Below are 56,842 nucleotides of genomic sequence, written 5' to 3'. Positions count from 1 at the left end.
GGGGCTCGCCCCCCAGGCGCAGCCAGCGCACCTGCTGGTCACCCTCTTCCACCCAGGCCACGCCGTCGCCCGTGGCGCAGCAGGAGCCGCCGCCATACTCGTAGACACGGCTGCGCACCGAAGCGCCGGGCGGAGTCAGCTCGCGGGTCTGCCCTTCACGGCGCAGGAACAGCCGGCAGCGTGCGCTGGCGGGGTCGAAGGCGGCCCAAAGCAGGCCGCCGTGGGCAACGTGCAGCTCGGCGAAGTCCCCGGCGGCGGCTACCGCGCGTTCGGCGCTCCAGTCGTCGCGTTCCACGCTCAGGCCTTGCAGATCAGCTGCGAGGCGCGCTCGTTGCGCCAGGTCAGTTGGTCCAGGGCCAACGGCGCCTCCTCGGCCTCGCGGCGGGCGTCGAGGATCATCCCGTGATGGGCGGACTTCGCGCACACCGGATCGGTTGCCTCGGCATCGCCGGTGAGCATGAAGGCCTGGCAGCGGCAGCCGCCGAAGTCGCGTTCCTTCTCGTCGCAGGAGCGGCACGGCTCGGGCATCCACGAATCGCCCCGGAATCGGTTGAAGCCGAACGACTCGTACCAGATGTGCTGCAGGCTGTGCTCGCGCACATTGGGGAATTTCACCGGCAGTTGCCGCGCGCTGTGGCATGGCAGCGCGGTGCCGTCCGGCGTGACGTCGAGGAACACGCTGCCCCAGCCGCCCATGCAGGCCTTGGGGCGCTCCTCGTAGTAATCGGGCACCACGAAGATCAGCTTGCACGGGTTGCCTTCGGCGGCCAGGCGCTCGCGATACTCGGCGGTGATGCGTTCGGCGCGTTGCAGTTGCTCGCGGGTCGGCAGGAGCCCGGCGCGGTTCAGCTCGGCCCAGCCGTAGAACTGGCAGGTGGCGAGCTCGACGAAGTCGGCCTCCAGTTCAATGCACAGCTCGATGATGCGGTCGATCTTGTCGATGTTGTGCCGGTGGGTGACGAAGTTGAGCACCATCGGATAACCGTGGGCTTTCACCGCGCGGGCCATGGCGAGCTTCTGGGCGAAGGCCTTGCGCGAGCCGGCGAGCAGATTGTTCACCTCCTCGTCGGCGGCCTGGAAGCTGATCTGGATATGGTCCAGCCCCGCATCGGCGAACTCCTTCAGGCGCTGCTCGTTGAGCCCGATGCCGGAGGTGATCAGGTTGGTGTAGAAGCCCAGCCCGCGCGCGGCGGCGATCAGCTCGGCGAGGTCCTGGCGCACCAGCGGCTCGCCGCCGGAAAAGCCCAGCTGCGCCGCGCCCAGCTCGCGGGCCTGGCGGAACACCTCGATCCACTGGGCGGTGCTCAGTTCCTCGCCGCTCTTGGCGAAGTCCAGCGGGTTGGAGCAGTACGGACACTGCAGCGGGCAGCGGTAGGTCAGCTCGGCCAGTAGCCAGAGCGGCGGGCCCACCGGCGCCTCAGCGCAGCTCGATCCAGAATTGAGCATGGGCCACCTCGAGGAATGCCAGGATGTCTTCGTCGATGCCCGGCACGCCGGGGAAATCGGCGCGCAGGCCGTCGATGATGCCGGCGACGTCGGCTTGCCCGTCGACACGGCCAAGGATCGCCCCGGCGCTGTCGTTGAGCTTCACCATCCCTTCAGGATAGAGCAGCACGTGGCAGCCCTGGGCCGGCTCGAATTGCAGGCGGAAGCCCCGGCGCAATGCCGGCACGCTGTCCAGCGAAGGCAGACTCATCACAGCAACCCCCTGTGCCATACGCGCTCGGTCGTCACCGTGTGGTACGGCGGGCGCTCCAGTTCATAGGCCATGCTCATCGCGTCGAGCATGCTCCAGAGCACGTCGAGCTTGAATTGCAGGATTTCCAGCATGCGCTCCTGGGCCTCGCGGGTGCGGTAGTGTTCCAGGGTGATGCGCAGGCCGTGCTCGACGTCGCGGCGCGCCTGGGACAGGCGCTTGCGGAAGTAGTCGTAGCCGGTGGCGTCGATCCACGGGTAGTGCTGCGGCCAGCTGTCCAGGCGCGACTGGTGGATCTGCGGGGCGAACAGCTCGGTGAGCGAGCTGCTGGCCGCTTCCTGCCAGCTGGCGCGGCGGGCGAAGTTGACGTAGGCGTCCACCGCGAAGCGCACGCCGGGCAGCACCAGTTCCTGGGACAGCACCTGTTCGCGGTCCAGCCCCACGGCTTCGGCCAGGCGCAGCCAGGCCTCGATGCCGCCCTCCTCGCCGGGCGCACCGTCGTGGTCGAGAATGCGCTGCAGCCACTCGCGGCGCACGTCGCGGTCCGGGCAATTGGCGAGGATCGCCGCATCCTTGAGCGGGATGTTCACCTGGTAGTAGAAACGGTTGGCCACCCAGCCCTGGATCTGCTCGCGGGTGGCGCGGCCTTCGTACATGGCCACGTGGTACGGGTGGAAGATGTGGTAGCAGGCGCCCTTGGCGCGCAGCGCCTGCTCGAAATCGGCGGGGCTCATGGCTTCGCGGGTCATCGCGGCTCCCCTTTTAAAGGAAGATGTTCATGGCATCGAACGCGACCTCGATGCCGTGCGCGTCCAGTTCGGCGCGTTCGGGCGAGGCGATGTCGAGGATGGGATTGGTGTTGTTGATGTGGATGAGCACCTTGCGTGGCCCAGCGATGTCGTCGAGTACTTCGATCATGCCGCCGGGGCCGCTCTGGGCCAGGTGGCCCATCTCGCTGCCGAGCTTGTCGCCCACCTCACAGACGCGCATCTCGTCGTCGCGCCAGAGCGTGCCGTCCACCAGCAGGCAATCGGCGCGGCGCATCCAGTGCAGCAGATCGTCGTCCACCTGGCCCAGGCCGGGTGCGTAGAACAGCTTCCCGCCGGTGGAGAGGTCCTCGACGAACAGGCCGATGTTGTCGCCCGGATGCGGGTTGCCCCGGTGCGGCGAATACGGCGGCGCGCTGCTGCGCAGGGCGATGGCGGTGATGCGCAGGCCCGGGCAGGCGGGGATGCTGAAAGGCTCGGCATCCAGCGCAATGAGGTTGTGCTTCAGCCCTCCATTCCAGTGCGACAGCATGGGGAACAGCGGAAAGCCGGTGGACAGGTCCTGGTGGACCATCTCGGTGCACCACACCTCGTGCGGGCAGCCTTCGCGCAGACTGAGCAGGCCGGTGGTGTGGTCGATCTGGCTGTCCAGCAGGACGATGGCGGCAATCGCCGAATCGCGCAGCCGCCGCGCCGGCTGCAGCGCCGGGAAGGACGCCAGCTGGGCGCGGATGTCGGGCGAGGCATTGCAGAGAATCCAGTTCTCGCCATCGTCGGACAGCGCGATGGACGACTGGGTGCGCGGCTGCGCGATCACGCTGCCGTCGCGTACGCCGTGGCAGTTGCGGCAGTTGCAGTTCCACTGGGGAAAGCCGCCACCGGCGGCCGACCCGAGAATTCGGATGTGCATGACAGTGCCCCGTGGGCAGGGGCCCCGGCGGACCGGGGCCGAGTGGATCAGCGGTTGGCGAAGTACAGGGTCACTTCGAAGCCAAGGCGCAGGTCGGTGAAGCTAGGCTTGGTCCACATGGGTCTGTCCTCTTGTTTTAGGGATGTCTTTCGGGCATCGCACCGGTTGTTCCGGTAGGTCGAGTTAATCACCAGGGGCAGAGAGGCCGAATGATACTTTCGAAGGAGATTCCCCCCTGATTTGGTAGTGAGTGCGGGCCCCGCCGCGTAGGGCATACAACCGTTCGCGGTGGTACGCCGTTAAACCATAGTCCGCCGCAGCCGCCTTGATCGACTTCGGGGGCCCTGAAACCCGGCGGTTCGCGAGCAAGCTCGCTCCTACAGAGGGCGACACGGTGCTTTTCGTAGGAGCGAGCTTGCTCGCGAACAAAGCGTCATCGAGAAAAAAGAAAACGCGACCGGGGTCGCGTTCGACGAAGACCGTCGCCCGAGGAAGTGGGCACGGAAGCGGACGGCCGCCCGAACGGGCGCGTCGAGACAAGGGATGCCCGGCCGGCGGGCACACCGGAGGTGGGAACCGGCGAGCCCGATGGGGGGAAGGCTCGCCGGCGTGCTGCTCGGATCAGCCGGGGATCAGAAGAAGCCCAGCGGGTTGATGTCGTAGCTCACCAGCAGGTTCTTGGTCTGCTGGTAGTGGTCGAGCATCATCTTGTGGGTTTCGCGACCGACGCCGGACTTCTTGTAGCCACCGAAGGCAGCGTGCGCCGGGTACAGGTGGTAGCAGTTGGTCCACACGCGGCCGGACTGGATGCCACGACCCATGCGCCAGGCGCGGTTGATGTCGCGGGTCCAGACGCCGGCGCCGAGGCCGAACTCGGTGTCGTTGGCGATGGCCAGGGCTTCGGCTTCGTCCTTGAAGGTGGTCACGCCCACCACCGGGCCGAAGATTTCCTCCTGGAACACGCGCATGCCGTTGTGGCCTTTGAGCAGGGTCGGCTGGATGTAGTAACCGCTGGCCAGGTCACCGGCCAGGCGCTCGCTGGAACCACCGGCGAGCAACTCGGCGCCTTCGTTCTGGGCGATGTCGAGGTAGGACAGGATCTTCTCGTACTGCTGCTGCGAAGCCTGGGCGCCGACCATGGTTTCGGTGTCCAGCGGGTTGCCGCGCTTGATCGCCTTGATCTTCTTCATCACCTCGGCCATGAACGGCTCGAAGATCGACTCCTGCACCAGCGCCCGCGACGGGCAGGTGCACACCTCGCCCTGGTTGAAGAAGGCCAGCACCAGGCCCTCGGCGGCTTTCTCGATGAAGGCCGGCTCGGCCTGCATGATGTCCTCGAAGAAGATGTTCGGGCTCTTGCCGCCCAGCTCGACGGTGGACGGGATGATGTTCTCCGCCGCGCAATGGAGGATGTGCGAACCGACCGGGGTCGAGCCTGTAAAGGCGATCTTGGCGATGCGCTTGCTGGTGGCCAGCGCCTGTCCCGCTTCCTTGCCGAAGCCCTGGACGATGTTCAGCACGCCCGGCGGCAGCAGGTCGCCGACGATCTCGGCCAGCAGCATGATCGACAGCGGAGTCTGCTCGGCCGGCTTGATCACCACGCAGTTGCCAGCGGCCAGCGCCGGGGCGAGTTTCCACGCGGCCATCAGCAGCGGGAAGTTCCACGGGATGATCTGCCCGACCACGCCCAGCGGTTCGTGGATGTGGTAGGCGACGGTGTTCTCGTTGATCTCGGCGGCGCCGCCTTCCTGGGCGCGGATGCAGCCGGCGTAGTAACGGAAGTGGTCGGCGGCCAGCGGCACGTCGGCGTTCAGGGTTTCGCGCACGGCCTTGCCGTTGTCCCAGGTCTCGGCGACGGCGAGCTGCTCCAGGTTCTGTTCGATGCGGTCGGCGATCTTCAGCAGGATCAGCGCGCGGTCCTGCACCGAGGTGCGGCCCCAGGCATCGGCGGCGGCGTGGGCGGCGTCCAGTGCGCGCTCGATGTCTTCGGCGGTGGAACGCGGGAATTCGGCGATGACTTCGCCGTTCACCGGCGAGGTGTTGCTGAAGTACTGGCCCAGCACCGGGGCGACGAACTCGCCGCCGATGTAGTTGCCGTAGCGCGGCTTGAGGGTGACGACGGCACCGGGGGTTCCGGGTGGGGCGTAGATCATGGGGATGCTCTCCTGTCAGGTCCCGGCCTCCATCGGCCAGGTGATGGAGCGATCTTAGGCAGCGCCCTTCCCTGCCCGGAATGCACCCATGGGAGCGGTGGGTTACTCATTTGGTAGTAGATGCAGAACGACGCCGAAGGTGGCCCTACAACCTGCGACTTATCCAAGTGCATTCCTGGCAGTACGGATTCCGCCGCGGGGGACTTCGCGGCGAAATCCGTTCCAACCGGAACACTCCGGCGCATTGCGCCAGCTGCGCCAACAGACGCTTCAAAAACAAAGGGCCGACTCAACGGCCGGCCCCCTGCTCACCTCACAGCAACATCACTTCTTCGCCACCAGATCCTTCGGCAGCTTGAAGGTCCAGATCATCCCGCCCTGGTCCAGGTCCTTGATCCGCTTGGCCACCTCGCCACCCCACAGCGGCACCGCGCCCCCCCAGCCGGACAGCACGGTCACGTACTGCTCGCCGTCCATTTCCCAGGTGATGGGCGAAGCGATCACACCCGAGCCGGTGTTGAACTCGTAGAGCTTCTTGCCCGACTTGGCGTCGAACGCCATCAGGTAGCCCTCGGGGTTGCCGGTGAACACCAGGTTGCCGTGGGTCGCCAGTACGCCGCCCCACAGCGGCGCGTAGTTCTCGTAGCGCCAGACCTGCTTGCCGGTCTTCGGGTCGATGGCACGCAGCACGCCGATGTACTTCTCGTTCAGCGGCTTGATGGTGAAGCCCGCGCCGAGGTACGCCGCGCCTTTCTTGTAGGCGATGTTCTCGTTCCACATGTCCATGCCCCACTCGTTGGACGGCACGTAGAACAACCCGGTGTCCTGGCTGTAGGCCATGGGCATCCAGTTCTTGCCGCCAAGGAAGGACGGCGAGACGAACACGGACGAACCCTTCTCGGTGCCCTGCCCCGGCGCGCCCGGGCGGTGGGCGTCGTCGTAGACCGGACGGCCGTCTTTATCCAGCCCCTTGGCCCAGGTCACCTTGTCGACGAAGGGGAAGCCACGGATGAACTTGCCGTTGGTGCGGTCCAGCACGTAGAAGAAGCCGTTGCGGTCGGCGGTGGCGGCGGCCTGCACGGTCTTGCCGCCGTCCTTGTAGTCGAAGGACACCAGCTCGTTCACGCCGTCGAAGTCCCAGCCGTCGTGCGGGGTGGTCTGGAAGTGCCACTTGATCGAGCCGTCCTCCGGGTTCAGCGCCAGGCGCGACGAGGAGAACAGGTTGTCGCCCGGGCGCAGGTGCGAGTTCCACGGCGACGGGTTGCCGGTGCCGATGAACAGCGAGTCGGTGCTCGGGTCGTAGTAGCCGCCCAGCCAGGGCGCGGCGCCGCCGGTCTTCCACAGGTCGCCCGGCCAGGTCTTGCCTGCCTCGCCGCCGGAGATGCCGTTCTCCACGGCTTTGCCGTCCTTGTAGACGTAGCCCATGTGGCCTTCCACGGTCGGCCGGCTCCACAGCAGCTCGCCGTTGGTGGGGTTATAGGCCTCGATCTTGCCGACCACGCCGAACTCGCCGCCGGCCACGCCGGTGATCAGCTTGCCCTTGGCGATCAGCGGCGCGGCGGAGATGGAATAACCGGCCTTGTAGTCGGCCACGGTCTTCTTCCACACCACCTTGCCGGTGTCCTTGTTCAGGGCGACCAGCTTGGCGTCGAGGGTGCCGAAGATCACCAGATCGCCGTACAGGGCCACGCCGCGGTTGATCACGTCACAGCAGGGCATGATGCCGTCGGGCAGGCGCGCATCGTACTGCCACAGTTTGCGCCCGGTGCGCGCATCCACCGCGAAGACCCGCGAGTAGGAGGCGGTGACGTACATCACGCCGTCCTTGATCAGCGGTTGCGCCTGCTGGCCGCGCTGCTTCTCGCCGCCGAAGGACAGCGCCCACACCGGCCGCAGTTCCTTCACGTTGTCGCTGTTCAACGTGTTCAGCGGGCTGAAACGCTGGCCCTGCTGGTTGATGCCGTTGACCACGACCTGGTCGGTGCGCTTGGCGGAATCACTGATGTCCTGGTCGGTAACCCCGGCGTGGGCGCCCAGGGTGGCCAGGCTGATGGCGGTGAACAGCACGGTGCGGGCGAAAGGTTGAAGCTGTCTCATGGCGTGCGCCTCTGCGATTGTTGTTGTGCCCGGGAAAGTTTCCCGGTCTGTCGCAGATTCTTGGTTTGGGCCTCAGCGCCAACAATTGAACGCAGTGCCGAATTTTCTAGTTCCTTGGTAGCAATACCGGGCTGCGCGGCACGAAATTCGGGACTTGCGTAGGAGCGCAGAGGGTGGATGTCCCCTTGTTGGAGCGAGCTTGCTCGCGAACCGGATTGACCGGCGGTCATGGTGCCTGGATGAGCTCGGCGACCCTCACCCCAACCCTCTCCCAGAGGGAGAGGGAGCCGTTCGGCGCGAAGGGCGGACACAGGAGTTCATCCTGCTGGAAGGTTCGCGAGCAAGCTCGCTCCTACAACAAGATCGGGTCGGAGCGCCCATCAGCAAGGCGGCTCCAGACAGCCCCCTCTCCCTCCGGGAGAGGTTGGGGTGAGGGCATGGCCCGTGCGCCGGAACATCCGAGAACGCTTTACGGCTCGTCAACCCGCGGCAAAGCCTTCTGCTCATACCGCGGATAGAGATGGCTGACGCTGCGGATCAGCTCATAGCGCGTCAGGCTGACCCCGGCGAAACGATCGGGGATCGGCGTACGCAACAGGTCGTTCATGTCCGCGCCCTGGGCAATACCGTCGCGCATCACGCTGTCCAGCCAACCGAGGTAATCACGCATCTGTGCGAATGGCGCGGCATCCGTGGCGATGGGACCGTGGCCAGGGACGATCAGCTTCCACGGAAGCTTCTGCAAGGTGTCGAGATCACCCAGCCACACGTCCAGCCCCGGACTGTTCGGCGTGGTCAGCGCACGCTGGTAGAACACGATATCGCCAGCGAACAGCACGCCGGTGGTCTCGTCGAGGATGGCCAGGTCCGCACCGGTATGCCCGCGCAATCCCACCAGGCGGAATCGGTGGCTGCCCATCTGGAATGTACCCGGCTCCACCGCCTCGGTGGGCAGCACCACTTCCGTACCGCGCATCCAGTCCCCCACCAGGCGGTACATGTTCTCCGCCATGGCGTTGCCCTGCTCTTTTAGCAGCTTGCTGGTGCCGGCCAGCGCGCCGATGGGCACGTCGGTGAAAGCCTGGTTGCCCAGCACATGGTCGGGATGATGATGGGTCAGCAGCACGCGCTTCACTGGCTTGCCGGTGGTCTGCTGGATCAGCGCCCGCAGGGCTTCGCCGTAGCGCCGCGAAGGACCGGTATCGATCACCAGCACGCCGTCGCCGGTGTCGATGAAGGCGACGTTGACGATGGCGCCGCCATTGTCCTTGCCGAAGTTGTCGGTGCTGCCTTCCACCAGCCAGGTGCCGTCGGCGATACGCCTGGGTTGAAGGTGGTACTGCAGGTCGGCCAGTGCCGGCAGGCACAGGCAGGCCAGGGCGATCAGGAGGAAACGCATGGGCACCTCGTTAGCGCAGTGCGGCGTCAGCGCAGAGCGGCCTGGAATTGGTTGCCGTTGTTGTCGTGCAGCCAGAGTTCGGTGTGCGGATGGCCGCGCACCTCGAAGGTGAAGGTGGGGTTCTCGCTCACCGCCGGGAACAGATCCAGTCGCGCGAAGACTTCCCCACCCGGCCCGCGCAACTCGGCGTGGTCGAGGTAGAACTCGGGGATGCCGCCGACCAGGCCGTTGTCCATCGGGTGCGACACCGACAGGCGCACGCGGCTGTACTCGCCCCTGGGGTAAGCGCCGCCATGCACCTGACCGAGTCGGTCTTCCCAGCCCGGTTGCGCACGCACCACGCTGGGTGCGGTGCAGCCGCCACCGGCAGCATCGATCCAGGCCGAACCGACGTGCCAGACACCCTTCTCGTCCCGCAGCGCGGCGCGGATCGGCGTGGCCTGCTCGATGCGGATGCGCACCGCCAGCAGCGGTTCCAGGTGCTCGCCAGGATAGAGCGTCAGCACATGGGGAATCGGGTTCAGCTCGGCCCACAGCAGCAGGCGGTCGAAGCGACCCGGCAGTGCGCGGGCGTCCACTTCCACCGGCACCTGCCGGGAATCTTCGGCGAACGGCGGGACTCCCAGCTTGACGCGCTCGTCAAAGACATAGGGCTCGCCGTTCAGCAGCCGCTTGTGGTGGTAGTCCCACATTACCGAGGGCATCGGGTCGCCCTCCACCGCCGCTGCCAGCAGCGGCAGCGCGCACATCCCGAGCAATACGTGGCGCCTGTGCATCCTGTTTCCCTCACTGCACGTCCTGATAGAGCCCCGGCAGTTCGTAGCGCACGCCGTAGGCCGCGTAGAGCTTTTCCATCTCGCCGCTGCGCACCAGCTCCTCCAGCTCGCCGTCCAGGGCGTTGGAGAGCTGACGATTGCTCTCGTGCACCGCCATGCCGATGTCCCACTCGGGCTGGCCGAGGTTGGGGTAGGTGTTCTCGGCATTCTTCAGGTGTAAATCGGCGGCCTGGGCGCGCATCCAGTCCAGTTCGCCGCGAAGGGCCATCACCGCGTCCACCTTGCCCGCGCGCATGCCGTCGAAAGCCGCCTGGGTGCTCGGGAAATGCACCGTCATGCGGCTGAGCTGGCCGCCCAGCACCGAGGTCAGGTAGAAGGACGGCACGCTGTCCAGTTCGACGCCGATGGGGTGTTCACGGAAGGCCGCGATGGTGTCCACCTTCGGCAGCCGGCGGTCGTCGTTGACCACCTGCCAGCGCTCGCGCTGGTAGGGGCCGAACATCACCACCTGTTCGTTGGCGAATTCGCCGACATCGTTGCGCCGGTTGGCGTATTCGCGGTCGTAGGGCACCCGCAGCATGACGTCGGCAACCACGCCGGGGCGCAGGTAATGCCCCTTCCAGATGAAGTTGCGCAGGTCGTCGTCCAGGCGCTCCCCCGGGGTGACCCAGAGGAATTCCGCGCGCATGCCCAATCCGCTGGCCAGGCGCGTCGCCAGGTCGATGTCGATGCCGCGCGGCTGCCCGCCCTGCATGAAGCTGTAGGGCGGGAAGTTCTCGTACACGGCCACCCGCAGCACGCCGCTGGCGACCATGTCCTCGTAGGGGCGGACCCCGGCCTGCGCCTGTCCCAGCAGCAGGCACAGGACCAGGCTCAGAATTAGCCGGGGCAGCAGGCTGGGCAGGCGCATGGCGGTCACTCTTCCACGTGCACGCTGTCCAGGTAGGTGCGGATGGCCCAGAGCCCTTCCTGGCTGATGTAGTCGGCCATCTTCGGCATGTACACGGCGCCATCGCGCACCGCGCCGTTGATCACCCGCTCCTTGAACCACTCGTCACCCTCGGCGCCGACGTCGAGCTTGCGCAGGTCGGGGGCGATGCCGCCGGACTTGGCTTCCAGGCCGTGGCAGCGGGCACAGTTCTGGTTGTAGGCCGAAGCGCCGATTTCCACTGCCTTGGCGTGGTTGGCGTAGGGTTCGCGATAGGGGTTGGTGTCGCGCCATTCCTTGCCCAGAGGTTCCAGCCCCGTGGTATCCACCGCCTGGGGCGTCACATTGCCGTGGGACAGGGCCAGACCCGAGGTACCCAGGCCAGCCAGCAACAGCAGGCCGCACAGCACGTTCTTGTTGTTCATCACTTCATCCTCTCATCGAGATGCTTGGCAAGGCTCGGTGCCCGGAGCGGCGACCGTGATGACGATGGTAAGAACGCTTGCCCGTGGGCCGAATCCTGCTTTGGGTGATGCCGCCTACTCCCTTCGTACTAGGGCGGCGGGAGGCCAGGGGCTGAAGAGGAGCGATTGTCTTCGCGACCGTAGGGCGTACAACCGTTCGCGGTTGTACGCCGATACGCCTCGCCATCCAGCAGACTCCGGGGTTAAGCCCGGAGCGCCCTCGAACCCAGGTCAAACGGCGTATAACGCGGAGCGTTATACGCCCTACGCTCCAGGAGAGTCGGTGCCTGCGATCCCTTCTCCCGCGTGCGGGCGAGGCGGGCTCTTGATCTCGTAGGAGCAACTGTCTTCTTGTGGGGGAGTCCGTGCCGATGCATCCCCCTCACCCCAGCCCTCTCCCTCAGGGAGAGGGAGCAGTCCGAGCCGACTGACGCCAAGGTTTCATGCTGCGCCGAACGGTCCCCTCTCCCTCTGAGCGGGGCGCGCAGCCAGGGCTAGGGTGAGGGCCAACCCGAGCGCAGATATATCTAGTAGGAGCGCATTGATCCGCGATGCTTTTCCGCGCCCGCGGCTAAGGCGCACCGCGACAGTTGTCGGCACACCCCAACGGAGCATGCCGCTCGACTGGGCTGGGATAGCTGTTGCGGGCATAGAGGAAATCGAAGCCGAGCAGGCTGAGCATCAACAGGATCGGCAGGACGAGCGTGACGGCGATACGCATGGCGACCTTTCTCTTCTTGGTTCTTGTCGGGCCATCCTAGGTCGCGGGCGCGGCGCGCAACCTACTACCTTGGTACTGCCTCAACGGTACTTTCTGCATATTTGCCGCGCCCCGGGCGATTCCTATGCTGGCCGCACAACAACAAGCCGCATCGAAAAAGGAATCGCCCATGCGCCAGTTCATCCTGCACGGTGTGGCCTACCTGCTCGCGCTGGCCTGCGCCGCAACGCTCAGTCTCGGCGTCCGCGCCGAGGAAGCGCCTGCCCTGGAGATCCGCATCGGCTACCTGGGCTACACGCCCGACCCCGGCCCACTGCTCTCCAACGTCATCCCCGAGCCCACCGACGCAGGCCTGCGCGGCGCGGAGCTGGCGATCACCGACAGCAACAGCACCGGGCGCTTCCTCAAGCATCGCTACAGCCTGGAAGCCGCCAGCACCGATACGCCGGAAAAGCTGCTCGCCGAAGCCAGGCGCCTGCACGACGCCGGGCTGCGCTTGTTCGTGGTCAACGCCCCGGCCGAAACCCTGCGCCAACTGGCCGCCGCGCTGCCGGACAGCGTGCTGTTCAACGCCGGCGCCGCCGATGACGAGCTGCGCGCCAGCCGGTGCGCGCCGAACGTGCTGCACACCCTGCCCAGCCGGCTGATGCTGACCGACGCCCTCACCCAGTTCCTGGTGCTGCGCAAGTGGACGCGCTGGCTGCTGATCGTCGGCCAACGCCCGGAAGACGCCGCCTACGCCAACGCCCTGCGCCGCTCGGCCAAGCGCTTCGGCGCAAAGATAGTCGAGGAGAAACCCTTCACCTTCGCCAACGACCAGCGCCGCAGCGCCCAGGCCGACATGGCGCTGTTCACCCAGTCCGGCGACGACTACGACGCCGTGCTGGTGGCTGACGAACACGGCGACTTCGGCGAATACGTGCCCTACAACACCTGGCTGCCGCGCCCGGTGGCCGGCACCCAGGGGCTGGTCGCCACAGGCTGGCACAAGACCGTGGAAACCTACGGCGCCGCGCAGTTGCAGAAGCGCTTCGAGGAGCACGCCGGGCGCTGGATGAACGACCGCGACTTCGCCGCCTGGATTGCCGTGCGCAGCATCGCCAGCGCGGTCACTCGCCTGCGCGATGCCGATCCCATGGCGATCCGCAAGCTGTCGCTCTCCCCCGACCTGCCGCTGGACGGCTTCAAGGGCTACAAGCTCGGCTTTCGCCCCTGGGACGGTCAGCTGCGCCAGCCGATCCCGCTGGTGCAACCGCGCGCCCTGGTCAGCACCTCGCCCCAGGAAGGCTTCCTGCACCCCGCCAGCGAACTCGACAGCCTCGGCCTCGACGCACCGGAAAGCCAGTGCCACCTCGCCGACGCCCAGCCATAAGAAGACCGCCCATGAGGACCGCCGCCATGCCCTGCCCCGCCCTGCCCCGCCTGCTGGCCCTGGCCTGCCTGGGCGCCGCGCTCTACCAGACGCCACCGGCCATCGCCGCCACCGCCTACGTGTCCAACGAGAAGGACAACAACCTTAGCGTCATCGACCTCGACACGATGACGGTCACCGGCACCATCGACACCGGCAAGCGCCCGCGCGGCCTGGCGCTGTCCCACGACAACAAGCTGCTGTACATCTGCGCGAGCGATTCCGACACCGTGCAGGTGCTGGACCTGGCCACCCGCAAGATCATCAGGCAGCTACCCTCGGGCGCCGACCCGGAGCAGTTCGCGCTGCACCCCAACGACCGCTGGCTGTACATCTCCAACGAGGACGATGCGCTGGTGACCGTGGTGGACACCCAGACCGCCCAGGTGCTCGGGCAGATCGACGTCGGCGTCGAACCCGAAGGTATGGCGGTGAGCCCGGACGGCAAGTGGGCGGTGAACACCAGCGAAACCACCAACATGCTGCACTGGATCGACAGCTCGACGCAGAAACTGGTGGACAGCACCCTGGTGGACCAGCGTCCGCGCCACGCCGAGTTCACCCACGACGGCTCGCAGGTCTGGGTCTCGGCGGAGATCGGCGGCACCGTCAGTGTGGTGGACACCGCCAGCCGCAAGATCCTCAAGACCCTGCGCTTCGCCATCCAGGGCGTGCACCCGGACAAGGTGCAGCCGGTGGGCGTGAAGTTGACCGACGACGGCAAGACCGCCTTCGTTGCCCTTGGCCCGGCCAACCATGTGGCGGTGGTCGATGCCAAGACCTTCGAGGTGCTCGACTACCTGCTGGTGGGGCGTCGCGTATGGCACCTGGCGTTCACCCCGGATGAGAAGACCTTGCTGGCCACCAATGGCGTCAGCGGCGATGTGTCGGTGATCGACGTGGCCTCGCGCAAGGTCACCAAGTCCATCAAGGTCGGCCGCTATCCCTGGGGCGTGGTGGTGACGCCATGAACGCGCTGACCGTTCGAGACCTCAGTTTCGCCTATGGCCCGCGCCGCGCCCTCGACGGCCTGGACTTCGAGCTGCCCGCCGGTCGATTCACCGCACTGCTGGGCCCCAACGGCGCCGGCAAGTCCACCCTCGTGGCCCTGCTCACCCGTCTCTACGACCTGCAACAGGGCGAGATCGAGGTGCTCGGCTGCAGCCTGCGCCGCCAGCCGCGCCTGGCACTGCGCGAACTGGGCGTGGTGTTCCAGCAGAGCACCCTGGACCTGGACCTGAGCGTGGAGCAGAACCTGCGCTACCACGCCGCCCTGCACGGCCTGCCGCGCAGCGTGGCGAACGAGCGGATCGACGCCGAGCTGGCCCGCCAGCAATTGCAGGAGCGCCGGCGCGACAAGGTCCGCGCCCTCAATGGCGGGCACCGCCGCCGGGTGGAAATCGCCCGCGCCCTGCTGCACCGCCCGCGCCTGCTGCTGCTTGACGAAGCCAGCGTCGGTCTCGACCCGGCGGCACGCCAGGCGCTCAACGAACACGTGCGCCGGCTGTGCCGGGAAGATGGCCTGGCGGTGCTCTGGACTACCCATCTGCTGGATGAAGTGCGCGCCGAGGACGCACTGCTGGTGCTCGATCGCGGCCGCCTCGTTGCCCGTGGCGAAGCTCGCGACATCTGCGCGCCGGACGCAGGCAACCTGGAACGCACTTTCGACCGCCTGACCCGCCTGGAGGCCTGCGCATGAGCGCCCTGGAGAACCCGCGCTTCGGCCCCGCCGCCTACTGGCAGTGCCTGCACGGCATCGTCGTGCGCGAATGGCTGCGCTTCGTCCTGCAGCGCTCGCGCTTCCTCAGCGCGCTGGTGAGGCCGCTGCTCTGGCTGCTGGTGTTCGCCGCCGGTTTCCGCGCCGCGCTGGGCATCTCGATCATCGAGCCGTATGACACCTACGTCACCTACGAGACCTACATAGTGCCGGGGCTGTGCTGCATGATCCTGCTGTTCAATGGCATGCAGGGCTCACTGTCGATGGTCTACGACCGCGAGATGGGCAGCATGCGCGTGCTGCTCACCAGCCCGCTGCCGCGGGCCTTCCTGCTGGCGAGCAAGCTGCTGGCCACCGCCCTGGTGTCGCTGTTGCAGGTCTATGCTTTCCTGCTCATCGCCTGGCTCTATGGCGTGCAGCCGCCCGCCATGGGCTTGCTGCTGGCGCTGCCGGCGCTGCTGCTCGCCGCCCTGCTGCTGGGCGCGCTGGGGCTGTTGCTGTCCAATGGCATCCGCCAGCTGGAGAACTTCGCCGGGGTGATGAACTTCGTCATCTTCCCGTTGTTCTTCCTCTCCTCGGCGCTCTACCCGCTGTGGAAGATGCGCGAGGCCAGCCAGTGGCTGTACTGGCTGTGCGCGCTGAACCCGTTCAGCCACGCCGTGGAGCTGGTGCGCTTCGCCCTCTACGAGCGATTCAACCTGCTGGCCACTGGCGTCTGCCTGGGCCTGACGCTGCTCTTCGCCGGCCTCGCCGTGCTGACCTTCAACCCGCAACACGCGGCGCTGCGCAAGGGGTGAAACCTACTACTTTGGTACTGGTTCGCCCCTCCTGACGTCGAATTTCCAAAGCCGCACAGGTGGCATGTAATGGCCACTACAAAAAGAACGATTAGAGATACCGCCATGCCTCGCCTTGCCACTGCCCTGAATGGCCATGTGAGCGGCTGCCTGTCCGCGTGCCTGCTCAGCCTGGCCCTCGCGCTCCCGACCGCGCAGGCCGACGACGCGCCGCTGTTTTCCGCCGACGGCTACCGCCTGACCCAGTACCGCAGCCCGACACCGCCGTCCGTCGAGCACGCCACCACCCTCGACACCCCTGCCCTGCAGGCACTGCTCAAGCGCGAGCCACGGACCAGGCTGGTGGACGTCTACCGCCGAACCTTCCTCAACGGCCAGTTCGTCGAGGACGAAAAACACCGTAACCTGCCCGGCAGCCTGTGGCTGGCCAATACCGGCAACGGTGTGCTGGAGCCGCAGTGGCAGGCCTACTTCGCCGACAATCTCGCCCGACTGACCGAGGGCGACGCAAGGCGAGCGCTGGTGTTCTACTGCCGTTCCGACTGCTGGCTGAGCTGGAACGCCATCCGCCGGGCGCATGCGCTGGGCTACTCCAGTCTCTACTGGTACCGTGACGGTATCGACGCCTGGGAACAGGCAGGACTGCCCCTGCAGGATGCCCAACCGCAACCCCTTCCGTGACACCTGAAGTAGCCTGCGACCGCAAGCCGCTCGCCACCCATAACGACAACAACGAGGTGTAGGCCATGTACAAGATCCTGATCGCGGACGATCACCCGCTGTTCCGCGAGGCCATCCACAACGTCATCGCCGAAGGTTTTCCCGGCAGCGAAGTGATGGAGACCGCCGACCTCGACAGCGCCCTGGGCCTGACCCAGGAACACGACGATCTCGACCTGATCCTGCTCGATCTGAACATGCCCGGCATGCATGGCCTGAACGGCCTGATGAACCTGCGCAACGAGGCGCCGACCATTCCTGTGGTGATCGTCTCCGCCGAGCAGGACAAGCAGGTGGTGCTGCAAGCCATCACCTACGGCGCCGTGGGGTTCATCACCAAGTCTTCGCCACGGGTGCAGATGACCGAAGCCATCGAGCAGATCCTCAACGGCAACGTCTACCTGCCCTCGGACATCATCCGCACCCAGCAGAGCTCGCCGCGACGCAGCAACCACGAGGAGCACGGCATCCCGTCGGAACTGCTGCAGGCGCTGACCCGAAAGCAACTCCTGGTGCTGGAGCGGATGACCAAGGGCGAGTCGAACAAGCAGATCGCCTACAACCTGGAGATCGCCGAGACCACGGTGAAGGCCCACGTCTCGGCGATCCTGCACAAGCTCAAGGTGCACAACCGCGTGCAGGCCATCCTCAGCGCCAGCGACATCGACTTTTCCGCCTACCTGCGCCGCTGAGGCTCCAGACCGCGTAAAGCATCCCCCCACAAACGAAACGGCTGGCGAACATCGGAATGTTCGCCAGCCGCTTGCGGCCGGGTGTCGCGCTGCTCAGTCGGTGCGGTCCAGCAGGTGGCAGAGTGCGGTCTTCAGCTTCATCGGCCTGACTGGCTTGTGCATCAGCATGTGGCCCAGCTCGCGGACCTGCTGCTTGAGCTCGTTGCTATAGTTGGCGGTGATCATCAGCGCCGGTAGCGGCGAGCCGCGCCGGGCATTGATCGAGGCGATCGCGTCGACGCCGTTCAAGCCGTCATCCAGGTGGTAGTCGACGATCAGCAGGTCGGATTCGGCGTGGAAGTTGTCCACCTGGCGCGCCAGGTCTTCTTCCGACAACGCGGTGACGACGCGGCAGCCCCAGGTTTCCAGCAGCGTGCGCATGCCGGCGCAGATCGAGGCGTCGTTATCCAGCACCCACACCCGCGAGCCGCGCAGGCGCTGCACCAGGTCGTCGGCCGTGCATTCCGGCTCGGCTGCGACGCGTGCCACGCGGCGTGCCAGGGGGACTTCGATGGCGAAGCGCGAGCCCTTGCCGGGCACCGACTCCACCTGGATGCGATGGCCGAGCATCCGCGCGATCTTCTCGACGATAGCCAAGCCCAGCCCCAGCCCACGGTCCTGGTTCAAGCGCTGCACGTCGCCGCGCTTGAACTCCTGGAATATCTCGCCGAGCTTGTCCACGGCGATGCCCACGCCGGTGTCCCAGACCTCGATCCACAGGCTGTGCCGGCGGCGCCGGCAGCCCAGCAGCACACGGCCAGAGGGCGTATAGCGAATGGCGTTGGTCAGCAGATTGCGCAGGATGCGCGCCAGCAGCTGCATGTCGCTGCGGACCGGCGCGCCACAGGGCACGAAGTCCAGCGCCAGCCCCTCGCTAGCCGCCACCTGGCGGTATTCGGCGGCGAGGTTTTCGAGCAACTCGCCGACATCGAACGAAGCGATGTCAGGCTTGATCACCCCGGCGTCCAGCTTGGAGATTTCCACCAGGGTGCCGAGCAGGTTCTCCACGTCCTCCAGCGACTGGCTGATGTTGCGCACCAGGGCTTCGCCGCTGCGTTCCTGCAGGGCACTGGTGAACAGCCGTGCCGCGTTCAGCGGTTGCAGCAGGTCGTGGCTGACGGCGGCGAGGAACTTGGTTTTCGACAGGTTGGCCTGCTCCGCCTCGCGCTTGGCCTCGCGCAGGCGCGCCTCGACCTGGCTGCGTTCGTCGATCTCGCGCTTGAGCTGGTCGTTCAGGCTGGTCAGCTCGGCGGTGCGCTCGCGCACCCGCTGTTCGAGGTTCTGGTAGGCCTGGTGCAGCGCCTCGGCGGTGCGGCGGCGCTCGGTGATGTCGCGGATCAGCACGAACAGCCCGCTCACCGTGCCGTCGGCCTGGCGGTTGGGCACGTAGGAGCGCTGCATGTAGCGCTCCTGCCCGGAGAGATTGGTCTCGGCAATCTCGAAGGTCACGCTCTCGCCCGACAGCGCGCGCTCGAAGTACGGCTCCAGGCGCTGGCAGTGGTCCTCGCTGTGCACGTCGCGCAGGTTGCGCCCGAGCATCGAGCCGCTCGGCCAGCGGTACCATTCCTCGTAGACCTTGTTGGTGAATTCGTAGTTGAGCTCGGCGCTCAGGTAGGCGATCAGCGCCGGTACCTGGTCGGTGATCAGGCGTATCCAGCGCTCGCTCTCGCGCAGCGCCTCGGCGTTGCGGTAGCGCTCGGTGATGTCGGTGAAGGTGTTGACGAAGCCACCGGTGGGCAGCGCGTGGGTACGGATTTCCAGCATCCGTCCATCGAACAGGCGCTGCTCGATCACCCCTTCCGCCTCGCCCCTGCGCGGGCGGCTGCGCGGGGTCAGCAGGGGCAGTTCGCTGTCGGCCATGACCTCGGCGAACGGCCTGTGCGCCTCGATCGGCGCCAGTCCGCAGAGTTCCAGGAAGCGCCGGTTCCACAGTTCCAGCGCGCCATCGGCGCCGACCATGGCCACGCCCTGGGACAGGTTGTCGACGGCGCGCTGCAACAGGTGCGACTTCTGCGCCACCGCCTGTTCGCGGCGGGCCATCTCGTTCTGCTTGATCTCGGTGATGTCGCTGTAGAGCACCACCAGCCCGCCGTCGCGGGTCGGCCGCTCGGTGACGCGCACCCAGCGGTCGTTGCGCAGGCGGTAGAGGGTGTGTTCATCGTCGCTGCTGCGCTGCTCCTCGACGATCAGCCCGCTGCTCTGCGCCAGCCGACGTACCTCTGCCAGTCGCGTGCCGGCACCGACGCGGGCGCGGGTCTGTGCCCAGAAGGCGCGGAAGCGTTCGTTGTAGAGGACGATGCGCTGCTGCGGGTCGAACAGTACGAAGGCGTCGGAAATGCTTTCGATGGCATCCAGCAGGTGCTGGTGCGCGGTCTCGGCCCGCAGGCGCGCATCGCTGAGCAGCTGGTTGCTGGACTTCAGCTCCACCATCGCCTCGCTCAGCGCGTCGGTACGCTCGCGCACCTGCTCGGCCAGCACCACGGAGTGCTGGAAGGCGCCATAGGCGTTGTCGCCGCGCGAGGTGGCCGATTCCACCCGCTCGATCAGCGCCGCGTTGATCCGCTGCAGCTTGCGGTTTTCGCGCTCCAGCTCGTCGATGCGCGCCTGCAGTTCAGTGTCCGCCGTTGCCCCTTGGACGGCCAATGGCGACACCGGTGAAGGTCTGGTTGATGTGCATGCCATTGAATTGCTCTCCGTAGGTGTTGAAGCCGATCACCTGCTGGCTTCGGAGAAACTCGGCGGTGTCCTCGGTATCGCCGGCCACTTCCAGCTCCAGGCGGCGCAGGAAGCAGTCGCAGCCGATGGTCAGGAGTGGCGGGCCGAGGCGTTGATGCAGGCGCCGGAACTGCGCCTGCAGCCCCGGCAGCAGCGGCCCGGTGCGCATGGCGGTGAGGACGATGCCGTTCTCCACCGCGCAGTAGAAGGTCAGGCTGAGGTCATCGTTGATCTGCTGGATCGAGCGCACGTAGTACTGGTCGCGCACCCGCACAGCCAGCGGATGGCTGGGGAACAGGGCGAAATCGAGCTGTTCCAGTGGCAGCCCGACCAGTCGCGCGTACTCCAGCGCGGCGGGCTCGGCATTGAGCTCCAGCACCCGGCGGGTTTCGCTGTCGGCGCAGGTGACCACCAGTTTCTCCTCGCGGGGCAGCACGTGGTGGGTGGTGAATACCTCGAAATCCAGCCAGGTGTTGAACAGCACCACCACGGCCGCGCCGGTGTGGAACTGGCCCTGGTAGTAGACGTGGGTGTGGGTCAGGCGGTTGTCGTCGCCGGCCGAGCCACCGAAATGCGGGATGGCGCCCAGCGCCGCGCTGAGAGCGGCGAGCACCACTTCCTCGCGGCTGGAGAGGCCATCCAGCAGGGTCAGGGCGAAGCTGTGGTCCTTGATCGGCGCAAGGCCCGCGCTGCGGCAGTCGGCCACCAGCGACTCGACCATCTGCTGGGCGTCGATCAGGCTGAAACGCTCCATCTCGTCCACCAGCGCACAGGAGATGGCGAAGCTGCGCAGGTCGAATCCCACGGCGGTGACGCAGCCACGGCCATAGCCTTGCGGGGTGATCTCCCCGGCGGTGGTGCAGCCGGTCAGGTCGATGCCGCCGAAATACTGCTCCAGCGCGGCGGCCAGCGCCGGCAAGTCGTATTCGGCGGAGCAGAAGAACAGCACGAAGCCGAGGTTGGGGTGGATCAGCTGCCGCGCCAGATCCTGGGCGACCTCCTCGACGTTGCGGGCACTGGACATGCCGCGAACGACTCCTTGTGTTTCGTGCATGGCGTGCGCCTGGTCAGGATATCGACGTTGGCATTCTACGAAGCGGTCGGGGTGCGACCCATGCTACTTGGGGCGTGGTGGGCACCTCCGAAAGTAGTGGGATACCCTCACCGTAGGAGCGGACTCCGTCCGCGATGCCTTTCGTTTTGTTTGGGTGTTTCTGCGCCGCTTCGGTGTGTGCTGGGACTTTTTGTTTCGCCCCCTCGGGCGAGCCCCTTTTGTCAAACGTCGGATAGCCGCCCTCACAAAAGGAACCAAAAGGGCTCGTCCCGGCATCCGGGTCTTCGCTTCGCTCAGACTTCCCTCCTTCCGGTATCGCTCCGAGGGTCGGCGTACAAGGGCCATCCCTGGCCCTCTACGCCTCTCGCGGCATCCATGCCGCTCGCCCCTCTGCGCAATACCTCCACTCGGCCTCCTGACGGGACTCTGCGCGCGCCTGCGACTTTGGCTGCTTCGTGCCAGATTGCTTTTCGTAGGAGCGAGCTTGCTCGCGAACAGAATTACCCGGCCGCATCAGCGTTGAGCAGTTCGCGAGCAAGCTCGCTCCTACAGAAAAGCGGTTTCCAGAGCAGCATCCGCACACTCCGGAGCGCCCCTTCAGGAGGCCGAGTGGAATCGGAGTTTCAGGGGTTGAGCGGCATGGATGCCGCGAGAGCGTCGTTGGGCCATGGATGGCCCGTCGACGCGTGCCCCTGAAACTTCGATGGAGCGAGGGGAGTCCCGCGAAGCGGGACCCGGATGATGGGGCAAAGACCTTTGGTTACTTTCTGTCGTTTGAGAAAGTGACTCGCCCGAGGGGGCGAAACAAAAGACATCCGAACACTCCGAAGCGGCGCAGAACCACAGAACAAGACAAAAAACATCGCGGACAAAGTCCGCTCCTACGAAATCTGATACACCGGAGCCTGCCTGTAGCGAGCCATGCCCGCGAACCGCCGACAAGGCCGACGTCAACTCACCGGCCAAAACATCAACGTCACCCCCAACATCCCCGCATAGAACCCCGTCTCCACCGTCTCCGTCCATGGCTGAATCCGTCGCATCGCCCCGTAGACGTGAACAACCACCATGAACAATGCCACCGCCGCCAGCACCTCGAAGGTCGTCACCAGCGCCTCCCCCGTCAGCGCCGCACGCAGCATCAGCCCTTCGACGATCAGGATGAAGGCCCCCAGGCAACGCCCGAAATACACTGCCAGGTCCGTCTGCTCCGGCACCGTCCACTGCATCACCCGCGCCCACAGCAGCGGCATGAGGAAGATGGGCAGTGCGAACACCAGGGTCGTGGCGATGGAAAGAACCAGCAGGTAACTCTGCGCATGGGCGCTCCACAGTCCGATCATGGAAAACCTTCCTTGAGATGAAGAAAAAAGGCGGGCAACCCGAGGGTCGACCCGCCGAAATGGAGCCAAAGGAGTTTTTGGGGAAGTTACCAGTTGAGCACCGCGCCCACGGCGAAGGTATCGGTGTCCTCGCTGACGGTGGAGCCCTTGCGGCCGTCGATCTCGTAGACGTTGTACTCGGCCACCAGCTTCAGGTTGTCGTTGATGGTGCGGAAGTAGGCGATGCCCTTGGTCGAGTAGTCGGCGGCAGTGCCCAGGCCGTTGCCGTCGTCGCGGGTCTCGCCAAAGGACAACGCCATGCGGTTCTTGCCCCAGGTGTAGGAGCCCTGCAGCAGCATGCCGTTGCTGTCCACTTCACGCAGCGCGGCTTCGCCGGCGTTGTTGGTGAAGAACGGGTTGATGCCCTTGGCGGTGAAGCCCGAGCCGGTCAGCGAAACGCCGCCCATCTTCGCCTGGATGCCATAGCCCAGGCCCTTTGAGGTGACGTCGTCGACTTGGTCGTTGGTGTTCTTCGAGGTCTGGTAGGCGCCGTTGACCCAGCTGTAGATCTGCGCGCCGGCCAGGTCGAACTGGTAGCTCACCTCGCTCTCGTAGCGTGGGTTGTCCTGGTAGGCCTTGTCGTCCAGGCCGTCACTGGCGTCCTTGTCGATCTGGTTGGTGTCGATCGGGTCCATGATGCCGACCGCCACGCGCAGGCCGTCCGCCAGGTTGTTGTTGCGGTAGGTGATCTGCGAGGTCGGGAACGGGTATGGGTAGCCGGTACCGATGTTGCCGAAGGACACGCCCTTGCCGTCCACCAGGCCGAGGGTGTCGCTGGCGTTGCCGAAGCCGGCGAGCAGTTCGTCGAGGAAGATGTTGGAGCGCGAGAACAGGCCGAAGTCCTTGCCGATCAGCACCTCGCCCCAGTCGCCGGCGACGTTGCCGTAGAACTGCCGCACGTCGATGGCGGTGTCGGTACCGTCCTGCTCGCTGTCGTTGATGGTTACCCAGAACGAGGAGCGCCCGGTCAGGGTCAGGTCGTCGACCTTCTTGCCGAAGTTGAAACCGATGTAGTTGGGCAGGAAGCCCATCTTCACCCGCGACTGGCGGCGGTCGAAGGTCTCGCCATTACGGTCCACGTCGCTGTTGACGTAGAAGGCGTTGAAGTAGCCGTCGGTGGAAAAGGTGGTGTCGTCCTTGTCGTACAGCTTGATGTCGGCGACGGCCGCCTGCAGGAAACCCAACGCCCCTAAGGAGACCAGGGACAGGGGCAGGAAACGGCGAATGGCGGTGTTGTTCTTGTTCATGACGCGCTCCGCGTGGGTGGGACGACTGAGGTTCAGTCGTGGCGGAGGCGATTATCGAAACGCGGCGGAACCGCCCATACGCTGCCTTCGGCGCGGTTCGCTGCTGCCTTGGCCGGGGCGCGGGGACTGCTGCGCAAGGCCATGGAGCACTCCCGACGCCGGACCGGCGACCTTGGTCGCGCAGGTATCGGCACCTTGGTCGGGTACGGAACGGCACCTGGGACGCAGTCCTTGCGGAGCCGGACAAAAGTCGCAGAAAAGCCTCCAAGGCGCGGGCCCCGGAAGTGCTGAAAGGAGGGATGTCAGGCGCGGTTGGCGAGCAGCCACCAGCCGCCGCTGGCGGCCAGCAGCTCGGCATGGGCGGCCTTGAGGTCGGCGCGGGTCAGGTGGCGCGCGGCGTCGATCAGGCGTGCGCGGTGATCGTCGGCAACGCCGGCCAGATGGTCCTGCCAGGCGTCGCCGGGGCCGACCAGGGTGGCGGCCAGGTCCTGCAGGTGCTGTTCGGAAGTGCCGTCCAGCAACGCAGTGTCGAGGAAGTCCTGCAGATGCTGCAGCAACTCGTCAGGGCCTGCGTGGGGCGATTGCACGGCAAACAGCACGCCGCGCCAGCCGGCAACCTGACGGAAACCGCAGTACAGTGCATAGCCCAGGTTGAGTTCACCGCGCATGCGCTGGTGGAAGCCGGGCTCCAGTACACGGGCAAGCAACCGCCAGCGGGACTCACTGGTGGCGTCCCGTCCGGGCACGGGGCAGAACAGCAGCAGGGCCGCCTCGCCCTCGCCCGCCCAGCGCTGCCAGTGCAACCCGCCGGGCAGCGCCGGCGGAAGCAGCGGCTCGGTGGCCCGCACGCCGGGCACGGCGGCGTTTGCCGGAAGCACCGTGTGCTGCTCCAGCAGATCCCAGCGGGCAGCCGGCCAGTCGGGAGATGCCGTAGCGTCTCCCGCCAGGGACGAGGGCAATGCGGCGAGCAACTGGCGGATCGGCAACTCGGCGGCCTGACGCTGGCGCTCACGTTGAAGCAGGCGCTCGCCCTGCTCCAGCACGGCGGCTGACGGCTGTTGCAGCACCTGCAGCGCCCCGACCATGGACTCGCCCAGCCGGTCGACCGGCCCGCTTGCCGAGAGGGCCCAGTCGCCACCCTCGTCCTCCAGCTTCAAGGCCACACCGCGCCACCGCGCCTGACCGGCGAGCGGGCGCAAAGCCAGGCGCATGGAGAGGACGTGGCTGCGGCAAGGGCGCGCCGGGAAACGCCAGCGCAGGTGCAGCGCACCCGCCTCTGCCGTGCTGGCCGGCGAAGGCGCGGGGAAGCGCCAGGAGTGTGACTCCAGAACAACGGTTTGCAGCGTCATCCGGTCGAGCAGTAGTGGGAAGCCCGCGACCTCGACCGGCCGCCCCTGCACATCCGGCCCGACCAGCAGGCGGATCATGGGCGCCTTGGCGAGCCCTTCCAACCAGCCAGTGGCCGGTGCGGCCGGCAGGCCACGCACGCGCAGGCGCAGTTGTTCCAGCGCTGGCAGTTGCTGCAAGTCCCCCGGACTGGTCGCCAGCACCTGCGCGGCGCAGTCGCCCAGGGCCCGCAACCAGTCGAGAAAGGCAGCCTCCACCAGGGCGGCAGCGCCGACCTCCGCCAGCTCGAACGTCACCGCCAGCAGCGTCTGCCCCTTGCCGCGATAGACGACTCGCAGGTTGACCTCATCCGCCACCCCGCGCTCACCCAGCCAGGCCAACAGACTGCCGGGCGAGTCGTCGCCAAGGCGCTCGCCCAGATTCTCAAGGGCCTGCTCGGCGCAGGCATCCAGGCCATCCAGCACGAACGCCAGCACCAGGCGCGGGGCTCCGGGCAGTCGCAAGGCCAGCGAGTCCTGGGTCAACGGTAGCAACGGCGGCGCGGCTTTCCGCTCCGTCGTGGGTTGCGCCGGCCAGCCCAGGCAATCCCGCTCGGCCAGTGCCTGCAGTTCGTCCAGCGGCTGCGGCCCCTGAAGCCATAGCTCCAGATTGCCGGGTTGGTAGTGCACGCGATGGAAGTGGACCAGGGCCCGCTGGAAAGCCTCGCTCTCCACCGGCAGGCTGGCGCGCCGACCAGCCACGAAGCGCCGTAGCGGATGATCCTTGGCGACGCCGGCGGCCAAGGCGGCATCAATCAAGGTGCCGGCATCCGCCGAGCGGGCGATGTACTCGGCCTCCAGAACTTCGCGCTCGCTCAACTGCGCGGCCTGGTCGAGCAACGGCAGGGCCAGCATGTCGACGAGACGCACCAGCCCGGCGCCAAGATCGGCGGCCGCCACTTCGAAGAAATAGTCGGTGGTGCGCGCCTGGGTGCTGGCATTCAACCGCCCGCCGCGCCCCTGCACCCAGGGCATCAGCCGCTGCGCCGAACGATGATTCGCGCTATCGAGAAACAGCAGGTGTTCGAGAAAGTGCGCGAGCCCCGGAAAATCCTCCGGCTCGTCATGACTCCCCGCCGCGACCCTCGCCAGGGCGGCGGCCTTCGGCGAATCCGGCGCATGCACGAGCACGACGCGCAGGCCGTTGGCCAGGCGCAATTCTCGTATCGGGGCGGAAACGGCGGTCATTTCGCTGGAGGCTCCGGTGGCGGTACAACTGTCGCCACCTTAGCGGCATTGCAGGGGAAGCAAAATACTTCCTTGGGCAGGTGCAGTCTTGCCATGCCTGGCGCCCGCCCAGCGCCCATCCTCCGTCATCGCAGGAAGGGTGCGATGTTCTCCAGGGCACGGCTGACGTAGAGCTCCTTCTCCCCCACCGGCGCGGCATGGAACAACACGCCCCGCGCGGCCTCGACATCCGCCAGGCGAGCGATGAACCAGGCCGCCAGGTACTGCGAGGACAAGCACCCGCCAGCCGTCGCGACATTGCCCTTCGCGGTGAATGGCTGATTGATCACGGCGATGCCCGCTTCCTCCACCCAGGGTTTGGTGACCAGGTCGGTGCAGGCGGGAACGCCGTCCAGCAGGCCGAGTCTGGCGAGGATGAGTGTCCCCGAGCATTGCGCACCCAGCAGTTGCCGCTCCGGGTCGAACCGGAGCCGCGACATCAGTTCGGGCGTCGCCACCACGTCACGCGTATTGACTCCGCTGCCCACCAGCACCGCATCCGCCTGGCAGGCGTCCTCCAGGGTGACCTGCGCCTCCAGCGCCAGCCCGTTCATCGAGCGCACCGTGCGTTCGGGGCTGGCGATGGATACCCGCCAGTCCGGGCGCTTCACGCGATTGAGCAGGTTGAACGCGATCAGGGAGTCCAGTTCGTTGAACCCTTCGAAGGTCAAAATGGCGATGTGCATGACTACCTCGCACGATCTCGACGGAGGGTCGGATATCCGACCTGCTCCTGGCATCCCGCTCTTTGGCGGGCACGAAAGAATGCGGGCCTGCGTTAAGTAGGCCCGCATCCCTTGTACTCCAATGTCTGCTATCGCGACATCAATTGCGATAGCGTGCGGCGGGCGTACTCAGCGACAGATTAGGCATCAGCTTCTGCCGCGCCGCCTCGTAGGCGTTCAGGTCGGCGATTTCCGGCAGGGCCGGAATGGTGGCGAATTCGCCCTGGTCGAGCCCGGACAGCGCCGCATCCACCATGTCTTCCGCCTTCATCACGATGGCCTCGGGCAGGTACTCCAGCGGGGTTCCCGCCACGCCCCAGAAATCGGTGGCGGTGGCGCCGGGCAGCACCACCTGGACCCTGACGTTCTGGTCCGCCAGTTCGTGGCGCAGGGATTGGCTGAACGCCAGGACGAACGCCTTGGAGCCGCCATATACGCCGTTCAGCACCTCCGGGGCGATGGCGACGATCGAGGCGATGTTGATCAGCGTGCCGCCGCCCCGGGCGACGAAGCCCGGAACGGCCGCATAGGTCAGGCGCGTCAGCACGTTCACGTTGAGCGTAAGCAGCTCTTCCAGCTTGTCCACATTGGATTCCAGCAGCGGCCGGGTCGCGCCGACGCCGGCGTTGTTCACCAGCAGGGTGATGCTGGCGTCGGTCCTGAGCAGCTCTTCGACCCGCGCCAGGTCGGCGCGGTCGGCCAGGTCGGCGACCACCACCTCGACGGAACGGCCGGTTTCGTCGCTCAGGCGTTGGGCCAGTGCATTCAGGCGGCCGCGATTGCGGGCGACCAGGATCAGGTCATGGCCACGGCGGGCCAGGCGCTCGGCATAGATGGCGCCGATGCCGGAGGAAGCGCCGGTGATCAGGGCGGTGCCGGGATGGGACTGAGTCATGTCGGTTCTCCAGGTTGGGTGGTACTGGAGATCAGGATGCGACGGTTTGGTGATATCTTAAATGACGTATAAGGTAGTGATTCAGGACATCGGAGTATCGACCATGCATCGTATCGGCTATCTGCTGACCGACGGCTTCCAGGTGCTCTCCCTGGCCACCCAGACGGTCTTCGAATTTGCCAACCTGGTTGCCGGGGAGCCGTTCTACAGCGTCGAGAACTTCTCCCCGGCCGGCGGCCTGGTGCGTTCCTCCCTGGGGCTTGCCCTGGAAACCCGCCCCGTGCAGGCGCCAGGGCTGGCCGATACCTGGATAGTGGTCGGGGTCAACGATCCCGTCACCAGCGAGACGCCTACCGCCGTGCTCGACTTCGTGCGCCGGGCTGGCAGCCAGGCACGGCGCACCGTCGGCATCTGCACCGGCGGCTTCATCCTCGCCGAGGCGGGCCTGCTGGCCGGGCGCCGCGCGACCACCCACTGGGCCTACGCCCAGGCCCTGCACAAGCGCCATCCGGACATCACCGTCGAGGACGACCGCATCTACATCGTCGACGGTCCCATCTGGACCTCGGCGGGCATGACCGCCGGGCTCGACCTCGCCGTCGGCATGGTGGAGAAGGACCTTGGCGCGGACGTCGCCCGCTCGGTGGCGCACAAGCTGGTGATGCACCAGCACCGCTCGGGCGGGCAGTCACAGCACTCGGAAATGCTCGACCTCTCGCCCAAGTCGGACCGCATCCAGAGCGCCCTGAACTACGCGCGCAACCACCTGAACCGCCCGCTCAGCGTCGAGGAATTGGCGGATTTCGTGCACCTGAGCCCACGCCAGTTCACCCGGGTGTTCACCGCCGAAACCGGGCAATCCCCGGCCAAGGCCATCGAGGGACTGCGCCTGGAGGCGGCCCGGTTGATGATCGAACAGAGCCGTCACTCCCTGGATGTGGTCGCACGGGAGGCGGGTTTCCGCGATCGCCGCCATATGCGCGAAGCCTTCATCCGTGGTTTCGGCGTCCCCCCGCAGGCGGTGCGCCGCGATGCGCGTGGGGTAATGGCTGATCGGCCGGGCGCCGCCGAATCCGGCGAGTAGCGGCCCGCCACTCGCCAATCCGGCACATCGATACAAGACACCCGGCGGCGCATGGACCATCTTCAATACTCCTCAACAGATCTGGAAGGTGACGCCATGCCCCGCTCTTCGACCGACTGGGCGCTGCTGTACCTGCGCGTATCCGGCTGCCTGCTCCTGCTCTGGGTCCATGGCCTGCCCAAGCTGCTGAATTTCAGCCATGAGCTGACCGTCATCGAAGACCCGTTCCACCTGGGGGCCGTGCCAACGCTCAGCCTGGCGATCTTCGCCGAAGTCCTCTGTCCCTTGCCGATCATGCTGGGCGTGATGACCCGCCTGGCCTGCCTGCCGATCCTCAGCGTATTGCTGGTGGCACTGGTGTTCGTGCATCCGGAATGGAGCGTGGCCGAAGGGCAGTTCGCCTGGCTGCTGCTGATCATCTTCGTCACCTTGCTCATCGCCGGGCCCGGTGGTTTCTCCCTGAGCGGCAAATTCTCCGAAGGGAGGGCGATGCCGGCGTGGCTGTCCTGAAGCGCCTTCCTGGTGATCGCCTATACCTGACTCACGAATTCCTTTCGAAACCCTGGCGCTGACCATGTCCCAAACCCCTACCGCTTCGTCCCCCTGGAGCCCGCTGCGCCAGGCCACGTTCCGCTGGCTATGGCTGGCCAGCATCGCCTCGAACATCGGTACCTGGATGCACGAAGTCGGTGCCGGTTGGCTGATGACCTCGCTTTCGGCCAGCCCCTTGAACGTGGCGCTGGTGCAGGTGGCCGGCTCCCTGCCGATGTTCTTCCTGGCGCTGCCGGCCGGCGCCCTGGCCGACATCGTCGACAAACGCCGCTACCTGCTGGGTGTGCAGCTGTGGATGGCGGCGGTCGCCACCCTGCTGGCAGCGCTCACCCTCCTCGGCCTGACCACGGTCTGGCTACTGCTGGGATTGACCCTGTGCATGGGCATCGGCACCGCACTGATGATGCCGGCCTGGAGCGCCACGACCCCAGAGCTGGTAGACAAGGGCGAACTACCGGCGGCGGTGGCGCTGTCCAGCGTCGGCGTCAACCTGGCACGGGCGGTCGGCCCGGCCATCGCCGGCGTGCTGGTCAGCCTGGTCGGCCCCTGGCTGACCTTCGCCCTGAATGCGCTGTCGTTCTTCGCGGTGATCGGCGTGCTGCTGGCCTGGAAACGCGAAACCAAACCCTCGGTACTGCCGGCCGAACGGCTGCTGGGCGCACTGCACGCCGGCTGGCGCTATAGCCGCAGTTCCCGGCCCCTGCAGGCGGTGCTGGTGCGCGCGCTGGCGTTCTTCCTCGGCGCCAGTGCCGGCATGTCGTTGCTGCCGTTGATCGTACGTGGCGAGCTGCACGGCAGCGCCATGGACTTCGGCCTGCTGCTGGGCAGCGTCGGCGTCGGCGCGGTGCTCGGCGCCGCGTTCCTGCCGGCGCTGCGCGAACGGCTGGGCAGCGACCGCCTGGTGGTGCTCTCCAGCGCCGTCTATGCACTGGTGCTGATCGCGCTGGCACTGCTGCGCAACCTGTACCTGCTGGTCCCGGTGATGCTGCTCAGCGGCGCGGCCTGGATCGCCGTGCTCTCCAGCCTTCAGGTGGCGGCCCAGACCTCGGTGCCGGCCTGGGTCCGGGCGCGGGCCCTGGCGGTGTACATCCTGGTGTTCTTCGGCAGCATGGCCGCCGGCGGCACCCTGTGGGGCTTCGTCGCCAGTCGTGCCTCGATCGCCCTCGCCCTGCTGTGCGCCAGCGTGGTACTGCTGGCGGGCCTGCTCGCCAGCCTGCGCTTCCGCTTGCCGGTCACCGAGGCGGAAGACCTGGCGCCGTCGCTGCACTGGCCGGCGCCGATCCTCGTCGAAGGCGTGGACCAGGAGCGCGGCCCGGTGCGGGTCACCCTGGAGTACGACATCGATCCGGCGAAGGCCGATGCCTTCCAGGCAGCGATGAAGGAGGTGCGCGGCATGCGCCGGCGCAACGGGGCGATCTCCTGGGAACTGGTGCAGGACAGCGAGAACCCGCGCCATTGGCTGGAGCTGTTCGTCGACGAGTCCTGGCTGGAGCACCTGCGCCATCACCAGCGGGTCACACGCGGCGAGCTGAAGATCGAAGCGAATGCGCGCCAGTTCCAGACCCCGGGGGTGGACATCCGTATCCGTCACTACCTCAAGGGCGCCTGATCGGGACGACGCACCCTAATCCATGCAGGCAAGGAGCAACGCTCTTTCAATGGGTACCGCCGTTGGTGGCGACAATTGGCTGTTTTCACTGCCGATGCTGGTGGCGCTGCGCGGCTTCCACGGCCGAGCGATTGACCCAGGCACCTGGGCTCAAAAGCCCGGTGCCTGCTCCCCTCAGGGCCCGCCGAGGAACCAGCGGTAGTAGGGGTTATCGCCCTCTTCCCGGGCGATCTGCCGCACGTCCCGCGCCCAGGCCTCGCGTTCGCCACGGTAGGCGTGCAGGCTCAGGCCGTAGAAGCGGCGCAGGCTTTGCCACTCGTCGTCCACCGCGCCACGGAACGAGGGTTCGGCGGCTTCCAGGGGCGGCGGCGAGCGCAGCGCGAGCAGGGTCGGCAGCACACGGGTAATTTCCCGTGAACGCACCCAGGGGGCGTACTCGATGCGCGGCTGGTCGTCGGTCACCGCCGGGGCGTCGCCGGCGTAGCGCAGAAGCCCATCGCGGTCGGTGATCCAGGTGGCCAGCAGGGCTTGCGGCGAATCGACCCCCACGGCGCCCAGGGCTGCGGCGATCTCGGGCTGTTCGAAGCGCTGGCGAATGCGCGGCACATCGAGCTGCAGCGGTTGCAGCGAGCCCACCAGCAGCATCTCGTGGAATTCGGTGGTCCACAGCGAGGCGTAGGGGAAGACGTCGATGAAGCTGCGCACCAGCGAGCGGCTGTCTTCATCGTTCTGCGTCGGCAGCGGCAACCATTGGGCGACGATGCCATTTTCCTGCAGGCGGCGGGCGGCCAGTTGGTAGAAGTCCCGCGAGTACAGGTTGACCACGCCGGCCGCCGAAGGGGGCGGCGGTTCCAGGGTGATCATGTCGTAGCGCTCGTCGCTGCGCAGCAGCTCGCGGCGGCCATCGCGCAGGCGAATCTCCAGGCGTGGGTCGTTGATTGCGCCGAAGGTTCCCTGGAAGTTCGGCGCGGCGGCCAGCACCTCGGGCAGCAGCTCGGCCACCACCGGATGCTCCAGGTCGCGGTAGCGCAGCATGGCGCCGGCGGTGATGCCGGTGCCGAAGCCGATGACCAGCGAGGAACGCGGCTCGCCACGGTGGATCAGCAGTGGCAGCAACGCCTGCAGGCGCATGTAGCGCAGCGACGGCATGGCGTCGCCGGTATTGGATACGCCCTGGATGTACAGGCGGTTGAAGCGCCGGTCGCCCTTGCCCTGCTCCACCACGGCGACGGTGCCGCCGCGTCCTTCCTGGTAGTAAGTGATCTGCCCGTTGCGCGCCGCCGGCAGCAGCTCGGCCAGGTGCCTTGGCGGCGTCAGCACCGCGGTTGCCAGGGTCGCGAGGGCTATCGCCATGACCGCGATGCGCCCGCCCTTGCCTACGCCGCTACCGCGCCAGACAGCCAGCAGGCCAATGGCGGCGGCGAGAATGGCGAGCATCGCCAGGGTACGCACCAGGCCCAGCGCCGGCACCAGCAGGAAGCCGGTCAGCACCACGCCGAGAATGCCGCCCAGGGTGTTCAGCGCCACCACCAGCCCGACATCGCGGCCGACATGCTCGCGATCCACCGACAGGCGCAGCGCCAGGGGGAACGCCGCACCCAGCAGGGTGGTCGGCAGGAATACCACGCACAGCGCGGCCACCGCGAAGCGTGCGGACATCCCCGCCAGCTCGCTGCCGCCCAGGCTCAGCACCAGCATTTCGACGCCGCTCTGCGCCGCCACCAGCCACTGGCCGAGCCCGGCGATCTGCAGGATGGCAAGCAGGCCGGCCGCCGCGATCAGCACCGCGAACACGCCCCAGGGGTCGCGGAGGCGGTCTGCCCGGCGGGCATACAACGCGCTGCCCAGCACCAGGCCGAGCAGATAGGTGGCCAGCACCACCGCGAAGGCGAAGGTGCGGGTGCTCATGAATTGCACGATGGACTGCGTCCACACCACTTCGTAACCCAGGGCGACGCCGCCGGCGAGGCAGTACAACGCGGTTGCCAGGCGCGCCGCCGGGCTGCGCTTTCCGGTAGTCGCGGCGGGCGCGGTAACGGGCTCCACGGCGCTGCGCTGGGCGAGCAGCGCCCCCGCCGCGGCCAGCAGGTTGAACGCGGCAGCGGCACAGGCGCTGCCCACGACCCCGAGGGTCGGCAGGAGCAGGAAGGCCGCCAGCAGGGTTCCCGCGATGGCGCCGGTGGTATTGGCCGCGTACAGCCCCCCGCCGGTGCGGCCCATCTGCTGAGCGTCGGGCTGCACGGCGCGCATCAGCACCGGCAGCGTGCCCCCCATGAAGAAGGCCGGTACGCCAACCAGCAGGAACGGCAGCAGCCAGGCCAGCAGGCCGACGCGGTCTTCCAGGCGCGCAAAGGGTTCGGCGGACGCCGACAGGGCCAGGGTGGCGCAGACGCCGAGAATCGCCACCAGCAACTCGAGGCCCGCATACAGGAGCACCGGACGCCGCAGGCGATCGGCCCAGCGTCCGAAGGCCAGGCCACCCAGAGCCAGGCCGGCGAAGAATGCACTGATCGCCGTGGTCACGGCGAAGACTTCGACCCCGACCACCAGCGACAACTGCTTGACCCACAGCACCTGGTAGACGAGTGCCGCGCCCCCGGAGACGAACAGCAGCAGCGCGGGGATCAGCAAGCGCGCCTGTTGGCCCTGGTGGGTGCTGCGTTCTGCGCTGCGTGAGGTACTCATGCGGGAGGAGCCGGCGGCTGAGGACATCGATTACGCCTTGTAAGACAGAGGAAAGCCCGCGACGAAAAATCCGTCGCGGGCCAGGTTCGGACACCTGTGGCAGGCGCCCATTGTGCTGCCCAGGTTACTTGGCGCCCTGCTTCATCTTCGCCTCGATCTTCGCATCCACGTCCTTGCGGACCGATTCGATGCTGAAGCTGGCCGGTTTCTGGCTCGGCGGGTACTCGACGAAGGTCTGCAGGAAGGCCGCCGCCTTGCGCTCGCCCTGGAAGATCAGGTAGTCGTTCTTGGTCAGCCAGTCGTAGTACTGATCGGAGACCACGTCCGCCCGCTCGTAGGGGTCCATGCGCAGGTTGAACATCTTGGGTACCCGCAGGCAGGTGAACGGCTCGCTCCACACCTTCAGGCCACCGGGGGCGCGCTGCTCACAGAACACCAGCTTCCAGTCGCCGAAGCGCATGCCCACCAGGTCGCCGTCGTCACTGAAGTAGTAGAACTCGTTGCGGGCGCTCTTGTCGGCCTTGCCGGTCAGGTAGTCCAGTTGGTTGTAGCCGTCCAGGTGCACCTTGAAGTTCTTGCCACCCAGATCGGTGCCCTTGAGCAGGCGGTCCTTGATGTCGGTGTCGCCCACGGCAGCGAGCAGGGTCGGGAACCAGTCCAGACCGGAGAACATCTGGGTGGAGACGGTGCCCGGCTTGATGTGGTTCGGCCAGCGGATCATCGCCGGGACCCGGTAGGCGCCTTCCCAGTTGGAGTTCTTCTCGTTGCGGAACGGCGTTGTTGCCGCGTCCGGCCAGGACCACTGGTTCGGGCCGTTGTCGGTGGTGTAGATGACGATGGTGTTGTCGCCGATCTTCAGGTCGTCTACCGCCTTGAGCAGCTTGCCGACGTCGCCGTCGTGCTCGAGCATGCCATCGGCGTACTCGTTGCCCGGCATGCCACTCTGGCCCTGCATGGACTCCCGCACGTGGGTGAAGGCGTGCATGCGGGTGGTGTTCATCCAGACGAAGAACGGCTTGTCGGCCTTCACCTGCTTGTCCATGAAGTTGATGGCGGCCGATGATGCTTTCCGGCTTGCCCGGACCGTCATCGTTGTGGACCAGCTTGGGCAGGCGCTGGATCGACAGCTGCCCGCCGCGATCCTCGAAGTGGCTGCCGAGGGTGGTGCCGATCACCTGTTCGGGCGGAATGCCGTAGACCTCCTCGGCGAAGGCGCGCATGAACGCCACTTCACCGCCGGAGACGATGTAGGTCTTGAAGCCGTGGGCACGCAGGTAGTCGAGCAGCTCCAGCATCGGCTGGAACACCATCTCGGTGTAGGGCTTGTGGCTGCGGGGATGCCTGGCGCTGGCGAACCAGCGGCGGGCGTTGCCGATGAACTCGTCGGTGCTCATGCCCGCGTGGGTCGCGGCGACGATTTCCAGGATGCCCTTCATGCCGCTCTCGGCCAGGGTCTTCTGGTCGTTCTCCAGCACGGCCTTGAACGGCTGCTGGGTCTTCCATTCCGGATGCTGGGGCGCCTGGCGCTTGACCTCCTCCAGGGCGAACAGCACCTGGAAGTACATCGGTTGCTCGCTCCACAGGGTGCCGTCGTTGTCGAACACCGCGATCCGTTCGGCGGGCGGAACATAGTCCGGGCTGCCTTCGCGGGTCACTGCTTCGACGAAACCCTCGATGGCCTGCCGCGACTTGCCATCGTTCCAGGATTGCAGGTCGGCGGCCTGGCTCAGCAATGGCAAGGCCAGCAGGAGGGTGAACAACCAGCGAGAAGCAGCGTGTCGGTGCATGTAACGTCCTTGATGGGTACCGGCCCGGTTCAGTGGCTCAGGGGTTCAGCGGCTTCAAACCGTGTTTCCCCGAAGAGGCGTTGGACCGCTGGGCGGCTGCCTGCCGCAGTTTCGGTAGCGCATCGAGCATCTCGTCCGTGGCGCCCTCGCCGCGACCGCGCCCGTAGCGAGTCCTGAGGAAACCTAGCAAAGCTTTGCGCACGGCGTCGGACAGATCGCGCGAATGCATTCTCATTTCGCGACAACCGCTCGTCCGGCGAATCCACAGATACAGGGCGCCAAGTTCAGGTGGCGTGCCGTCGAGCTGGCCGCGAATCTGCCGCCAGGCGTATTCCGGAGACGCCAGCCAAGCCTGGCGACGTGCCTCGCGCCGGCGCTTCCAGGCGTCGAGCAGCGAGGGGCCCCAGCTGCGCCAGGCATAAACCAGAGCGCCGACGAGTAGCAGCCCGCCCAGCAGGAACAACCAGTGCCCGGCAATACGCACTTGCGCCTTGCGGCCCAGCGCGCGCAGGTCCTCGGTGATCGAGAACGGCGCCTGGTAGCCGGCCGCTGCCGCCGCCTCGATCTCCAGTGCCGGCACCGACACCGTGCGCGCTTCGCCGCTGGTGGCGTCCCACCAGTGCAGCTCGATGGCCGGCAGCTGGTATTTGCCCGCCTCCTTGACCACATAGGTCACCGCATCCTCGCGGGCACCGCCGCTGACTCCGCCGCGGCCGTCGCTCAGGGGGTGGACATCGGGCGGCTGGACATAGCGCTGCAATCCGCTGATCTCGACGAAGCCGGGCGGTGGAATCAGCATCGCCTGGGCGCCTTCGGCCTCGACGTGCAGGCGGCGCTCGATGCTATCGCCGACCCGCAGCGGCTCATGGGAGCGCTTGAGGCTCTGGGTCAGGATGACCTGCCGCGCCACCAGACGTTGCGGGCCGCCCTCCCCGGCGCCGACCGGCTGGCGGGCGACGAAGCGTTGCGGTGGGCTGTGCACCGTGACCGGACCGTTGCCCTGGCCGGGCGTGACCTGGATGTCCAGCGGCGGAATCGCGAAGGAACCCGCCTGCTGCGGGGTGATCTGGTAGGTGAAGCGCAGGCCGAAGAACGGCTTGCCGCCGATCGTCTCGTTCAGGTGCACGGCCTCGCCGCCGGGCTCGGAGACCACCGCGCCGGGAAGGTTCAGCCTGGGCAGCTGTGGCGCAGCGCTGAACCAGGTGTCCACCAACAGGTCGACCTGCAGGCTGACGGTGCCGCCGACCAGGGCCGAATCCGCCGGCAGCAGCTGGCTGCGCACCTTGATCTCCGGCTGCGTGGTGGTTTCGGGTTCCGCGGCCTGCCCCCAAAGCGGCGCCAGAAGCATCAGCAGGACGGCGAGCAATCTCATGGCGCGGTCTCCCTGGCGGCATCCTGCAACTGGAACTTGCGCCGCAGGAACTGCTCCGGCGAGGTGGTCAGGTTGTTCAGCCAGAGCTGGTCAGAGCTGGCCTGCTGGCTCTTGAGTTGCACCGTCTTGCCCTTCCCGGTGTCGTTGTCGAACTCGATCTTGTCGGCCTTCTCGCCCGGCGGCCCGGCCTCCTGCTGGTCGTCACGGTCCTTCTGCAGCGCCAGGGCCAGGGCCAGATTGGCCTGGGCCTCGGGGAAGTCCGCCTGCAGGTGCAGCGCCTGGCGATAGGCCGTGATGGCCTCTTCGAACTTCGACAGACGCACATAGGTATTGCCCAGGTAGAAGTATCCCGGCGCGCTGTCCAGACGGGCGAAACTGGCCAACGCGACATCGAACTCGGCGGCGCGGTAGGCGGCCAGCCCTTTCCAGTAGGCGTCGTCGAAATGTTCGGCGGCCTGCGGATAATGCCCGTGCTCGAAGGCCCAGCGCCCCTGCTGGTCCGGGGTGAAGAAGGCATCCGTCAGCGCGCCGGCTTGTGCGGGTTGCGGCGGGAAACCCAGGCTCAGGGCCAGCAGCACGCCGCTCAACCAGTGCACCCGCCAACCACGGCGCACGCTGAACAACGCCAGCAGCAACAGCGGCCAGCACAGCCAGTAGCCGGCGTCCTTCCAGTGCACCTCTTGATCGTCGCCACTCACTGCCTGGAAGTGTTGCTGCGCGTGCAGCTCGACCCAGTCCAGGACGTCGTCGTTCAACGTCAGGCTGCCCAGGGGCGCATTGGCCGCATCGGCGAGGCGCTTGAGGCCATCCGCGTCGAAGCGACCCATTTGCGGCCGCCCCTGGTCATCGAGCCGCGATTGCCCCTTGCCGGCGGCCAGCAGGCCGCCATCGCGGCTGCCGACGGCCAGTACCAGCACCTGCAAATCGCTGCCTTTCAACTGCTGGCCGATGGCATCGAACTGGCTGGCATCGGCGCCATCGGTGACCAGCACCAGGGTGCCCGGGGAGCGCTCGGCCTCCAGCAGGCGCTTGGCGAGGCGGATGGCGCCCAGCGCGTCCTTGCCGTTGCGGTCGATCAGGCGGGTCGACAGGGCTTGCAGGAAGCTGTCGAGCAGCGCCGGATCATCGGTGGCAGGCAGCACCAGGTGCGCGCTGCCGGCATAGGCGATCAGCGCCACGCGGCTGCCGGCGCGGCGCTGGATGAGGTCGTGCAGCTTGTGTTTGGCGGCGGCCAGGCGCGAGGGCGGCACGTCGTCGGCATCCATCGAGGCGGACAGGTCCACGGCGAGGATCAGCGGTGCGCGGTTGTCGAGGAAGTCCGGCCGGTCCTGCTCCCAGGTGGGGCCGGCGGCCGCCACGCCGCCCAGCACCAGCAGCGCGGCCAGCAGATGCACCGGGCGCAGGCGCTGGTTGTCGCTGGGCGTGATGACCAGGTGCTGCAGCAGATGCGGCGCGATGATGCCGTCGAGCCGGCGCGTCAGGTCGTGGCGACGCGCCCATAGCAGCGGCAGGAGTACGCCGGGGATCAGCACCAGCAGCCACAACGGACGCAGGAAGTGGAAGGCGCTCAAGTCGATTTCCATTTCAGCCCTCCTCCGCCGTCGCCCGCCGCCGGCCCGGCGCGCTGGCCCGCGAAGCCAGTGCCGCCACGCCGTGGGCCAGCAACAGCGCGAGCAGCGCGGCGCCCAACGGCAGCCAGAACAGGTCGCGCTTGGGCTGGTGGCTGAGGGTCTTCACCCGGTGCGGGGTGATCTGGTCGAGGGTCGTGTAGACCTGCTGCAGCGCATCGCGGTCGCTGGCGCGGAAGAACCGTCCGCCGGTGGTGGTGGCGATATTCTGCAGGGCCTTCAGGTCGACCTTGGCCTCGCCGCTCGCCTCGGGGTCGCCGATACCGATGGTGTGCACCACGATGCCCCGGTCGCGGGCGATGGCCGCCGCGTGGTCCGGGGTGATGGCGCTGCCGGTGTCGTTGCCGTCGGTGAGCAGCACCAGCACCTTTTCCTGCTCCTGGGCGTTGTCGAGCAGTTTCACGGTCAGGCCGATGGCGTCGCCCAGGGCTGTGTTCGGCCCGGCCATGCCGATGCCCACTTCGTCGAGCAGGATGCCCAGGCTGGCGTGGTCCAGGGTCAGCGGCGCCTGCGGGTAGGCGGCGGTGCCGAAGACGATAAGGCCGATGCGGTCGTCCTTGCGCTTGGCGATGAAGTCGCGGACCACGCCCTTCACCGCCGTCAGACGATCCACCCGGGAACCGTCCGGAGCGTCGTAGTCGGTGGTCTGCATGGATTGCGAGATATCGATGGCCAGCATCAGGTCGCGGATCGGCTGTTCGCGTTCGATGGGTTTTTCCACCAGCACCGGCCGCGCACAGGCCGCGAGGACCAGCGCCCACACCAGCAGGTTCAGCGGCAGTTGCCAGCGTCCGCCGCTGGCACTGCCGCTGCCCGGCACCTGCCCGGCGGCCTGGCTCATGGCCGCGAAGAACGGCACGCGCAGCGCGCTGCGGGCCTCGGCATAGCGCCCCAGGTAGCGGTAGGCCAGCCAGGGAAGCGGCAGCAGGAACAACAGCCAGGGATAGTCAAACTGCCACACGGTGAGCCTCGATCCATTGCCGGCACGCGTCGAGCAGCGCGTGCACTTCGTGATCCGCCAGCGCCGCGATGCGCTCCGCCGGGGCATAGGCCAGCAGCGCCAGGCGCTGGGCGAAATCCTTCGGCAACGGCGCGGTGGCGTGACGCTCGAGGAAGGCCTGCCACTGACTCCCCCCCAGTTGCGCCGCCGCGCCGCCAGCCGGCATCGACAGGGCGACGCGCTTGAGCAGCTGCGGCAGCTCGCGCAGCGCGGCCAGGCGGCTCTGCGGGGCGCCCAGCGCCTGTACCAGTTCGTCGAGCCGGGCCAGCGCCTCGCGCCGGTAGCGATCACGCCGCCAGCGCAGGTAACGCCAGACGCACCAGGCCGCCAGCAGCGCCAGCAGCACGAGCGCCAGGGCCAGCCAGCCCCAGGTCTGCGGCCAGTAGCTGGCCGCCGGCACCGGGAGAGCCAGCTCGCGCAGTTGATCGATCCGGGGAACCGCCGCCGTGCTCATCGCACCCCCGCCGTCAGGCGGCCCAGCTCGGCCCGCAGCTGGTCGAGACTGTCGCGCCCGGTGCTGAACATCATCAGCGGCACCTGGCTGCGCCGCAGCAAGGTGGCCACGTCCTTCAGGCGCCCGGAGAGGAATTCGCCCAGGGGCCGGTGTACCTGGCGCCGCTCCACTTCCAGCTCGACCTGCAGCTCCCCCTGGGTCACGGTCACCCGGCCCCGGTCGGGCAGCTTGAGGGCGATGGGGTCGAACACCTGCAAGGCCAGCACGTCGTTGTGTGCGTTGAGCTGGCGCAGCAACTGCAGGGTCTGCTCGGACACCCCGGCGAAGTCACTGACGATCACGATCAGGTGATCGTGCCCGGCGATGCTCAGGCATTCGCGCAATACCCGGTCCAGCTGGCCGGGCGATTCGTCCTCCGTGCGCGTGGCGTGCAGCGCGTGGTTGTGGCGGACGATGGCCGAGCACAGCGCCTCGACCCGCGAGCGGCTGCGCAGCGGTCGTACGTGCTCGACCTTGTGGTCATCGAAGACAATGCCACCGACCCGATCACCGGCGTGGAATGCCATCCAGGCGCCGATGGCGCCCAGTTCGGCGGCGGTCACCGACTTGAAGTTGCGCTCGGAGCCGAAGTACATGCTCATGCGCTGGTCGACCAGCAACAGGGTCGGCCGGTCGCGCTCCTCGGTGTAGCTGCGCACGAAGGGTTTGCCGTAGCGCAGCGACGCACGCCAGTCCAGGTGGCGCAGGTCGTCGCCGGGGTTGTACTGGCGCAGCTCGTCGAAACTCAGGCCACGGCCACGCAAGCGCGCGGCATGGTTACCGGACAGCACGCTGGACAGCGGCTGCCGCGAGAGGAAGCTCAGGTCGCGCACCCGATGCTCCAGCAGCATCAGTTGCGGCAGCGAGGCGTAGACGAAGCCGTCGGCGCTGGGGCGTTGCTCCTGCATGGCAGCCCCCTTATGCCGGGACCGCCACTTTATCGAGCAGGCGGTCCAGCACCTGATCGCTGCTCACGCCATCGGCCACCGCGTCATAGGACAGCAGCAGGCGATGGCGCAGCACCGGGTGCAGCACGGCGCGAACGTCGTCGGGCGAGGCATAGTCGTTGCCGTCGAGCCAGGCATGGGCACGCGCCACCCGGTCCAGGCTGATGCCGCCGCGGGGGCTGGCGCCGACCTTGATCCAGCGCGCCAGGTCCGCGTCGTAGTCGGCGGGCCGGCGCGTGGCGTTGATCAGGTCCATCAGGTAGCGGTCCAGCGGCTCGGACACATGCACGCGTCCGACTTCGCGGCGCGCGGCGAAGATCACCTCCTGCGGCAGCTGCTCGGGCCGCTGCGGCGCCGCGCCGGTCTGCTGGCGCTGCTCTTCCTCGCGCACCAGGCGCAGCACCTGGGTCTCGTCCTCGACCTTGGGGTAATCGATGAGCAGTTTCATCAGGAAGCGGTCCATCTGCGCCTCGGGCAGCGGGTAGGTGCCTTCCTGCTCGATGGGGTTCTGCGTGGCCAGCACCATGAACAGCCCCGGCATGACGTGGGTCTGTCCGGCCACGGTGATCTGCCGCTCCTCCATGGCTTCCAGCAGCGCGGCCTGCACCTTGGCCGGCGCGCGGTTGATTTCGTCGGCGAGGATGACGTTGCCGAACAACGGGCCAGGCTGGAACTTCAGCTGGTTGCCCGCGTCGGTCTGCTGGAGGATTTCCCCGCCGGTGATGTCGGAGGGCAGCAGGTCTGGCGTGAACTGGATACGGCTCATGCGTGCATCCAGGTGCGTGGAAAGCGCCTTGACCGTACGGGTCTTCGCCAGCCCCGGAAGGCTCTCCAACAGCACGTGGCCGTTGGCCAGCAGGCCCAGCAGGATATGACGAATGCCCTGCTGCTGGCCCAGTACCTGCGATCCGATGCTGGCTTCCAGATCGGCGATCTGCTCGCGAGTATCCACCTTGTTCTTCCTTGTTCTGCTTTCGTTCGAGTCGGTTGTGCGGTCGCTGCGGCGCGCTCCAGCGCCCCCGGTGAGGAGTCAGCATAGCTCCTCCAGCCGGTTGGAAAAGACTCGAGTGCCCCAGCAGGGTGTCGCGAAATGAATAGATCAATTGGCGTAAATCGCGGCCCGGCTCTCCCGGGAGGGCAGACAGACCGTGAGAGCCGCTTCAGGATGTAATAAAGGCGTCAACGAGTTGGGGTATCTGTCGGGCCGCCGCCCTGTCACTACCCCCAATTGCCGTCCTGGCAATGGACTGGCTGCACATGCCGCCTACACTCTCCTGTGGCTGGGCAATCTGAATGCGGGCAATCCGAGTCGCGCACCGGCGTTACGCCATCGGGGGCTACGAGAACGGCGCGCTGCAGGTACTGGGCGACGGTGCAACGTGGTGATTCTGTGACCAGCCGCAACAAATTCATGACAAGCAAACTGCTATCACCTCCCTTGCCTGATTCCATGACCGTTAAGGAGCATTACGATGAAGTCGAAGTTTCTGCTGGCCACGCTGTGCGGCGCGTCTCTCGTGCTGTCTGGTTGCGCGAGCAAGTACGTGGAGCCCGAGCAATATTCCGGGTTCCTGAAGAACTACAGCATTCTCAAGGAAGAAAAATCGCCCTCCGGCGCAGCGGTCATGCGTTGGATCGATCCGAACGTGGACGTGAAGCGCTTCTCCAGTGTCTATATCGAACCGAGCCAGCTCTACCCGCAGCCCAAGCCCACCGAGAAGATCCCGGCGAGCACCCTGACGGGCATCACCCAGTACTATGATCAGGCGCTGAAAACCCAGTTCTCCAAGGCCCTGCCGCTGGCCACCGGCCCTGGCCCGGGCGTGCTGGTGGTGCGCCCGGCGATCACCGCCGTCACCGCATCGACCAAGGGCCTGCAACCCTACGAAGTCATCCCGATCGCCCTGATCGCCGCCGGCATCAGTACCGCCACCGGTATTCGCGACCAGGACACCAGCATCGCCACCGAAGCCGCCTTCCTCGACGGCGGCAGCGGCAAGACGGTTGCCGAAGTCGTACGCAAGGGCGCCGGCACAGAGTTGGAGAACTCCGACCAGGTGATGCAGGCCAAGGATGCCCGTGCCGTGCTCGATGGTTGGGCATCGGACATGGTCAAGTCCTTCCAGGCCCTCAAGAACAAGTAAGTCCCAGGCCCGGACGCACCACGCGTCCGGGCCTCCCTTGCACTTCTGCTTTCCCCCGTAATACTTTTCCCACACCGTACGTACCCGAGTCCCTGGCAGGAGCCTGGGCTTGCAGACCCCGCTCGCCTGCAATTCGAATCAGTGTGATCACATGGACAGTATCCGCGGCACCGCTTTTCTCCAGTTTGGCGAACTGCTCTCCGAGCAGGGCGCAACGCTTCGCGACCACCTGGCCCCTCACCAAGTCGGCCTGGACGTGGTTGGCGATTTCGAGAAGCAGTTCTCCTACAAGAGCCTGGTGCAGATTTTCGAGGGCAGCGCCCACGCCATCAACATGCCGGAACTCGGCCTGGAACTGGCGGCGCGCCAGGGTTCCTCGCTGCTCGGCCCGCTGCAGCACCTGGCTCGCTCGGCACCGACCGTGGGCGATGGCCTGGTCGCTGTGCTGCGCTACATGCACTTGTACAGCCCGTCGATCCACTACCGCCTGGAGCGCCGTCCCGGCAGCGCGATGCTGTATTTCGAGAACACCCTGCCCCGCAACGAGGAAATCCCGCAGATCGTCGAAAAGTCGGTCCTGCAGGGCAAATTGCTGATCTCCGAACTGATGGGTGCCGCCTTCCGGCCACGTTCGGTGCTGTTCCGCCATCAGCCCCAGGCCGATATCGCCCTCTACCGGCGCTATTTCGGCTGCCCGGTCCTGTTCGGCCAGGTCCACAACGCTCTGGCCCTTTCGCCGGTGTCGCTGCAGCGCCCGTGCATCCAGCATGATGCGGTGCTGCACTCCATCGTGCGCTTCTACCTGGAGGCCCAGAGCACCCAGGACGAGGACCTTCCCAGCAGGGTCGAGCACCATATCCAGATGCTGCTGCCCAAGAGCCGCTGCAATCTCCAGCAGGTTGCCCGCAACCTGGGCCTGAACCCGCGAACCCTGCAGCGGCGCCTGGCCAGTGACGGCGTCGACTTCGAGGGCCATGTCGAGCAGATTCGCCGCCAGCAGGCCGAACAACTGCTGCGCCATACCAACCTGACCGTGGCCCAGATCGCCCGCGAGCTGGGTTACAACCGGACGGCGTCGTTCTGCCGCGCGCACCTGCGCTGGTTTGGCATTCCCCCACTGGAGCATCGGCGGCTGCACGGCAAGGTCCCGCTCCGCGCGGCCGAACCGGAAGACGACTGATCGGCGCGAACTGCTGCCGGTCCGCCGGGCCGTGCTGCTGCGCATGACCATGGCCGACGGCGAAGGCGACTTGATAGGTGTGCTCGGGCAGGTCTATGCGCAGGTCAAGGATGGTGCGCAGTCGCTGCAAATCGGCCGGGGCGAGGATGCGGGTCAGCAGTGCAGCGTGCCGTGGTGCGAGGGGCAGCCGACCGGCCGCCTACACTCTGTAATTGGCTCGAAGAGCAGCCTCTGTCGCGCCTGGGCACCCGGCCTCCTGCCGCCTCCATGAGGAACCCCGAGATGAGCTGGAAACCATTGGCCTTACCGCTCTGCCTGACGGCCCTGGTCCTCGTGGGGTGCGCCAGCAAGTACGTCGAACCCGAGCAATATTCAGGTTTCCTCAAGGACTACAGCGGCCTGGAGGAGCACGAATCGCCCTCCGGTGCGCCAGTCCTGCGCTGGATTCTGCCGGACCTGAATGTGAACCGCTTTACCCGCGTCTACATCGAACCCAGCCAGCTCTATCCTCGGCCCCACCCCACCGAGAAAATTCCGGCAAGCACCCTGCAGGGCATCACCCTGTACTACGACCAGGCGCTCAGGACGCAGTTTTCCAAGGTCCTGCCACTGGCCACCGGCCGTGGTCCGGGCGTGCTGGTGGTGCGTCCGGCGATCACCGCCGTCAGCGCCGAGACCAAAGGGCTGCAGCCTTACGAAGTGATTCCCATCGCGCTGATCGCCGCCGGCGTCAGCACCGCCACTGGCATCCGCAATCAGGAAACCAGCCTCGCTACCGAGGCCGTCTTCTTCGACGGCGGCAACGGCCAGGTCGTGGCCGAGGTGGTGCGCAAGGGAACGGGTGCGGAGCTGGAGAACTCCGGGCAGGTCATGCAGGCCAGGGACGCCCGCGCCGCGCTCGATGGCTGGGCACAGGATATGGTGAAGACCTTCCAGGAGCTGAAGGGACGCTAGCCCGAAGGCTTCGCTGCGGTGCCCTCTTGCCCCCGCCCTCGGATCGAATTTCAAAGGCGAATGGTCTCTGAGCGAGAGAAAGGCTGCTTTCGCCCAGAGGGCGATCTGTGATCCGCAGTTCAAGGCACGGAGGGAAGTCAGCCGACAGGAACGCCAGCTCGCACCTCATTGCGTCAAGGGATCGGACAGGATTTGCGCCCTGCCCGATCCGTGAGCTTACTGGGCCTGTACCGGCTTCCAATCCAGCAGGTGGTGGGTGAAGCCGAAGCTGGCCGACTGGTAGTAGCTGATCGCTCTCTGCACCAGGGGGTCATCCGCTTTCGCGGTCACTTCCTCGCTCGCGCCAAGGGCCTGGTTATGGCGACGCAGGCCTGCACGGGGGCTCAGGATGGCGAGGTCCTTGCCGTCGAAAAGCCCCAGGTGCTGGTAGTTGCCGATCACCACGCGCGGCGGCAGTGCGTTTTCCGCCATGAGGTTGCGCCCGTAGAAGGTCGAGGTGTAGCTCAGGTTCAGCATCGACAGCAAGGTCGGCGCCAGGTCGAGCTGGCTCGCCAACTCCCCGCGCTCCCCGACAGGCAGCAGCTTGGGCGCGTAGATGAACAGCGGGATCTGGTAGTTCTCTACCGGCAGGTCTTCCTTGCCCGCGCTACCGGCCGTGTGGTCGGCGACGAAGACGAAGATGGTGTTGTCGAACCACGGCTTGTCCTTCACCGCCTGGAGGAACTTGCCGATCGCGTAGTCGGTGTACTTGACCGCGCCATCGCGACCATTGCCCGAGGGGATGTCGATACGGCCATCCGGGTAGGTATAGGGACGATGGTTGGAAGTCGTCATCAGTTGCAGCAGGAAGGGCTGGTTGCGGGCGTGGTCCTCGTCCGCGAGCTTGACGGCCTGCGCGTAGAGGTCCTCGTCGCTCATCCCCCAGGCGTTCTTGAAGTGGATGTCGGATTCCTGGACGCTCGACTGATCGACGATGCGATAGCCATTGCCGCCGAAGAAGGCGTTCATGTTGTCGAAGTAACCACGGCCGCCGTACAGGAAGACCGCGTCGTAGCCAACCGCCTTCAGTTGCTGGCCCAGGCTCCCGAAGCCGCTTTCGCGGCCAATGCGCTTGACGATCGAGCGGCCCGGAGTGGGCGGAATCGACAGCGTGATGGCTTCCAGACCACGGTCGGTGCGGGTGCCGGTGGCGTAGAAGTTATTGAAGTAGAGGCTGTTGCGGCGCAGCTCATCCAGGTTGGGCGTCAGGTTGCGGCCATCGCCATTGCTGCCCAGGTACTTGGCGCTGAGGCTCTCGATGGTCACCAGGATGACGTTGTGCTGCTTCGGCGCGCCTTCATTGGAAATGGTCCGGCGGATGTCCATCGGGTCGGTACCGATGAAGCGCGCATTGGGCTCGGCCAGTTCGGCGCGCATCTGCTGCGCCACTTCCTGGGCGGGCAGGGTCGCGTAGAACTGCGGGTAGTCCAGCTCGTTGTTGCGGAATGCGGCGAAGAACTGATACGGGCCGTTGCTCTCCAGCTCACGGGCATAGGTATTGCCGCCCTGGGTACGCGGGCGATCCTGGTCGACCAGGAACCCGGCAAGCAGCGCCATCAGCACCAGCGCCACACAGCCCATGAGTCGGCGACGGAAGGCCGGGACTTCAGAGCCACAGATAGCCCGCAGTGCCTTGAACAGCCCCAGGGTCACGACCAGCGAGGACACTGCCAGGATGCTCAGGAGCAGGCCGATGGGGTAGGACTCGAGAATGTTGTTCAGGACTTCGTCGGAATAGACCAGGTAGTCGACGGCGATGAAATTGAACCGGACCCCGAATTCATCCCAGAACAGCCACTCCGCCACCGCGGTGAACAGCATCACGTAGACGCTTACAAAGAGCACCGCCGTCAGAATCCAGCGCCAGGAGGCCGCACGCCAAAGCCGTGCGGGAAGTATCTGCAGCACGATCCCGAGCGGCAGCAGCGCATAGATCAGGAAGCTCAGGTCGTAGAGCAGGCCGATGGCGAAGACCGCCACATGCTCCGTTCCCAGATCCGACAGGTGCCCCACCATAAGAACTATTCGGGTCACAAAGAAGACGATCAGCCACAGCAAGGCGACCAGCGCAAGGAAGCGCGTCGGGGCCGAACGGAGAAATTGCATGGGTACTTCCTTATCGTTATGCGCCGGCCCTTGCGGCCTGCAGCGCTTCTAATGTGCCGAAAACGGCTAGCGGCCGTGACTGTACACCATAGAAAGAAAAGAAATTGTCAAATGGATACGTCCGAGAAGCGATTAGAAGTCGGCCGAATATCCTTTGTGCTGCCAAACCATCACGCGCCCTCGCCCAGGGGAGCCGCTGCCGATCGCAGTCACCACGACTTTTTCACATGTCCTTGACGAGGCCTTGATCGCGCAACTCGATAATGGCGGTAACTGTCGAGCCTGCGCCCATGAACGAACCCCAACGCCTCTTTGCCTCAGCCGGACATCGCGAGAACGATGGCGTTGCCAGCAACACGCTCCGTGCGTTTCTGCGCACCCGCATTACCGAGTGGCGGAAGAAGCGACTGCTTCGACTGGCGCTGCGCGTCGCGGAAGAGCCGATACTCATGCTCGAAGTTTCGCAATCGCCCGGTGCCTTCTGGCCCGTGCTGCTGGAACACAGCAATCGGATCATCGTCGCAACGTCCCCGGCCGCCGATTCCCTCCTCGCTGCCCACCAGAAACTGCCCACTGCGATGATGCAGCGCATCAAGGCCATGCCGGGTCCGCTGGACTACGCCGAACTGGGCGCCGGTTCAGTCGACTGCATCCTGATCCCCGAGGTTCCTCCGACTGAATGCAACGCGGCCACCCTCCGGCTGCTGGACCAGTTGCACCCCGTCACCCGAGACACCGTGATTCTCTTCGCCCGGGTCGGCCGCCGCCCGACCAACGAAGCGGACCAGCCCTGCCCCTGCGGCACCAACTCCGAGTCTCACTCGGCGACCCCGAACTCCAACAGCGCGAAAGGCCTGGAGCAGGCGTTCCAGCGAGTCGGCTTCTCGCAGATCAAGCACTACAACTTCCTGCCCGGCGTGGATGGCATTCGCGTCTACGTACTCAGGAAGTAACGCGCCTCGCAACCAGGCTGCCGTGGAGTCGCCGGCACGCCACAGCCCTCGCCCTCCAGCCTTCCACTTCCTGCCAGGCGCAATATCCGCTCAGCGTAACGCACGATTATCAAATGAGAATGACAATTTTTTAACAGCCTTCGAGCGATCATCACCGCCATTCACCCTGCAACGCCCCCGATCGGGCGTTTGACTGAACCTATCCGGAGTGGCGATTGATGAAAGTACGCGGTGCCTCGTGGGTCTTCTTGGGAGCGGTTGGAACAGCGGCGCTGCTGGGCATGAGCCCATCCTTTGCCGCGGCGGGCAGCGACGGCATCGTGGTCTACAACGCCCAGCATGAGTCGCTGACCAAGGCCTGGGTCGAGGGCTTCACGAAAGAGACCGGCATCAAGGTCACCCTGCGCAACGGCGACGATAGCGAACTGGGCAACCAGATCGTCCAGGAAGGCAAGGCGTCCCCGGCCGACGTCTTCCTGACCGAAAACTCCCCGTCGATGGTTCTTGTCGATCACGCCGGGCTTTTCGCCCCGGTGGCGCCCACCACCCTTTCCCAGGTCGGCGCCCCTTACCGCCCGGCCAATGGCCACTGGGTCGGCATCGCGGCCCGTTCCACCGTATTCGTCTACAACAAGAACATGGTGAAGGAAGCAGACCTGCCCAAGTCGCTCCTCGACCTCGCCGAGCCCCAGTGGATCGGCCACTGGGCCGCGTCCCCCGCCGGCGCCGACTTCCAGGCCATCGTCGGCGCCCTTCTGGAGTTGAAAGGCGAAGCTGCGACCCTGGAATGGCTCGAAGCGATGAAGGCCGGCGCCAAGGTCTACCGTGGCAACAACTCCGTGCTCAAGGCGGTCAACGCAGGCCAGATCGACGGTGGCGTGATCTATCACTACTACTACGTCGGCGATCAGGCCAAGACCGGCGAGAACAGCAACAACGCCGCACTCCACTACTTCAAGCACAAGGACCCGGGCGCCTTCACCAGCCTCTCCGGCGGCGGCGTCCTGGCTACCAGCAAACACCCCAAGGAAGCCCAGGCATTCCTGCAATGGATCACCAGCAAGCAGGGGCAAGCCGTTCTGCGTGACGGCAAATCCTACGAATATGCCGTGGGTGAAGGCGTGCAGTCGAACCCGAAGCTCGTTCCGCTGGATCAACTGGACGCCCCGCGCGTCGACGTGTCCAAGCTGGATAGCCAGAAGGTCGTCGAGCTGATGACCCAGGCGGGCTTGCTGTAAGTGACCGCTCAACAGTTCGGGCCACGGGCCCGTGCCCAGGTCGCCACCGGCGCGGAGACACCCGCACCGGCGGCGCTCTCGCGGCGCCGACTGCGCAACGGTTCCGGCCAGCAATGGATGCTGGCCGTCGCGCTTCTGGTCTCGGCGTTCGCCATACTTCCGCTGGTCTTCGTTGCGACGGCAGGCATTCAGGCCGGTTTTCCGCTCATCGCCAAGCTGGTCTTTCGGCCTCGGGTCGCGGAGCTGCTGTACAACACGCTGTTGCTGATCGCCCTGACTGTGCCGCTTTGCGTGCTCCACGGCGTGGCAATGGCCTGGCTGACCGAGCGCACCCGGTTTCCAGGCCGGCGGCTGCTGTCATTGCTGGTCGTCGCCCCGCTGGCGATTCCGGCGTTCGTACACAGTTACGCCTGGGTCAGCCTGGTGCCATCGCTGCACGGCCTGTTCCCGGCCGTCCTGGTCTCGGTGATCGCCTACTCCCCCTTCATCTATCTACCGGCGGCGGCCGCACTCCGGCGCCTGGACCCGGTACTGGAAGACGTAGCCGAATCGCTGGGCGAACGGCCCTTCACGGTGTTCCGGCGCGTCGTCCTGCCCCAGCTGCGTGTGGCCATCTGGGGCGGATCGCTGCTGGTGGGGCTGCATCTGCTGGCGGAATACGGCCTCTTCGCGCTGATCCGCTTCGACACCTTCACCACGGCGATCTTCGACCAGTTCCAGTCATCCTTCAGCGGCCCCGCCGCGAACATGCTGGCCGGCGTCCTGGCCCTGGCCTGCCTGCTGATGCTCACCCTCGAGTCGGCCACCCGTGGCTCGGTCCGTTACGCGCGGATTGGCGCCGGCAGCCCGCGGGCGCCTCGGCAGTACCCACTGAGCAAAGCCTGCTCGGGCATCGCCCTGCTGCTTAGCGCTTCCTTCACTGCCCTCTCGCTCGGTGTGCCCCTGGTCACCCTGGGGCGCTGGCTCGCGGCGGGCGGAATAGAGGTCTGGCGCTCCGAGGAGCTGCTGGTCTGCCTGGGCCAAACGATACTGCTCGGTGCGGCTGGCGCACTGCTCACGACCATCGCCGCGGTGCCGATCGCCTGGATCTCGGTGCGCGCGCCGAGCAGACTCCAGCGCCTGCTGGAAGGCAGCAACTACGTCGCCAGCGCGCTGCCAGGGATCGTAGTCGCCCTGGCGCTGGTCAGCCTGACGATCAAGTTCGCCCAGCCGCTGTACCAGACCGTCTTCACCGTGCTGCTGGCCTACGTGCTGATGTTCCTGCCCCGCGCGCTGGTCAGTCTCCGGGCCGGGCTCTCCCAGGCTCCCGTCGAACTGGAGAACATCGCCCGCAGCCTTGGTCGTACCCCGATGCAGGCCATCTGGGGCGTCACCATACGGTTCGCCGCGCCCGGCGCTGCGGCCGGCGTCGCCCTGGTGTTCCTGGCGATCGTCAACGAGCTCACCGCAACGCTGCTTCTGTCTCCGAGCGGGACCGCCACCCTGGCCACGGCCTTCTGGGCGAAGACCAGCGAGATCGATTACGCCGCGGCGGCGCCCTACGCACTGATGATGATCCTGCTGTCCCTTCCGCTGACCGGGCTTCTTTACCATCAATCCAAGCGAGTAGCAGGCCGATGAGCACTCTCGAACTAAAGTCAGTCTCGCGGTTCTTCGGCGCGTTCGCAGCGATCGAGAACTTCAGCTTGTCCGTACCGGCGGGTGGCCGTGCGGCAATCGTCGGCCCCTCCGGCTCCGGCAAGACCACCCTGCTGCGCCTGATCGCCGGCTTCGAAGTCCCCGACCTGGGCGCGATCACGCTCGGCGATACGACCCTGGCGGACAGCACGACCTTCATTCCCGCCCATCGCCGGCTGATCGGCTACGTGCCGCAGGACGGCGCGCTGTTTCCACATCTGTCGGTAGCCGAGAACATCGGCTTCGGGTTGCCCAAGAGCATGGCGGGACGGGCGCAGCGGATCGACGAGCTGCTGGAGATGGTCTCCCTGAACAGCAGCATGGCGCAGCGCTGGCCCCATGAACTCTCGGGCGGTCAGCAACAGCGGGTGGCACTGGCCAGGGCGCTGGCGCAGAGCCCCAGACTGATGCTGCTCGACGAGCCCTTCTCTGCCCTGGACAGCGGCCTGCGCGCCTCCATGCGCAAGGCGGTCACCCAGGTACTGGGCGATGCCGGCGTCACCGCGATCCTGGTCACCCACGATCAGGAAGAGGCGCTGTCGTTCGGCCATCAGCTGGCGGTCATTCGCCAGGGGCGCCTGGTCCAGGCGGGCGCGCCCAAGGCGCTGTACTTCCGCCCGGTCGACGAGGACACCGCGACCTTCCTGGGAGATGCCCTGGTGTTCCCCGCCGACGTCCAGAACGGCTGGGCGCAGAGCCCGCTCGGCAGGATCCGGGTCGACAGCCCGAAGGCGAACGGACAGGCGCAGATCATGCTGCGCCCCGAGCAGCTTCACCTGCGGCACGGCCAGGCGCTTGCCCAAGGTGCGGACGGCTGCTTCGGCACTGTGCTGAGCAGTGACTTCGGCGGCGACAAGTGCTCGGTCATGGTTCAGCTTGAAGCAGCGCACACCGAATCGCCCGGCAACGCTTCCGCCCTGTCGATTCATGTCAGGGTGCCGGCGATGGACTGTCCCGACATCGGGGAGCGCGTCCACATTGGAGTCAGCGGCGGCGCCCATCTGTTCCCCGCCAGGTAGCCCGATCGACGCGCGGCATCGCCCCCCGTGGCGATATCGCGCTGTCTGACGCGCCCTCAGGTTCAGCTAAGTTTCAACCCGTAGGCTCTCTCACGCCAACTGATGCGTAGCCAAAGAGACGCCCATGAACCCCAGCACAGAAGCCAATTGGCTCAATAAAGTCCCCGAGGTGACCCTCGCCTTCTGGGTCATCAAGATAATGTCCACGACCGTGGGCGAGACCTTTGCCGACTTCCTGGCCGTGGATGCGGGATGGGGCCTTGGCATCACCACGGCGGCCATGGCCGCCCTGTTTGCCGCCGCCCTGACCGGCCAACTGCGCAGCCGCGCCTATACCCCGTGGATCTACTGGCTGACGGTGGTCGTGGTGAGCATTCTCGGCACCCAGCTGACCGACATCCTCACCGACGTGCTGGACGTCAGCCTGTACACCAGCACCGCGGTCTTCTCGGTGCTGCTGGCGATCAACTTCGCCGTCTGGTACGGCGTCGAGCGCAACCTTTCCATCCGCGAAATCGTCACCCCGCGCCGCGAACTCTTCTACTGGACCACCGTGCTGTGCACCTTCGCCCTGGGGACCGCCGCCGGCGACCTGGCCACCGAAGCGCTGAGCATGGGCTTCACCGTCGGCGCCGTCCTGTTCGGCGGGCTGATCGCGGCAACCTTCGCGGCCTGGCGCGCCGGAGTCAGCCCGGTGCTGAGTTTCTGGATCGCCTACATCCTGACCCGCCCCTTCGGCGCATCGCTGGGCGACCTGCTCACCCAGGCCAAGACCTACGGCGGGCTGGGCATGGGAGCCACCTGGACCAGCGCCATCTTCCTTTGCGTGATTCTCATCCTGGTCACGGCGGCCCAGCTTGGCGCCAACAAATCCCTCACCCAATCGAACGCCTCTTAAAGGAATCAGCATGTCCTACTTCAAGAATGCGATCTGTAAAGTTGCCCTGGTCGGTGCAATCGCCCTTCTCGGTCTCGCCGCCGGCTGCTCGAAGCCCAGCGAGCCCAAGGCCGGCGCCACGGCACAAGCCGTCTCGTCCAGCGGCGCCACCCAGCTGGGCGACCTTGTAGAGTTCCGCACCATCGCCGCCGACGTGACGGGGATGGTGGACAAGAACGAACTGGCCAACGCCAAAGCGCGGATCAAGGACCTGGAGCTCGCCTGGGACAACGCCGAGGCAGGCATCAAGCCCCGCGCCGCCAGTGACTGGCATCTCCTCGACAAGGCCATCGACCGTGCGCTCGATGCACTGCGTGACGGCAGCCCGCAGCAAGCCACCTGCAAGGCCGCGATGGACGACCTGATGAAGACCTTCGACAAACTCCAGGGCAAGCCCCAAGCGTAATAGTCGGCAGCCCTCCCCTGCGGAGGGCTATCGTCAGATGATCATTGCGATGCACGGCAGCCTCTCCGGCTGGCCGTGCATCGCTCGTTCCGATACTCCGAGGCGGGGACATGCGAATTCTGTTGGTCGAAGACGACCCGATGATTGGCGAAGCCATCGAGGGCGCGTTGAAAGACGATGGCTACGCCGTGGACTGGGTCCATGACGGGCTGACGGCGCTCTCCGTCCTTGGCACTCACACCTACGATCAGGTCCTGCTCGATCTTGGCCTGCCCGGCCGAGACGGACTCGACGTCCTCGAAACGCTTCGGGCGCAGGACAACCCCGTCCCCCTGCTGATCATCACCGCCCGCGACAGCCTGGATGACCGCCTGAGAGGGCTGGACGGAGGCGCGGACGACTACCTCCTGAAACCTTTCGAGATGGCCGAACTGCTTGCCCGAATGCGCGCGGTGATGCGGCGCAAAGGCGGCAGCGGAGCGCCTCTGCTGAGTAATGGCATCGTATCGCTGGACCCGGCCTCTAAACAGGCCAGCACCGCCGAGGCCCAGGACGTTCAACTCTCCAACCGGGAGTTCGGCCTGCTGCAGGCGTTGCTGATACGGCCGGGGGCGATTCTGTCCCGAAGCGATCTGGAAGACCGCATCTACGGCTGGGGACATGAAGTCGAGAGCAATGCGGTCGAGTTCCTGATCCATGCCCTGCGGAGAAAACTGGGCAGCCAGGTCATCAAGAATGTCAGGGGAATGGGATGGATGGTTTCAAAAGGCGATTGAACGAGTCGGTGCAGTTCCGGCTCTCGGCCGCCCTGTCAGTGACCATCCTGATCGTCGCGCTGCTGGCCGGTATCTTCGCCTTCGTCTCCGCCTACGACGAAGCGCTGGAGATGCAGGACAACACGCTCAAGCAGGTTGCCGCGCTCTTCGAACGCCAGCAGATGACCCTGCACTATCCCTCCGAGACTCCCACCATCGACGGGGATAACGAAGAAACACGCGTCGTCGTCCAGTACCTGGCTGACGGCGCCAACGCCCCGCGGAGTGGCGACAACAGCCTGCCGCTGCCACTTCCCACCGCGCTGCCGGAAGGCTTCTCGACTCTGAATGTTGCCGATGAGCAGTTTCGAGTGCTGGTCCGCACCACGGCCACGGGTGAGCGCATCGCCATCAGTCAGGAAACGGAAAGCCGCGACCGCGATGCCCGGGAAAGCGCATGGCGCGGCCTGCTCCCCTTCGTGATTCTCATACCGGTACTGCTACTGGTGGTCGCAGACCTGATTCGCAAGCTGTTCCGCCCAATCGCCACGCTGGCCGCCCAGATCGATCGACGTGACGATCAGGACATGACCCCTATCGACGCGAGCTACCTGCCGACGGAGGTTCGGTCCTTCGCCCTGGCGATCAATCGCCTTCTGGGACGGGTCGCGAAATCAATGGAGTCGCAACGTCGCTTCGTCGCGGATGCCGCCCACGAACTACGCTCCCCGCTGACGGCACTCTCCCTGCAGGCGGAGCGCCTCGCGGCCACCGAGATGTCCGATCAGGCCGGGGAAAGGCTGGCGAAATTGAGGCAGGGAATCGACCGCGGCAGAAATCTGATCGACCAGTTGCTGATGCTCGCCAGCGCCCAGTCTTCATCGCCTCATGCCGTATCCCCGGTCTCGATCCACAAGATCTACCGCACGGTGCTGGAGGACCTGCTGCCCCTGGCCGACAAGAAGCAGATCGACCTGGGCGCGGAGGGTGACGATTGTCAGGTCGCTGCGAACGAACTCGACCTCCAGGCACTGGTGAAGAACCTGGTCGACAACGCAGTGCGATACACGCCCCCTGGCGGGAAAGTTGACCTTCTGGTGAGTCGCCAGGGGGACAGGGTCGTGCTGCAGGTCAGGGACACCGGACCTGGCATTCCCGAGTCCGAGCGTGAGCGCGTGTTCGACGCGTTCTATCGGGTTCCCGGTAACCCGGAGATCGGCTCGGGACTGGGTCTATCGATCGTAAAGGCAATTGCCGCTCGAATCGGGGCGACCGTCCGGCTGGACTTCACCGATCGCGAAGCCGGAACCGGGCTCTGTGTCTCGCTGGAATTCCAGGCATAGCGTCCACAGGTGCGAGGTGACAAGGAGCGAGGGTTTTGCCAATGAACAACGATGGCGCACATCCTGCTGTACTGATCACGATGCCGCACAGCCACTACAGCGAAAAGGCGCGCTGGGCGCTCGACAGGCTATCGCTGCCCTATCAGGAACAACCTCATATACCGCTGCTGCACCGCCTGGCCACGAAGCGCAACGGCGGCAGCAGCGTGCCTTTGCTGGTTCATGGGCGTGCACGTTTCATCGACTCCACCGACATCCTGATGCATGCGGATCGTGTCGGCGGCGGCGATTTGCTCTATCCGCGTGATACCAGCCTGCGGCAGGAAGTCGAAGCGCTCGAAACCCGATTCGACGAAGAACTCGGACCCCACGCCAGACGCTGGGTCTATGCGCAATTGCTGGCGGAACGCAGTCTGCTTCGGCAGGCGATGTCGCGAGATGTGCCGCCGTTAGAGGCGGCCCTGCTTCCGGTGATCCTGCCGACAATCGTTCGGATCATCCGCAAGGCGCTCAGGATCACACCGGAAAGTACGGCTCGCTCACTTGAACGGGTGGGCAGCCTGTTCAAGGAAGTCGACGATCGCCTTGAGGATGGCCGGCAGTTCCTGGTCGACGGCCGCTTTACTGCGGCCGACCTGACCTTTGCGGCACTCGCCGCGCCGGTGCTCTTTCCCACTGGCTATCGTGCAGCCTACCCGGCACTGGATGACGTACCTGTCGCAATGCGCAATGAAGTCCTGCGTCTACGAGACACCACCGCCGGAAGATTTGCCCTGCGCTTGTACCTGCAGGAACGCAATCGGTCGCGCTCCTAAACCGAGCCAGTACGCTCTTGTAGGAGCGAGCTTGCTCGCGTACCAGACCGGCGCCGCCGGTTTTCCCGCGCGCAAAAGCAAAGCCCCCCACCCAGCAGTGCTGATCAGGGGCTTTGGGATAGGTGCTTGACGATGACCTACTCTCACATGGGGAAACCCCACACTACCATCGGCGATGCGTCGTTTCACTGCTGAGTTCGGG

General features: G+C 66.3%; 49 protein-coding genes and 1 pseudogene (1 of these 50 cut by a window edge). 21 read left to right on the top strand and 29 right to left on the bottom strand.

From position 1 onward, the window contains the following. The 13 genes from ACNFBT_RS26690 to ACNFBT_RS26630 all read right to left on the bottom strand — a co-directional run. Positions 1-295: the 5' end (the start) of an alpha/beta hydrolase family protein gene (locus ACNFBT_RS26690; protein ID WP_416753784.1), read on the bottom strand. The gene continues 1,490 nt to the left of window position 1, outside the view; only the first 295 of its 1,785 coding nucleotides appear in the window; it begins with the start codon at positions 293-295; its stop codon lies beyond the left edge, outside the window. 2 nt (positions 296-297) lie between these two features. After that, a complete protein-coding gene (gene pqqE, locus ACNFBT_RS26685; protein ID WP_416753782.1) occupies positions 298-1,446 on the bottom strand; it encodes a pyrroloquinoline quinone biosynthesis protein PqqE in 1,149 nt (382 codons plus the stop codon). Beyond that, a complete protein-coding gene (gene pqqD / locus ACNFBT_RS26680) occupies positions 1,418-1,696 on the bottom strand; it encodes a pyrroloquinoline quinone biosynthesis peptide chaperone PqqD (protein ID WP_017518379.1) in 279 nt (92 codons plus the stop codon). The genes pqqE and pqqD overlap by 29 nt, the downstream gene beginning before the upstream one ends. Next, entirely contained in the window at positions 1,696-2,445 is a 750-nt protein-coding gene (gene pqqC / locus ACNFBT_RS26675) for a pyrroloquinoline-quinone synthase PqqC (protein WP_416753780.1), read from the bottom strand. The genes pqqD and pqqC overlap by 1 nt, the downstream gene beginning before the upstream one ends. Positions 2,446-2,458: 13 nt before the next feature. Beyond that, entirely contained in the window at positions 2,459-3,373 is a 915-nt protein-coding gene (gene pqqB, locus ACNFBT_RS26670; protein ID WP_416753778.1) for a pyrroloquinoline quinone biosynthesis protein PqqB, read from the bottom strand. 47 nt (positions 3,374-3,420) lie between these two features. Beyond that, the gene (gene pqqA / locus ACNFBT_RS26665) at positions 3,421-3,492 is read right to left on the bottom strand and encodes a pyrroloquinoline quinone precursor peptide PqqA (protein ID WP_003106462.1); all 72 of its coding nucleotides are present in this window, start codon (positions 3,490-3,492) and stop codon (positions 3,421-3,423) included. 513 nt (positions 3,493-4,005) lie between these two features. Next, on the bottom strand, positions 4,006-5,526 hold the full coding sequence (locus ACNFBT_RS26660; protein ID WP_416753776.1) for an aldehyde dehydrogenase family protein: 1,521 nt from the start codon (positions 5,524-5,526) through the stop codon (positions 4,006-4,008). A gap of 324 nt (positions 5,527-5,850) precedes the next feature. Then, positions 5,851-7,623 (bottom strand): methanol/ethanol family PQQ-dependent dehydrogenase, encoded by a 1,773-nt coding sequence (locus tag ACNFBT_RS26655; RefSeq protein WP_416753774.1) that lies wholly within the window; start codon positions 7,621-7,623, stop codon positions 5,851-5,853. Between the two features lie 469 nt (positions 7,624-8,092). Then, entirely contained in the window at positions 8,093-9,022 is a 930-nt protein-coding gene (locus ACNFBT_RS26650) for a quinoprotein relay system zinc metallohydrolase 1 (protein WP_416753772.1), read from the bottom strand. A 26-nt stretch (positions 9,023-9,048) separates the two neighbouring features. After that, the gene (locus tag ACNFBT_RS26645; protein ID WP_416753770.1) at positions 9,049-9,798 is read right to left on the bottom strand and encodes a quinoprotein dehydrogenase-associated SoxYZ-like carrier; all 750 of its coding nucleotides are present in this window, start codon (positions 9,796-9,798) and stop codon (positions 9,049-9,051) included. Between the two features lie 10 nt (positions 9,799-9,808). Then, on the bottom strand, positions 9,809-10,708 hold the full coding sequence (locus ACNFBT_RS26640; RefSeq protein ID WP_416753768.1) for a substrate-binding periplasmic protein: 900 nt from the start codon (positions 10,706-10,708) through the stop codon (positions 9,809-9,811). A 5-nt stretch (positions 10,709-10,713) separates the two neighbouring features. Further along, positions 10,714-11,151 carry a cytochrome c-550 PedF gene (gene pedF / locus ACNFBT_RS26635; protein ID WP_371227749.1) on the bottom strand — a complete coding sequence of 146 codons (438 nt, stop codon included), beginning with the start codon at positions 11,149-11,151 and terminating at the stop codon, positions 10,714-10,716. A gap of 610 nt (positions 11,152-11,761) precedes the next feature. Then, on the bottom strand, positions 11,762-11,911 hold the full coding sequence (locus ACNFBT_RS26630) for a hypothetical protein (RefSeq protein ID WP_416753767.1): 150 nt from the start codon (positions 11,909-11,911) through the stop codon (positions 11,762-11,764). Between the two features lie 169 nt (positions 11,912-12,080). Here ACNFBT_RS26630 and ACNFBT_RS26625 point away from each other — a divergent pair, with 169 nt between their 5' ends. The 6 genes from ACNFBT_RS26625 to agmR all read left to right on the top strand — a co-directional run bounded on the left by ACNFBT_RS26625 (position 12,081) and on the right by agmR (position 17,248). Next, on the top strand, positions 12,081-13,283 hold the full coding sequence (locus ACNFBT_RS26625) for an ABC transporter substrate-binding protein (protein WP_416753765.1): 1,203 nt from the start codon (positions 12,081-12,083) through the stop codon (positions 13,281-13,283). Beyond that, entirely contained in the window at positions 13,280-14,293 is a 1,014-nt protein-coding gene (locus ACNFBT_RS26620; protein ID WP_416753790.1) for a YVTN family beta-propeller repeat protein, read from the top strand. The genes ACNFBT_RS26625 and ACNFBT_RS26620 overlap by 4 nt, the downstream gene beginning before the upstream one ends. Then, a complete protein-coding gene (locus tag ACNFBT_RS26615) occupies positions 14,290-15,021 on the top strand; it encodes an ABC transporter ATP-binding protein (protein ID WP_416753764.1) in 732 nt (243 codons plus the stop codon). The genes ACNFBT_RS26620 and ACNFBT_RS26615 overlap by 4 nt, the downstream gene beginning before the upstream one ends. Continuing rightward, positions 15,018-15,836, top strand: a complete 819-nt coding sequence (locus ACNFBT_RS26610) for an ABC transporter permease (protein WP_416753763.1) — start codon at positions 15,018-15,020, stop codon at positions 15,834-15,836. Before ACNFBT_RS26615 ends, ACNFBT_RS26610 begins: the two co-directional genes overlap by 4 nt. A gap of 105 nt (positions 15,837-15,941) precedes the next feature. After that, positions 15,942-16,517, top strand: a complete 576-nt coding sequence (locus ACNFBT_RS26605; protein WP_416753761.1) for a PQQ-dependent catabolism-associated CXXCW motif protein — start codon at positions 15,942-15,944, stop codon at positions 16,515-16,517. A gap of 65 nt (positions 16,518-16,582) precedes the next feature. Beyond that, positions 16,583-17,248, top strand: a complete 666-nt coding sequence (gene agmR, locus ACNFBT_RS26600; protein ID WP_275611813.1) for a response regulator AgmR — start codon at positions 16,583-16,585, stop codon at positions 17,246-17,248. 93 nt (positions 17,249-17,341) lie between these two features. Here agmR and nahK read toward each other — a convergent pair whose 3' ends face one another. The 7 genes from nahK to ACNFBT_RS26565 all read right to left on the bottom strand — a co-directional run bounded on the left by nahK (position 17,342) and on the right by ACNFBT_RS26565 (position 27,917). Next, positions 17,342-19,969, bottom strand: a complete 2,628-nt coding sequence (gene nahK / locus ACNFBT_RS26595; RefSeq protein ID WP_416753760.1) for a hybrid sensor histidine kinase/response regulator NahK/ErcS' — start codon at positions 19,967-19,969, stop codon at positions 17,342-17,344. Then, positions 19,899-21,056: a nitric oxide-sensing protein NosP gene (nosP, locus tag ACNFBT_RS26590; protein WP_416753758.1), complete on the bottom strand. Its 1,158-nt coding sequence runs from the start codon at positions 21,054-21,056 to the stop codon at positions 19,899-19,901. The genes nahK and nosP overlap by 71 nt, the downstream gene beginning before the upstream one ends. 950 nt (positions 21,057-22,006) lie before the next feature. Then, positions 22,007-22,399, bottom strand: coding sequence for a hypothetical protein (locus tag ACNFBT_RS26585; RefSeq protein ID WP_416753756.1), 393 nt, complete (start codon positions 22,397-22,399; stop codon positions 22,007-22,009). A gap of 86 nt (positions 22,400-22,485) precedes the next feature. Next, positions 22,486-23,685: a porin gene (locus ACNFBT_RS26580; protein ID WP_416753755.1), complete on the bottom strand. Its 1,200-nt coding sequence runs from the start codon at positions 23,683-23,685 to the stop codon at positions 22,486-22,488. A gap of 302 nt (positions 23,686-23,987) precedes the next feature. After that, on the bottom strand, positions 23,988-26,258 hold the full coding sequence (gene pqqF, locus ACNFBT_RS26575; RefSeq protein WP_416753753.1) for a pyrroloquinoline quinone biosynthesis protein PqqF: 2,271 nt from the start codon (positions 26,256-26,258) through the stop codon (positions 23,988-23,990). Between the two features lie 125 nt (positions 26,259-26,383). Continuing rightward, positions 26,384-26,983: a DJ-1/PfpI family protein gene (locus tag ACNFBT_RS26570; RefSeq protein ID WP_416753751.1), complete on the bottom strand. Its 600-nt coding sequence runs from the start codon at positions 26,981-26,983 to the stop codon at positions 26,384-26,386. Positions 26,984-27,122: 139 nt separating this feature from the next. Next, complete coding sequence (locus ACNFBT_RS26565; protein ID WP_416753749.1) at positions 27,123-27,917, bottom strand: SDR family NAD(P)-dependent oxidoreductase; 795 nt, start codon at positions 27,915-27,917, stop codon at positions 27,123-27,125. A gap of 103 nt (positions 27,918-28,020) precedes the next feature. Between ACNFBT_RS26565 and ACNFBT_RS26560 the strand changes: the two genes are divergently transcribed. The 3 genes from ACNFBT_RS26560 (at position 28,021) to ACNFBT_RS26550 (ending at position 31,162) form a co-directional block, all read left to right on the top strand. Then, complete coding sequence (locus ACNFBT_RS26560; protein WP_416753747.1) at positions 28,021-29,001, top strand: GlxA family transcriptional regulator; 981 nt, start codon at positions 28,021-28,023, stop codon at positions 28,999-29,001. 96 nt (positions 29,002-29,097) lie between these two features. Then, positions 29,098-29,511, top strand: a complete 414-nt coding sequence (locus ACNFBT_RS26555) for a DoxX family protein (protein WP_416753745.1) — start codon at positions 29,098-29,100, stop codon at positions 29,509-29,511. Positions 29,512-29,575: 64 nt separating this feature from the next. Next, on the top strand, positions 29,576-31,162 hold the full coding sequence (locus ACNFBT_RS26550) for an MFS transporter (protein WP_416753743.1): 1,587 nt from the start codon (positions 29,576-29,578) through the stop codon (positions 31,160-31,162). 174 nt (positions 31,163-31,336) lie between these two features. On the opposite strand, the gene ACNFBT_RS26545 is transcribed toward ACNFBT_RS26550, so the two are convergent. The 8 genes and pseudogenes from ACNFBT_RS26545 to ACNFBT_RS26510 form a co-directional block, all read right to left on the bottom strand. After that, a complete protein-coding gene (locus ACNFBT_RS26545; protein WP_416753741.1) occupies positions 31,337-33,847 on the bottom strand; it encodes a fused MFS/spermidine synthase in 2,511 nt (836 codons plus the stop codon). A gap of 482 nt (positions 33,848-34,329) precedes the next feature. Continuing rightward, a pseudogene (locus ACNFBT_RS26540) lies at positions 34,330-35,634 on the bottom strand (sulfatase-like hydrolase/transferase); the annotation flags it as partial. Positions 35,635-35,671: 37 nt separating this feature from the next. Beyond that, positions 35,672-37,006 (bottom strand): hypothetical protein, encoded by a 1,335-nt coding sequence (locus tag ACNFBT_RS26535; RefSeq protein WP_416753740.1) that lies wholly within the window; start codon positions 37,004-37,006, stop codon positions 35,672-35,674. After that, positions 37,003-38,589: a VWA domain-containing protein gene (locus ACNFBT_RS26530; protein WP_416753739.1), complete on the bottom strand. Its 1,587-nt coding sequence runs from the start codon at positions 38,587-38,589 to the stop codon at positions 37,003-37,005. Before ACNFBT_RS26530 ends, ACNFBT_RS26535 begins: the two co-directional genes overlap by 4 nt. 1 nt (position 38,590) lies before the next feature. Beyond that, positions 38,591-39,595, bottom strand: a complete 1,005-nt coding sequence (locus tag ACNFBT_RS26525; RefSeq protein WP_416753738.1) for a vWA domain-containing protein — start codon at positions 39,593-39,595, stop codon at positions 38,591-38,593. Continuing rightward, positions 39,582-40,088 carry a DUF4381 domain-containing protein gene (locus tag ACNFBT_RS26520; RefSeq protein WP_416753736.1) on the bottom strand — a complete coding sequence of 169 codons (507 nt, stop codon included), beginning with the start codon at positions 40,086-40,088 and terminating at the stop codon, positions 39,582-39,584. The genes ACNFBT_RS26525 and ACNFBT_RS26520 overlap by 14 nt, the downstream gene beginning before the upstream one ends. Continuing rightward, positions 40,085-41,035, bottom strand: coding sequence for a DUF58 domain-containing protein (locus tag ACNFBT_RS26515; RefSeq protein WP_416753735.1), 951 nt, complete (start codon positions 41,033-41,035; stop codon positions 40,085-40,087). The genes ACNFBT_RS26520 and ACNFBT_RS26515 overlap by 4 nt, the downstream gene beginning before the upstream one ends. Positions 41,036-41,045: 10 nt before the next feature. Further along, on the bottom strand, positions 41,046-42,026 hold the full coding sequence (locus ACNFBT_RS26510) for an AAA family ATPase (RefSeq protein WP_416753733.1): 981 nt from the start codon (positions 42,024-42,026) through the stop codon (positions 41,046-41,048). A gap of 520 nt (positions 42,027-42,546) precedes the next feature. Here ACNFBT_RS26510 and ACNFBT_RS26505 point away from each other — a divergent pair. The 3 genes from ACNFBT_RS26505 (at position 42,547) to ACNFBT_RS26495 (ending at position 45,352) form a co-directional block, all read left to right on the top strand. Continuing rightward, positions 42,547-43,218: a DUF3313 domain-containing protein gene (locus ACNFBT_RS26505; protein WP_416753731.1), complete on the top strand. Its 672-nt coding sequence runs from the start codon at positions 42,547-42,549 to the stop codon at positions 43,216-43,218. Positions 43,219-43,369: 151 nt separating this feature from the next. Then, complete coding sequence (locus ACNFBT_RS26500; RefSeq protein WP_416753729.1) at positions 43,370-44,398, top strand: AraC family transcriptional regulator ligand-binding domain-containing protein; 1,029 nt, start codon at positions 43,370-43,372, stop codon at positions 44,396-44,398. 282 nt (positions 44,399-44,680) lie between these two features. Next, the gene (locus ACNFBT_RS26495) at positions 44,681-45,352 is read left to right on the top strand and encodes a DUF3313 domain-containing protein (RefSeq protein ID WP_416753727.1); all 672 of its coding nucleotides are present in this window, start codon (positions 44,681-44,683) and stop codon (positions 45,350-45,352) included. Between the two features lie 216 nt (positions 45,353-45,568). Here the strand turns inward: ACNFBT_RS26495 and ACNFBT_RS26490 are convergent, their stop codons facing one another. Further along, positions 45,569-47,497 (bottom strand): LTA synthase family protein, encoded by a 1,929-nt coding sequence (locus tag ACNFBT_RS26490; protein WP_416753725.1) that lies wholly within the window; start codon positions 47,495-47,497, stop codon positions 45,569-45,571. 290 nt (positions 47,498-47,787) lie between these two features. On the opposite strand from ACNFBT_RS26490, the gene ACNFBT_RS26485 reads away from it, so the two are divergent. From ACNFBT_RS26485 to ACNFBT_RS26445, 9 genes are all read left to right on the top strand, one after another. Continuing rightward, entirely contained in the window at positions 47,788-48,450 is a 663-nt protein-coding gene (locus tag ACNFBT_RS26485; protein WP_416753723.1) for a hypothetical protein, read from the top strand. 281 nt (positions 48,451-48,731) lie between these two features. After that, entirely contained in the window at positions 48,732-49,688 is a 957-nt protein-coding gene (locus ACNFBT_RS26480) for an iron ABC transporter substrate-binding protein (protein ID WP_416753722.1), read from the top strand. A gap of 117 nt (positions 49,689-49,805) precedes the next feature. Beyond that, on the top strand, positions 49,806-51,308 hold the full coding sequence (locus ACNFBT_RS26475) for an ABC transporter permease (protein ID WP_416753788.1): 1,503 nt from the start codon (positions 49,806-49,808) through the stop codon (positions 51,306-51,308). Continuing rightward, on the top strand, positions 51,305-52,384 hold the full coding sequence (locus ACNFBT_RS26470) for an ABC transporter ATP-binding protein (RefSeq protein ID WP_416753720.1): 1,080 nt from the start codon (positions 51,305-51,307) through the stop codon (positions 52,382-52,384). Before ACNFBT_RS26475 ends, ACNFBT_RS26470 begins: the two co-directional genes overlap by 4 nt. Positions 52,385-52,508: 124 nt before the next feature. Next, positions 52,509-53,282, top strand: a complete 774-nt coding sequence (locus tag ACNFBT_RS26465; protein ID WP_416753719.1) for a hypothetical protein — start codon at positions 52,509-52,511, stop codon at positions 53,280-53,282. A 10-nt stretch (positions 53,283-53,292) separates the two neighbouring features. Beyond that, positions 53,293-53,727 (top strand): hypothetical protein, encoded by a 435-nt coding sequence (locus ACNFBT_RS26460; protein WP_416753717.1) that lies wholly within the window; start codon positions 53,293-53,295, stop codon positions 53,725-53,727. 110 nt (positions 53,728-53,837) lie between these two features. Beyond that, complete coding sequence (locus ACNFBT_RS26455) at positions 53,838-54,503, top strand: response regulator transcription factor (RefSeq protein ID WP_416753716.1); 666 nt, start codon at positions 53,838-53,840, stop codon at positions 54,501-54,503. Then, complete coding sequence (locus ACNFBT_RS26450) at positions 54,479-55,825, top strand: ATP-binding protein (protein WP_416753715.1); 1,347 nt, start codon at positions 54,479-54,481, stop codon at positions 55,823-55,825. The genes ACNFBT_RS26455 and ACNFBT_RS26450 overlap by 25 nt, the downstream gene beginning before the upstream one ends. Before the next feature lie 41 nt (positions 55,826-55,866). After that, the gene (locus ACNFBT_RS26445; protein WP_416753714.1) at positions 55,867-56,640 is read left to right on the top strand and encodes a glutathione S-transferase family protein; all 774 of its coding nucleotides are present in this window, start codon (positions 55,867-55,869) and stop codon (positions 56,638-56,640) included. Positions 56,641-56,842: the final 202 nt, after the last annotated feature.

Origin of the sequence: Pseudomonas sp. NY15181 (assembly GCF_048068055.1) — a bacterium.
Taxonomy (GTDB): domain Bacteria; phylum Pseudomonadota; class Gammaproteobacteria; order Pseudomonadales; family Pseudomonadaceae; genus Pseudomonas.
Note: the sequence above shows the minus strand (reverse complement) of the source record. Positions and strands in the feature narration are given on the sequence as shown.

Excerpts from the sequence above, each read along its gene's own strand:
- ACNFBT_RS26490 (WP_416753725.1), bottom strand. The coding sequence starts at position 47,497 with ATGCAATTTCTCCGTTCGGCCCCGACGCGCTTCCTTGCGCTGGTCGCC.
- ACNFBT_RS26615 (WP_416753764.1), top strand. The coding sequence starts at position 14,290 with ATGAACGCGCTGACCGTTCGAGACCTCAGTTTCGCCTATGGCCCGCGC.
- ACNFBT_RS26495 (WP_416753727.1), top strand. The coding sequence starts at position 44,681 with ATGAGCTGGAAACCATTGGCCTTACCGCTCTGCCTGACGGCCCTGGTC.
- nosP (WP_416753758.1), bottom strand. The coding sequence starts at position 21,056 with ATGCACGAAACACAAGGAGTCGTTCGCGGCATGTCCAGTGCCCGCAAC.
- pqqC (WP_416753780.1), bottom strand. The coding sequence starts at position 2,445 with ATGACCCGCGAAGCCATGAGCCCCGCCGATTTCGAGCAGGCGCTGCGC.
- ACNFBT_RS26550 (WP_416753743.1), top strand. The coding sequence starts at position 29,576 with ATGTCCCAAACCCCTACCGCTTCGTCCCCCTGGAGCCCGCTGCGCCAG.
- ACNFBT_RS26450 (WP_416753715.1), top strand. The coding sequence starts at position 54,479 with ATGGATGGTTTCAAAAGGCGATTGAACGAGTCGGTGCAGTTCCGGCTC.
- ACNFBT_RS26530 (WP_416753739.1), bottom strand. The coding sequence starts at position 38,589 with ATGGAAATCGACTTGAGCGCCTTCCACTTCCTGCGTCCGTTGTGGCTG.
- ACNFBT_RS26605 (WP_416753761.1), top strand. The coding sequence starts at position 15,942 with ATGCCTCGCCTTGCCACTGCCCTGAATGGCCATGTGAGCGGCTGCCTG.
- ACNFBT_RS26475 (WP_416753788.1), top strand. The coding sequence starts at position 49,806 with ATGCTGGCCGTCGCGCTTCTGGTCTCGGCGTTCGCCATACTTCCGCTG.
- pqqD (WP_017518379.1), bottom strand. The coding sequence starts at position 1,696 with ATGAGTCTGCCTTCGCTGGACAGCGTGCCGGCATTGCGCCGGGGCTTC.
- nahK (WP_416753760.1), bottom strand. The coding sequence starts at position 19,969 with ATGGCATGCACATCAACCAGACCTTCACCGGTGTCGCCATTGGCCGTC.
- ACNFBT_RS26485 (WP_416753723.1), top strand. The coding sequence starts at position 47,788 with ATGAACGAACCCCAACGCCTCTTTGCCTCAGCCGGACATCGCGAGAAC.
- agmR (WP_275611813.1), top strand. The coding sequence starts at position 16,583 with ATGTACAAGATCCTGATCGCGGACGATCACCCGCTGTTCCGCGAGGCC.
- ACNFBT_RS26565 (WP_416753749.1), bottom strand. The coding sequence starts at position 27,917 with ATGACTCAGTCCCATCCCGGCACCGCCCTGATCACCGGCGCTTCCTCC.
- ACNFBT_RS26640 (WP_416753768.1), bottom strand. The coding sequence starts at position 10,708 with ATGCGCCTGCCCAGCCTGCTGCCCCGGCTAATTCTGAGCCTGGTCCTG.
- pedF (WP_371227749.1), bottom strand. The coding sequence starts at position 11,151 with ATGAACAACAAGAACGTGCTGTGCGGCCTGCTGTTGCTGGCTGGCCTG.
- ACNFBT_RS26625 (WP_416753765.1), top strand. The coding sequence starts at position 12,081 with ATGCGCCAGTTCATCCTGCACGGTGTGGCCTACCTGCTCGCGCTGGCC.
- ACNFBT_RS26650 (WP_416753772.1), bottom strand. The coding sequence starts at position 9,022 with ATGCGTTTCCTCCTGATCGCCCTGGCCTGCCTGTGCCTGCCGGCACTG.
- ACNFBT_RS26470 (WP_416753720.1), top strand. The coding sequence starts at position 51,305 with ATGAGCACTCTCGAACTAAAGTCAGTCTCGCGGTTCTTCGGCGCGTTC.
- pqqE (WP_416753782.1), bottom strand. The coding sequence starts at position 1,446 with ATGCTCAATTCTGGATCGAGCTGCGCTGAGGCGCCGGTGGGCCCGCCG.
- ACNFBT_RS26555 (WP_416753745.1), top strand. The coding sequence starts at position 29,098 with ATGCCCCGCTCTTCGACCGACTGGGCGCTGCTGTACCTGCGCGTATCC.
- ACNFBT_RS26560 (WP_416753747.1), top strand. The coding sequence starts at position 28,021 with ATGCATCGTATCGGCTATCTGCTGACCGACGGCTTCCAGGTGCTCTCC.
- ACNFBT_RS26630 (WP_416753767.1), bottom strand. The coding sequence starts at position 11,911 with ATGCGTATCGCCGTCACGCTCGTCCTGCCGATCCTGTTGATGCTCAGC.
- ACNFBT_RS26445 (WP_416753714.1), top strand. The coding sequence starts at position 55,867 with ATGAACAACGATGGCGCACATCCTGCTGTACTGATCACGATGCCGCAC.
- ACNFBT_RS26465 (WP_416753719.1), top strand. The coding sequence starts at position 52,509 with ATGAACCCCAGCACAGAAGCCAATTGGCTCAATAAAGTCCCCGAGGTG.
- ACNFBT_RS26655 (WP_416753774.1), bottom strand. The coding sequence starts at position 7,623 with ATGAGACAGCTTCAACCTTTCGCCCGCACCGTGCTGTTCACCGCCATC.
- ACNFBT_RS26645 (WP_416753770.1), bottom strand. The coding sequence starts at position 9,798 with ATGCACAGGCGCCACGTATTGCTCGGGATGTGCGCGCTGCCGCTGCTG.
- ACNFBT_RS26505 (WP_416753731.1), top strand. The coding sequence starts at position 42,547 with ATGAAGTCGAAGTTTCTGCTGGCCACGCTGTGCGGCGCGTCTCTCGTG.
- ACNFBT_RS26660 (WP_416753776.1), bottom strand. The coding sequence starts at position 5,526 with ATGATCTACGCCCCACCCGGAACCCCCGGTGCCGTCGTCACCCTCAAG.
- ACNFBT_RS26580 (WP_416753755.1), bottom strand. The coding sequence starts at position 23,685 with ATGAACAAGAACAACACCGCCATTCGCCGTTTCCTGCCCCTGTCCCTG.
- ACNFBT_RS26585 (WP_416753756.1), bottom strand. The coding sequence starts at position 22,399 with ATGATCGGACTGTGGAGCGCCCATGCGCAGAGTTACCTGCTGGTTCTT.
- pqqB (WP_416753778.1), bottom strand. The coding sequence starts at position 3,373 with ATGCACATCCGAATTCTCGGGTCGGCCGCCGGTGGCGGCTTTCCCCAG.
- ACNFBT_RS26570 (WP_416753751.1), bottom strand. The coding sequence starts at position 26,983 with ATGCACATCGCCATTTTGACCTTCGAAGGGTTCAACGAACTGGACTCC.
- ACNFBT_RS26500 (WP_416753729.1), top strand. The coding sequence starts at position 43,370 with ATGGACAGTATCCGCGGCACCGCTTTTCTCCAGTTTGGCGAACTGCTC.
- ACNFBT_RS26480 (WP_416753722.1), top strand. The coding sequence starts at position 48,732 with ATGAGCCCATCCTTTGCCGCGGCGGGCAGCGACGGCATCGTGGTCTAC.
- ACNFBT_RS26460 (WP_416753717.1), top strand. The coding sequence starts at position 53,293 with ATGTCCTACTTCAAGAATGCGATCTGTAAAGTTGCCCTGGTCGGTGCA.
- ACNFBT_RS26610 (WP_416753763.1), top strand. The coding sequence starts at position 15,018 with ATGAGCGCCCTGGAGAACCCGCGCTTCGGCCCCGCCGCCTACTGGCAG.
- pqqF (WP_416753753.1), bottom strand. The coding sequence starts at position 26,258 with ATGACCGCCGTTTCCGCCCCGATACGAGAATTGCGCCTGGCCAACGGC.
- ACNFBT_RS26535 (WP_416753740.1), bottom strand. The coding sequence starts at position 37,006 with ATGAGATTGCTCGCCGTCCTGCTGATGCTTCTGGCGCCGCTTTGGGGG.
- ACNFBT_RS26545 (WP_416753741.1), bottom strand. The coding sequence starts at position 33,847 with ATGAGTACCTCACGCAGCGCAGAACGCAGCACCCACCAGGGCCAACAG.
- ACNFBT_RS26455 (WP_416753716.1), top strand. The coding sequence starts at position 53,838 with ATGCGAATTCTGTTGGTCGAAGACGACCCGATGATTGGCGAAGCCATC.
- ACNFBT_RS26515 (WP_416753735.1), bottom strand. The coding sequence starts at position 41,035 with ATGCAGGAGCAACGCCCCAGCGCCGACGGCTTCGTCTACGCCTCGCTG.
- ACNFBT_RS26520 (WP_416753736.1), bottom strand. The coding sequence starts at position 40,088 with ATGAGCACGGCGGCGGTTCCCCGGATCGATCAACTGCGCGAGCTGGCT.